This window comes from Frigoriflavimonas asaccharolytica, from assembly GCF_013294015.1.
GTDB classification, from domain to species: domain Bacteria; phylum Bacteroidota; class Bacteroidia; order Flavobacteriales; family Weeksellaceae; genus Frigoriflavimonas; species Frigoriflavimonas asaccharolytica.
In genome coordinates this window covers 57,672-98,931 of sequence record NZ_JABSNO010000012.1, presented here as the reverse complement: position 1 = coordinate 98,931, position 41,260 = coordinate 57,672, and the positions used below count along the sequence as shown (strand labels likewise).

Sequence of the window (41,260 nt, the reverse complement as noted above, 5' to 3'; positions counted from 1 at the left end):
TCAAATTTTCTTCTCGTTTTTCTCATGTTTTTTCCGACTATTTAAAGTTAATAATTTCAACTTAAATAGTGGTCCAGTTTTTCAAGGGTATTATACCTTTTTCTTTGCCAAATCTATTACAATCATAACTAAATGACGGTCCTCCTGGACTTGATGGTCCACCTCCTGATCCAGATATTCCAATTCCTCCTGTCGTTACTAAATCAGCCATAGAACTATTTGATATAACTTCTTGCACAGGTACAATTGGAGCACCATCAATATTAAAAGGACTCATAGTTATGTTTGAAATATTATTTAAATTCGTTAATATTATTGTAGTTTCAGAAATATTAGTGATTGGAAAACTAACATATCCCCAATCAAAAATTTTATATAAAGTAAAACCAATTTCACAATCACCAATAATTACTTCTGAACGATAACTTAACAAGGATCTTTCCGTTATATCATCAATAAAATAGTTATTTGGATTTGAATTTAAATTCCATGATCCATCTCCTTGTTCTGAAAGCCAATTTTCTTCTGATACTAACAAGTATTTTCTCAAAGAACAAAAGCCGAGTTCATCTTCAAATTTCGTTAAAGGTTCATCTTCATCAAATCGTATTTCATCTGCATAATCATCTGCCTCTTCATTTGTCATATTTGCTGTAAGTTGATCAAAATTGTCATTATGATCATCTATCATATCATCTAATTTAGATATAGCTTCTGAATATGATTGCAAAGTTGGAAAAATTAGAATATTATTTTGACAATCAGTTGAAATGCCATTATCTAAATTAACAGCTTGCACACCAGGTAAAATTGTACTGTGCGTGAATTCAGAAAAACTTCTACATGGATCATCTGAAGAACCTTTTGCCATTATTTGGTTTTCGATATTTAATTAGCCAGTTGATAATTCTTCTCGTAAATCCGTGTTACAAGAGCAGAATGTTGTAATTACCATCAATCCAATAATTGAGAAGTTAAGTTTAAATTTTTTTATATTAATTGTTATTGTTATTTTTATTTTTGCAAACATAAACAAATTTTATAAATTTAATCAGCGAAATTTTATTAAATCATTTTAAATTTTTCTCATAGATAATTTAAGTATTATTATCAATTCAAACATCCCAATTCTGCAATTGGATTAAAAAAAGATTTTTATCATATTTGCATTCTAATATATCGGTTTGCAAATTTATCAAGATTTAAAAAATTATTCGTCTAAAAAACCACTTGCACTTTCTTTGGGCATGTTTGATGGGGTACATTTGGGGCATCAATCTATTTTAACAAAATTAAATAAAATTGCCCATTCCAAAGGTTTAGAAAGTGGTATTCTCACTTTTTGGCCACATCCACGGTTGATATTTAATCCAGAATTTGATTTAAAATTATTAAATAATTATAATGAGAAAATTCAACAATTAGAAAACAACAAGATTCAAAATTTATTTCTTCAAAATTTTGATGAAGATTTTAGAAACTTGACAGGTGAAGAATTTGTGAAACAAATATTAATTGAAAAACTAAACGTAAAGCATTTAATCATTGGGCACGATCATACTTTTGGAAAAGATAAAAGTGGCGATTTTTCTTTATTACAAAAAATGAGCTTAGAGTACGGTTTCGAAGTTCAGCAATTGGAAGCCATACAATTAGAACATACCAACATCAGCTCTACAAAAATTAGAAACTCTTTGCTTGATGGCGATATTTTGAAAGCCAATGAAATGCTCGGCTACTACTATCCTATTTCTGGAAAAGTTGTTCATGGTAAAAAAATTGGCAGAACTATTGGCTTTCCGACGGCGAATGTAGAAATAAATCCGCATAAACTTTTGCCAAAAAAAGGCGCTTATATTGTTGATGTTATTATTGATGAAAAACACCATCACGGAATGGCAAGTATTGGCACCAATCCCACAGTAAATGGAACGGTAATTACCTTGGAAGCGTACATTTTAGATTTTAATGAAGATATTTATGATAAAAATATCACGCTTCATTTTCGAGACTTTTTGCATGAAGAAATCAAATTTTCTACACTGGAAAATTTAATTGTAAAATTGAAAGAGGATGAAGTTTTGACGAGGAAATTTTTTGAAAAACTAAATTAATATCGCTGGAACAATCATAGAAAAAAGTACATCTATTATTTGACATTTAATTAATGAAAATTAAAAAATTAAAACTTTACACAAACAAATTGGAAAGTGAATTCAATTTCTATTCAAAAGTTTTAGGTTTTGAAATAATAGAAAAAACTGTTAATTCTTTCACGGCAAAAGTTGGGTTTAGTGAATTTTGCTTTGAAAAATCTGAATGTAATTTTCAATATCATTATTGTTTTTTAATTCATTCCAATCATTTGAAGCAAGCATTGGATTTTATAGAGAAAAGGATTGAAGTATTAAGGATTGATGGAGACAACAAAATCCAAAGATTTGAAAGTTGGAACGCAAATTCTTTTTATTTTTTTGATGCTAGTGGAAATCTGGCAGAATTTATCGTGAGATTTGATTTGAATAATGAGTCTAAAAATGATTTTAGTATTTCAAATATTTTGGGAATCAACGAAATTGGAATACCGACAAGAAATATTGAACAAACAAATGGCATTCTTCAAAAGTCTTTGAAAACAAAATTTTGGAAAGGCGATAAAGAAAGATTTGGCACCAATGGAACACAAGAAGGATTGTTTCTTTTGCCGAACTACACTGTAAAGAAAACGTGGTTTCCTACTGAATTAAAAATTAGACCAAATAATTTTGATGCGATTGTAGAAAATTTAAACAAAAAATATAGACTTTCATTTAAAGATGAGATTCTAAAAATTTCCGAATTATTGTAAAATTTCTTGCTGCAACTTCTTCGTCAAACTTTTAAAAATCAAATCATAAGAATGATCTATCAATTCAAAAATTAACTCCCTTTGCAAACCTTCTAATTCTACAGAGTTCCAATGTGTTTTGTTCATGTGAAAGGCTCCTTGTATTTGATAAAATTGCTCTCGCAACGTTTCGCTCCATTCCGGATTAGTTTTTACGGCAATAGTTACAGGTTGCTTTTCTAAAGAAATTAATAGAAACATTTTGTTTCCCACTTTAAATACCAAAGTTTCATGATCAAAAGGGAAACTTTCTTCTACTCCATTTTTTTCTAAACAATAAGTTCTAATATCTTCTGCAGTCATCTTTAAAATTTTAAAGGGAAAAATTACGAAATTTTCGCTAACTTTAATCTTTAAGAATTAAAAAAAATGAAAGCATTGGTTTTAGGCGCGACTGGCGCAACGGGAAAGGAATTGGTGAGCCAACTATTGGAAGATCCACAATATGATGAAGTAAGCATTTTTGTGAGGTCTGCATCAGATATAAAAAATGAAAAGCTGAAAACACATATTGTAGATTTTGATAAACCAGAAGAGTGGCAAAACCTCGTAAATGGTGATGTTGCTTTTTCTTGCATGGGAACGACACTTAAAAATGCGGGAAGCAAAGAAGCGCAGAAAAAAGTGGATTTCACGTATCAATACGATTTTGCGAAAGCAGCGAAAAAAAACGAAGTAGAAGATTACGTTTTGGTTTCATCTTACGGCGCCAATGCAGATTCTAAAATATTCTACAGCAAAATGAAAGGCGAGCTAGAAAATTCTGTGAAAGCTTTGCATTTTCCAAAAATTACGATATTTCAGCCAAGCTTATTGGATCGGAAAGATTCTAAACGATTTGGGGAAGTTTTGGGCGGAAAAATTATCAAATTCGCTAACAAATTAGGCGTTCTGGAAAGTCAAAAACCATTGCCGACAGATATTCTTGCAAAAGCGATGATCAATTCTTCTAAAATAAAATCCAGTGGCTATTCTAAAATAAAGTTGGGCGCAATATTTAGTTTTGCAGAGAAGAATGCTTGATGGTTTTTTGTTGCTGGTTGTTGGTTTTCTAACAAGAAAGAGTTTCCAGAATTTGGAAACTTTTAATTTTACGCCAAAGCGTTGTTAGCGCTTTAAGCTCTAACAACGCTGAACCATTACTTCAAATATTTGGTAATACTTTCGCTTTCTTCGTAGTTCTAAGTTGTTGGTTTTCTACAAAAAAAGTTTCCGAAATTTGGAAACTTTTTATTTTACGTCAAAGCGTTTTTAGAGCTTAAAGCTCTAACAACGATGATTCATTACTTCAAATATTTAGTAATACTTTCGCTTTCTGGTGTTGTAGTGCTTGCAAAACTGTCTATCAAGGTTCCATTTTCATCGATAAGGAATTTAGTGAAATTCCACATTACGCTAGAATTTTTTACACCGTTTAATTCTTTTTCTGTTAAGAATTTAAAAATTGGTGCTATATCTTCTCCTTTCACAGAAACTTTTGCTGCCATTGGAAAGGTAACACCAAAATTTTTCTGACAGAAAGTAGCTATTTCTGTGTTGCTTCCAGGTTCTTGTCCACCAAAATTATTTGCGGGAAATCCTATCACCACAAGATTCTCTTTATAATCTTTTGATAATTTTTCCAAACCTTCGTATTGCGGTGTAAAACCACATTCTGAAGCTGTATTTACAATAAGAATCTTCTTGCCTTTGAAATCTGCGAAGTTGATTTTGCCGCCATCTAGGCTTTCTACGGAAAAATCGTAGATTGTTTGTCCTTTCATTTCTTTTGTTTGTGCTATAGATTTTTCTGATTTTTGTCCTTTACAATTTTGTAAAAAAGCAACTGCCGTTAAAGCTAAAATGAATATTTTTTTCATGTTGTTGATCAATTTATTTAGAATTTAAATGTATTTTTTGGAAAGACTTTATTGGTTTCAATTTTTTGAACAAGAATTACGTAATCGCTATCTTTCTTAGAACTGCTACTTTCAATTCTGTAAGGAAATAATAAGTTCCCAACTTTTTTATAATCGCCGTAAATAAGGGTTTCATCTTTTTGAATTTCTTTTAAAAGTTGATAGTTTTTTACATCAAAGAAATAAATTGTTTTGTTCACATTTTTGGTCAATTCTACTTTGTAGCAATCTTTTGTGCCCACTTTTTCTTTGCCCAAAAGTTGTGCAGAGAAACCTTTGCTTTCAAAATCTATAAAATCTGTATCAAAACTTTCCGCATTATAGTTTGGATATCTTTCTAATTTATTGGTTGCATAATTCATAGCGTAGCCATTTTCGCCATCATAACCTTCTACAATATTTTCCTTACTTGCAATTGTAATAGATGTTTTGGTAAGATTTGGGCGCGCCTGAAAAATTTTGATAGGATATTCATCATTGACGCCTAAAGTAACTTTTCCAGAAATAGCAACGGTATTCAACAATTTCCAATTTGTAATACCACCAGAAAGTTCTATACTTCTATCGATAATTTCTTTTCCCGTTTGTGCGAATAAACTTGTAGATAATACAAACGTTATTAATAATAAAAAACTCTTCATGTGTTTTGCAATCTGCATATAATTAAATTTTCGAAATTCAAAGATATAACAATTGATACGTATTGCAGAATTTTGTTAAAATATTAGTTGTTAAAATTGGGTTAAAAACTATTTTTGATTCTTTAAAATCTCTCTCGCTTTTTCTAAATCTTCTGGTACATCTATACCAACTCCTACAAAATCTGTTTCTACCATTTTAATTTTCATTCCATTTTCTAAATATCGAATGCATTCTATTTTTTCAGAAATTTCTAAAGGCGACATTGGCAATTTAGAAAATTTAAGCAAAGCTTCTTTCCGGAAAGCATAAACGCCAATATGCTTGTAGTAGATAGTTTCCTGCGATATTTCGCGAGGATATGGAATCACAGAACGGCTGAAATAAAGGGCACAATCTTGTAAATCTGTGATCACTTTTACATTATTGGGATTTGAAATTTCTTCTAAATCGTGTAATTTTATTTTGAGTGAAGCCAGAGAAATTTCTTGTTCGGTATCATTTTTAAACACAGAAATCAACTGTTGCAAAGGTTCTTTTTTCAAAAATGGTTCATCTCCTTGCACGTTGATAACGATATCAAATGCTAAATTTTGTACACATTCGGCAATTCTATCGCTACCAGTTTCGTGGGATCCTGTCATTTTTGCATTGCCACCATTATTTATAATTTCATCAAAAATTATTTTGGAATCTGTAGCTACAATTACTTCATCAAATAAATTGGTTTCAACTACATTATCATACGTTGTTCTAATTACAGTTTTATCTCCCAAAATTTCCATCATTTTACCAGGAAATCTAGAAGCTTCAAACCTTGCAGGAATTACGGCAATGATTTTGTTCATGCTCTATTTATTTAATTTGTAAACCTTTCGGTTTCATTATTTACTGTATTTTTTTAAAATCTTTTCTAATCGTTCATCTGGTTCATAATCCAAAACATCAATTAATTTTACTTTTTTAAAATCTGGATGAATAGAATTAAGAATAACATTGAAATTTTCTGGTAAAATAGAAGACGGAACTTTCAACATCAAATTTTTCTGTGCCTCATACCAATCATCTCCTATTTTTTGAAGTTCTGGATAAGCATCTTGTTCTCTCCAATTTTTTACTAAATTTTCAACGGTAATCTGCTCTAATTTTTTACTTAAAACTTCAATAATCATGATCTTATAATCATCATTAAAACCAGTTCCAGCACGATATATCATATTTTCTAAAAGTGCAAGAGAAATGTTTTCTGAAGTATACAAAACCATTTTTCCATCACTATTCCACCTGCCAGAAAGACCACTAACAGAAAGATTTTGAGCATACTTTTTATGAGCAATTCTGTATAACAGCATTCTAAAAAATTATGCTGGATATCCTTGCGCCATTCTTTCTAAACACGCAGAAAGCAAATCTACACCGCCAGAAGTATTTAAAAAATCAAAAGGAATTTCTTCAGTATTCCAAAATGGTACCTTCAACCAACGGTTGAACTCATCAATATTGCCCAAATATTCTTTGCCTTTCTCAAATAATGCAATTAATTTTAAAAGATGTTCACTGTGGTGTGCTTCCAAATTTTTGCCAGCATCTCTGTAATTACTTATCGTTCTTGGAGACAAATTAAGGAGAGAAGCCACAACTTTCTCTGGTAAATTAATAGAATCTGCAAAAGTATAAAACACTTTTGTAGCGATACCAGATTTTGCTTTTTTCACGAGAGAATAATTATTCTGAATCACAAAATTACTGTAAGAATTATTTTCATAAGCAACTGAAGATTCTTCAACTATCAGAGTTTTTTCTTCGTTTTTTATATTATAATTTTTCATCCTCTTCTATTTTACTCAAAGGTAGTAATTATTCCACATTATAAACGAATTTTTTCCGCTTTTTTTTAGGTTAATTTTTCTAATGCGTTCTGTAGTTTCGGCAGCATATTTACAATTTCTTCTTTAGAAACTCCACCTACAGACGCGCGAAACCACATCTCAGATTTTTCTGCACCAAAAGCAGAAAAAGGAACCAATGCTACTCCACCTTCTTTAATTAAATAAAAAACTAAATCTGTAGAATTTTGTATCATCTGTCCGTCACTGGTTTTTTTGCCAAGATAATTTAATTCAATTGTAAGATACATTGCGCCCATCGCTTTTATGCTTTCTACTGGCAATCCATCGTTTTTCATTTGCTGAATACCATTGTGCAAAACCTCTAAACTAGTTTGTAAATTATCTTTAAAAATTTCTACAAAATCTGAAATATTGCTAGAATTTTCATAAAATTTTGCGGTCGCAACTTGTTCTGGTTTTGGCGCCCAAGCTCCTACATGAGTAAGCAAAGCTTTCATTTTATCTACTATAATTTGTGGCCCAAATCCCCAACCAACGCGCACTCCAGTTGCAGCCAAACATTTAGAAATTCCATCTACATATATGGTAAACTCCTTCATTTTCGGATTGATGTTCACAGGATCTACATGTTCATTATCAAAAGTTAAATTGCAATAAATTTGATCATAAATAAGATAAAGTGGCTTTTCGTCCTCAGTTCGGCTTTCATTTTCTGCAATTATTAAATCACAAATTTCTGTCAACTGATTTTTTGTAAACATGGTTCCCGTAGGATTCAAAGGTGAACAGAGCGAAAGTAAAACAGCACCTTTTACATGTGGTTTCAAATCTTCTGCAGTCGGTAGAAAATTATTTTCCGCTGTTGTTTTTACAGCAATTTCTGTAGCAGAAGTTAAGTAACAGTAATGATTGTTATTCCAAGATGGAATTGGATAAATAACTTTATCTCCAGGATCTACAATAGATTTATAAATAGCGTAAATAATTGGTCTTGCTCCCGCAGTAATAAGAATTTCATCTGTAGAATAATTTAAATTCCAATCATTTTGCAGATAGTTAGAAACCGATTTTCTCAAACTCAAAAGACCGTTTGCTGGTGGATAATTGGTTTGATTTTCTTCATAAGCTTTTGCAATTTCATCTTTTAAAAGCTGTGGAATTGGATACAAATTAGAATCTAAATCTCCGATGGTCAAATTTGCAATTTCTGCACCATTTGCCTTCATATCATTTACCTCGTTTCCTATTTTTACGATTTCTGAACCTACTAAATTTGCGGCGAGTTTCGATACTTTCATAATTATTTGATTGATAAAAAATTTTTAGTAAAAAGTTTTTGATTGATTAATTTTAAGATAAATTGAAAACGGCTATTCTTTTTTTAGACCATCCCAAAAATTCAGGAAAAAATCAGAAATTTGTTTTGGTAATTTACTAAAATTTTCGCTAAATGTATTTTTAATAAATCCATCTTCACCAGATAAAGAAACGATGTAAGCTTCATTATTATATTGAATAATACCATATACAGTTTGTAATTTACTATCTGGTCCGTTTTCGTAAGCATCTACAATGGAGATACTTTCATAGTTTCCATCTTTGTCTACATCACTATAGCTTGCACGATTATCTATAAACGCTAAAGATTTATTAACAGGATGTTCTAATTTATAACTAAATGATTTTGTGAAATTTCTACCTTTTTTAGTGAATTTTTCTAAATATAATTCATCTGTTTCTGCACCAGATTTATTTTTTGAAACCACAAAATAGTTCTCCGTAGTTTTATCATTAATACCAGTCGCAAACAATTTTCTATCACCAGAAAAATTTAACTCTGCTTTTGTAAGATTTTGAGAAAACCCTGATGTAACAATACTTACTTGTGCATTGACACTAAGAAAAGTACATAAAATTAATGATAGAAATAACGACTTTTTCATAATAGAAATTTTAAAAATTTAAAGAAAATTACAGATTTAAATCTTGTTTCACTTGTTCTATTTTAGACTGCAAATTAGAAATTTTTGCCTCATATTCCTCTTTATTGTTCACTTCTCCCTTCACAGAGACGTAAAATTTTATTTTAGGTTCAGTTCCAGAAGGTCTTACGCAGATTTTTGTACCGTCTTGAGTATAATAAATTAAAACATTGGATTTTGGGATATCATCCATCACTGTTTTTTTATCTTTTGAAACTACATAGCAAGTTTGCTCTTTAAAATCCTTGATGTCTTCTACCAAAGAACCTGCGATACTTTTCGGCGGATTTTCTCGGAAATCTTTCATCATTTGCTGTATTTCTTCTGCTCCAGTTCTGCCTTTTTTCACCACGTTGATTAATCCTTCATAATACAGACCAAGTTCTTTATAAATATCGATCATATATTCGTACATCGTGCTGCCGTTGGCTTTGCAAAGTGCTGCTATTTCGCAAGCTACCAATATAGAACCGCAAGAATCTTTGTCTCTCACGAAATCTCCGGTCATAAAACCAAAACTTTCTTCGCCGCCGCAAACAAATATTTCTTTGCCTTCAAAATCGCGGATCATTTTGCCAATCCATTTAAAACCCGTTAAACCAACTTTGCAATCTACACCAAATTTTTCTGCAACATCAAAGAAAATATCCGAAGTTACGATGGTAGAACCAATAAATTCTTTCCCAGTAATTTTCCCGGCTTTTTTCCATTGGTCCAAAATATAATACGTGAGAATTGTATTGCATTGGTTTCCATTTAAAAGTTGCATTTCGCCTTCTAAATTTCTAACAGCAATTCCCAAACGATCTCCGTCTGGATCTGTACCAATCACAATATCACCATTGGTAATTCTTGCTAAATCCATCGCCATTTCTAGTGCAGCTGGTTCTTCTGGATTTGGAGAATCTACGGTTGGAAAATTTCCACTTGGGATCATTTGCTCCGTCACCAAATCTATTTTTTTGAAACCTGCTTTTTCTAAAGCTTGTGGAACTGTAGCATAAGTAGTTCCGTGAATAGAAGTAAAAACAATGTTTAAATTATCATAGCCTTTTTTATCTTTTTGATACAAAGAATTCTCTATACAAGCGTCAATATACACTTCATCTTGCTCTTCGCCAATCCAGGAAATAAGATCGTCATTGCCTTCAAATTTTATATTTTCAAATTTAGTAGCGTACACTTCTTTAATGATGGCGTCATCATTTGGTGGAACTATTTGCGCACCATCATCCCAATAAACCTTGTAACCATTGTATTCTGGAGGATTGTGAGAGGCAGTTAAAACAATTCCTGCTTGGCATTTTTTATCTCGAACGGTGAAAGATAATTCTGGTGTAGGACGATGATTTTTAAATAATAAAACATGAATTCCATTGGCTGTGAGCACATCTGCACACAATTTCCCAAATTCTTTGGAATTGTGGCGAACATCGTAAGCAATGGCAACTTTAATATCTTGATTTGGAAATTGCTGCAAAAGGTAATTTGCTAAACCTTGAGTGGCTTGTCCGAGGGTATATTTGTTCAATCTATTGGTACCAACTCCCATTATTCCACGCATTCCACCAGTTCCAAATTCTAATTCTTTGTAAAAAGAATCTTCTAAATCTGGAGAATTGCTCTCTATTAAATTTTGAACTGCTGTTTTAGTTTCTGAATCAAAATGATCGCTTAACCAAAGATTTGCTTTTTCGAGTGTGGTCATATTTTTTGTGTTTGATATGGTTTTTAATTGTTTCAATACGTTTTAAATCGTTTTAGTTGGTTAATGGTTTACTATTGTTTAAACTAAATTAAACAATTTAAAACTACCTCAAACGATGTCAAACTATTCCAACTTCTGGTTATTAACCTTTGTATTTTTGCCTATTTTGAATGCTTGAATTGGATCATTATAGTACAATAATTTGCTGGTATCCTCCAAACTTCCTGTGATGGAATCTTGAACGGTAACTTCTGCGTAAGGTTGATTTTTAGTTTCTATCTTTAAATTTTTTATGTGCCAATATGGTGAAATTAAATTCGTTGTGTCTTTCATTTTTAAAAAAACATTTGTAGAAGCTCCTGTAAAATTTGCTCTACTCAATTGCTCCATTTCCAAATCTGTTCTTCTGCTTTGTATTGACCCAATAAATTTAGCATTATTTTTTAAGAAAAGTTTAAAATGATCGGTTTTTATTTCGCTAGAAAGATTCATCTCTGCCAATTTAGAAATCTGAATATCGTTGATATCATATTTAGAATAGATGGTAATATTGTAGAAATCAACAGCTTCGGTAGGTCTTTTTTCTTTGATGGTTAAAGTTTTATCTTCAACTTCTATATCTAAATTTGAATTTATATTATCGTAGGTCTCCACAACCACAAAATTTTTGGAACTTTTTATATAAAAAACTCTAAAGTTACCATCTAAATTTAATTTTGAGAATTGTTGTAAATCTAATTGTTTGGTTGTGATATTTCCTTCTGGGGAAATTTTTCCGCAGGAAATGATAGAAAATATGATACCAATTAATAGTAAATTTTTCATTAATCTAAAATCTTGTTTCGGAGATGTTTTGCAGCCCGACTTGAGTGGAAATCCTTTTTTATTTTTGAATAAAAATGAAAAAGATTGGGAACGGAAGGCGGAAATAGCTGCCATAATTATTATATTTTTTTTAAATCGTTTCTTCTACAAAATAATTTTTGTGATCTCTGTTGCTTCTGATCATCATTTCGCCCAAAAATCCTGCGATGAAAAGCAGAGTTCCTAAAACCATCATCGTTAATGCGATGAAAAACCAGGGATTGTTTGCCAATAAATGCCCGTAGATTCCGCGAGAAACGTCTATTAACTTTGAAATTCCGAGCCAAAGCGCAGACATGAAGCCGAAAATAAACATGAGTGTTCCTACTGCGCCAAAAAAATGCATCGGTCTGCCACCAAAACGGCTTACAAACCAAAGTGTTATTAAATCTAAAAAGCCACGAACGAATCTTTCTGTGCCAAATTTTGAAGTTCCGTAAGGTCTGGCTTGGTGTTTTACTTCCTTTTCTGTAATTCTGCGAAAGCCTGCATTTGCGGCCAAAACTGGGATATATCTGTGCATATCGCCATAAACGTCTATGGATTTTACGACTTGCTTTTTGTAGGCTTTTAGTCCGCAGTTGAAATCATTTAGAGTAACTCCGGACACTTTTCTAGCAGCTGCATTGAAAAGTTTTGAGGGAATATTTTTGGTCATCACATTATCAAAACGTTTCTTTTTCCAACCGGAAACTATGTCGTAGTTTTCTTCGGTAATTTTTTGGTACAAACCAGGAATTTCTTCGGGGAAATCTTGTAAATCTGCATCCATCGTGATGATGATGTCTCCTTTCACCTTCTCGAAAGCGGCGTGAAGTGCTTGAGATTTGCCATAATTTTTGGAAAATTTAATTCCATGTATTTCTGTATTTTGCGTGGCAAGATTTTCTATAATTGCCCAAGAAAGATCTGTGCTACCATCATCTATAAACCAAACTTCGTAGCTAAGATTGTGGGAATCGCAAACAGTTTTTATGCGGGAAAATAATTCTTCTAGACTGGCTTCTTCGTTTAGAAGTGGGATTACTATGGATAAATTCATTTAATTTTCTAACTTGTTTTGGATATAATATAATGCTTCATCTGGTGCTAATACTTGAACTTCTGCGGTAGAGAAATCTTTTAAGTCTCTCGTAATAATTGCAGATAAATTTTCAATCTTGTGAGCACAAAAAATTTGAAGTGCGTCCTCAAAGTCTTTGTGACTTGAATTTAGAGATTTTCGCAGCACATCTTCTGTTAATGGTATGACTTCCACCAAATCTAAAATACTAGAAATAGCAGTGCGCACTTCTTCCTCGCTGTAAATCTTTTTTAAAACATAATGCGATGTGGCTATTGATAGTGTAGAGACATACAATTTAATATTTTTCGTTTCAGCCAATTCAAATATAGACTTTGCCGCAATTCCAAATGGAACTCTTAACGAAATAAAGTCTATTACAATATTGGTATCAATGTAAAAGGATTTCAAAGACTGTATTTTTTGGAATAATATTCATCCAATGCTTTGTCTTCATCAAAATTATCTGGTAAAGGTAAACTACCGGCAATTCTATCAACTATTGGTGTTGAAATTTCATTAGAAACTTTTGAATTAACAAGATTTTCTAAATATTTTTGAACCATTTCAGAAAGACTTCTTTGTGTACCTTTTGCGTACACTTTGGCCTTTTCTATCACATCTTTCTCGATAGTTAAAGTTAATTTAGTAGTCATTACGTGTAATTTTAGTAAAGATACGTATTAAATTTAATTTTATTCAAATTTAAGAATCTTTTGGTTCCAAATTTTCCAATTCTGAAATTCTAGTACGGAAAAAACTTCCAAAGAATAAGGCCAAAAACAAGAAAAATATACAAAAACCCGCGAATACATACGCAAAATATCGGATGGTAAACATGTCTTCATTTAAAGAAACCTTGTGCGCAATTCTCATTTTTCCTTCTTGATATTTTTTTTCTAATTCTGGCATTTCTGCAGAATCTGGGCGCAAAACCTGCTTTGCTTCTTGATATTCTTCTTCCAAAGAGTTTTTATAACTTTCTATATACTGATAGTTGAGCAAATCTTTGGTAGAAGTATCTATATAATTGATATACAAAAACATAGAAATCACACTTAAAAAACCGCCGACAAACATTGGCATGAATGCTCTTCCATACGCTTCTTTAAAACTTAAAACTTTCTTATACCTGCTGTAAGTAGTAACAGAAATAAAAGCACCCGCTGCAAATAGTATTGGCAAGAGAAATGCGCTCAACATGATAGAATTTTTGTAGTAATCTACATTTCTAAAAAAAATATTTGTGGTAAAAAAGGCAATCATTATTGCTATAAATATCACAAAACCAATAGTATAAACGCTTTTTGTAAATGTCTTCATTTCGAATTAAAATTATTTTTTGAATTTTGAATTTTGAATTTTGAATTTTTGCTGTATATTTGCAACGGCAAGTCCTAAACAACCAGCTCCTGTGAATCCTCCAGAGTGGGAACGCAGCAAAGGTAAACGGTTGTAGCGGTGTGATTTAGGTAGCTTGCCATTTTTTTTCTTTTAAATTTTCCTTTTCTTTTTTACTTCAATCAATTACAATTCGAAAACTTCGCCTAACTTAGGTAAAGTAAAATCAATATTTCTAACTGCAAAGTGTTGATGTGCTTCTTTGTGGTCTATTTCAATCGGCGGAAAAGTATCGAAATGACAGCCAATTACCTTTTTAGTTTTTAATAATTCTGCTGCGGCAAAACTCGCTTTTCTTGCGCACATTGTGTAATGAGAACCAACCGGCAATATCGCTAAATCTATATTTCCAAATAATTTTGGGAACAATTCCATATCTGACATCACACTCGTATCTCCTGCAAAATAGATGTTTTTTCCTGGAAATCTGAAAATATATCCTGCAGGTTCGCCACCATAACTTCCATCCGGAAAAGAACTGGTATGACTTGCGGATACCATAGATATTTTTAAATCATCAATTTTTGCAGAGCCTCCAAAATTAATATCGATAGAATTTGGATGATTGAAATAGCCACAAATTTCTGGCTGACCGATGATAATAGCTTCTGGATGCAAATCTAGAACTTCTTTTACGTCTGCAATATGATCTCCATGAGCATGAGTGATTAAAATATAATCAATTTTCTGGGCAGAAATATCAAATTTAGATTTCTCCTTTCCAAAATTGTAGAAAGGATCTGTAAGAATGTTTTTTTCTTTGTATGTGAACAAAAAGCAATTTTGTCCGAGGTAGGTTGTTTTCATTTTTTATTAATTTAATAAGATTGCAAAAATATACAGAAATATGAGACTTGCTACAATAATATTTAAATATAAAAGTGATTTATTATTTTTAAATTTAGTAAATAAATCTAAGGTTGAAGGTATAAAAAATAGGTCTGCAAGAATTAAATATGGCAGCAACAAATATCCGATTCCCATTGCACCACCTTCGTTAATTATTATAGAAAATGTTATTTTTAAAAAATAACTTAATAATATCATATTGAAAATAGCAAAAATTCTATTCGCAAATGCAATGGTCATTATTTAAAATAATTCAACCCAAATGCCAACAAAATAGCCATTACCAAAGTTAAAAGTCCTACTTGTTTTAAAAAAGGATCTAAATTTCTTGGCTCTTTCACCTCCATTATTTTGCGGCGAACTGCCATAATGGGGAAAATTAAAATCATCACGATAAATGCATAATATTTTCCTTGAGTTTGAAAATTATTAATCATTAAAAATGTTAAAATTAATAATAAAGGAATTTGCAGCAATACAATTTCGTAAATCATTGCATATTTGAAGCCTAATCTTAAAGCCAAAGTTTTCTTTCCGCTTTTTGCGTCGCTTTCTATATCTCGCATATTGTTGAGGTTTAGCACTGCCATACTCATCATTCCAACTGCTGTAGCTGGTAAAAGAATATCCCAACTCCAGGTTTTTGTGAACAGAAAATAACTTCCACAAACCGAAACCAAGCCAAAAAATATAAATACCATCATATCTCCCAAACCTAAATATCCGTAAGGTTTTTTGCCGATGGTATAGCCAATTGCTGCTAGAATACTTGCAATTCCTAATCCTATGAATATATAAAACTGCTCCATAAATTCTGGAAAAAACGCTTTGTACAAAAGTAAAAACGTAGCTGCTAAAGATAGAATTGATAATAAAATAACTGCTGATTTCATTTGTTTTTCTGAAATTTTGCCAGAAGCTACTGCTCTTTTTTCAGCCAAAGGATCTCGGAATTGATCGGTACCTTTTACTCCATCTCCATAATCGTTTGCAAAATTGCTCAATACTTGATAAAGCAACGTAACGAGCAGCGCAAGAGCAAAAATTTGCCAATCCCACAATTGATAGGTCTCTTCCATTCTCCATTTCGCGATGAAAGATCCGATGATAATTCCACTTATAGAAAGTGGTAATGTGCGCAAACGTGCGGCTTTTATCCAATGAATCATAATATTACATCCAATTTTCTTGTGAAGATTCTACCTTATAAAGACAATAATTTGCTAAATTTTTTAATTCCGTAGCATTAGCAGTTGGCATTGTAATACTTCCGCCTGCAGTAGAAATTGTGAGGGTAGCTATTTCAGTTTGTTTTTGCCAAAAGTATTGAGAAATTTTTATAGATTGTATTTTCTCAATTTTCAATGTTTTTGCTTCAACGTCCCAAGCTCCACTTTGCTTTTGCAAATATCCTGAATTTGCATACAACCTGCAATTTTTAAAACTGAAATAAAGCACAATACTTGAAATTAGAAAATAAAGCATAGAACCCAAGAAAAAGTAACTTGTTTCATATAAAAATTGATACGACACAAGTAACGGTAAGAAGATATACATAAAAATTTTTGGAATCAAATATCTAAAATTCGGTTTTATAAGATCATTAAATACAGGCAAATCTTGAAAAATAAAATTCACCAAACTATCCTTTTCCGTTTTGCTACAACCCAAAATATTGCTGTTGTCATTACCCGCATTTTCTTCTCCTATTTGACTAAATTTTAAATGCAAAACGTTCCATTTTTTTTGAAAATAATTTTGCGTAATGGTAATTATTTGTACCTTTTTGATAGAAATAATGTGATTTTTCGTATTAAATAAACCAAATTCCATAGAGAAGTAATCTGTAAATTTTACAATTTTCAAATTAAAATAAACGAAAAATGTGCGCAGAACATTTACAAGAATTGCCGCAAACGTAAAAACTACAATTGCTGAAATAATAAGAAATATTGGAATTGCAAAAACATCTTCGATAGCAAAATATTTCTCTAAAATATCTTCCAATTTTAAATTAAAACCATCAAATATTTGCTGAGAAAGATAAACCAATAAACCCATTAAGGCGAAAAAACTTTTTACGTAGTTTGCTGTAACTGCATATTTTAATAATGAAATAACAGATATTTTTATTTCCTCTGCTTCTCCTGTTATTTCTTTTTGATCAATTAAAATTTCATTGTTGCTAGAAATAAGATAATTTCTTAAATAATCTGCATCTTTTTTAGATATTGCATCAATGCTGATCTCTTTTTTATCCGTGCCGGGAGAATCTATTTCTAGCTGATATATACCAAGCAAACGATGCAAAAATGGTTGATTTACGTTGGCTTCTTGTATTTTATTTCTTTCTAGATGTATGGTTGTTTTATTAAATACGCCTTTTTCTATAATAAATTCATCGCTCTTAAAATCAATTTTGTAAGTATAATATTGATATTTAATATAAGCTTCTATGGCTACAGCAATCAATGCAACCAATGCAACAATTAGGATTATTGTTACTGTATATTCTTTCTTTTTAAATAAAAAAAGTACAATTAAAAACCAAAAATTCTTAAGTAATTTCCCGTAGGAAATCAAGGCAAAAATTATAATTCCTTTTTTGGATTGAAATTGTGGAAGAGAAAAATCAGATTTCATCCTTTCTATTTTCAAAGATGATTTCTGATTGTTCATCTGTCTCTAGTCCATCTATTTCACTGGATTTCTCTTCAGATTTCTCTTCAGAAACTTCGTCTTCAATTTTATTTAAAATTAATTGGTTGATTTTCAGAGAAACTTCATTATCTAATCCAGGAATTTTTATATCACCACCACTTTGTCCCGCCGTGAAAATTGAAATCGCCTTAAGATCTAAAACACGAGATAGCCAACCTTCTTCTAAACTAACGTGCTGTATTCTGTTGAAAGGTATTATAATCGTTGTAGTTTTGATAAGACCAGATTGAAAAATAACATCTTGATTTCTGATGGCATATTTTTTTTTAAAAAACCCGAAATAACTTAATATAAAATTCAGAATTAAAAAAAATACTAAAAAGCCAAGTATATACTTAAAATATGATCCAAATAATTGCCGCTGGAAAAAATTTACAATTAAAGACCCTGTGAAAACTACAATAGCAATGATAGTCCAATTAAAGAAAATAACGTACAAATATTTTTTAGAAATAGATTTGAATTCTACTTTTTCAAAATCAGGTAAATCTTCAACTTTAATTTCTAGATTTTCAAAATTCATATTTTATTTTTAAGAAATCCACCCATCTTCACCGAAATTTGGTTTTCTTTTTTCCAGAAATGCGTTTCTACCTTCTTTTGCTTCTTCCGTCATGTATGCCAATCGTGTAGCTTCTCCAGCAAAAACTTGTTGACCAACCATTCCATCATCAGTTAAATTCATAGCAAATTTTAGCATTCTGATAGACATTGGTGATTTTCCTAGTATTTCTTGTGCCCATTCGTAAGATTTTTCTTCTAAATCTGCATGTGGAATTACGGCGTTGACCATTCCCATTTCTGCGGCTTCTTTTGCAGAATAATTTCTACCTAGAAAGAAAATTTCTCTGGCTTTTTTTTGCCCTACCATTTTTGCCAAATATGCAGAACCATAACCACCATCAAAACTAGTAACATCTGCATCTGTTTGTTTAAAAATTGCATGCTCCTCGCTTGCTAATGTAAGATCGCAAACTACGTGCAAAGAATGTCCACCACCAACTGCCCATCCATTTACTACGGCAATCACAACTTTTGGCATAAAGCGTATCAAACGTTGAACTTCTAAAATATTTAAACGATGACGACCATCTTCGCCAACATAACCTTGTTCTCCGCGTGCTTTCTGATCTCCACCACTGCAAAATGCATGTCCACCATCTTTTTTGCTTGGACCTTCGCCAGTTAATAAAACTACACCAACAGAAGAATCTTCGGAAACATGGTAAAATGCGTCATATAATTCCGATGTTGTTTTAGGGCGAAATGCATTGCGCACTTCTGGTCTATTAAAAGCAATTCTTGCAACTCCTCCACATTTTTTATAAGTAATATCTTCGTATTCTTTTACGGTTTTCCACTCGATCATAGTTTAATAATTTGCTGTAAAGGTAGGTCTTAAAAGTAAAATTTAAAAATAAAAAGTTGGAAATAGTGTAATAAATAAACCTAGCTTTTATAATTAAAAATCTTAAAAACAGAATTTATAATATTCAACTTTAAAATGGATTTTTAACAATTTCTAAAGTATTTTCTATCATATTATACTCGAAAGTTTTTTTCAATCCAGGCGAAAATACAGAGAATTTCGTGAGTTTTGTAAATGGTGCATACAATCTAAATGTACAAATATCTGTAGCGGAAAGGAAAGGATTTTCTTTTAGATGGCTATGTGTAGAAGATGCAGAGAAATTTCCTTCATCATCACTTCCAAAAACGGGAATCATCGCGGAATGAAATTTTTTCTTATTCAAGATTTTACCGTTATTATCCGTTATAAATAGATAATCATTTCCAAAAGGTATTACGTTTGATTGGGAAGTTCCTGGTATTAAATAGGTCTTGAAATTAGCTCCAAAAGGTATTGTAATAATGTTTAAACTAAATCCTTTCGGTGCTCCAACTTCATTGGCAGGATTTGAAAAGTAGGAAATCAAATTTTGTCGAACATTCTTTAAATCTATTTCAATTTTAGATAAACTTCTTACCTCTAAATTTATTTTAGTTGGTATCTCTGCCTTGTTTTTGAAATTATACTCTGCAATTATTTCGCTTCCAGATTTATTTAAAAAAACGGTACGCACAAATTCTTCATTTTGATAAGTAAGATATGCACCTATCAAATCTTTAATTTCCACATTTTTTCTCGCAATATCATTCGAATTCCAAGATGCTTTTTCAAAAGAATACAGTAAATTTCCCTCTGTTTTAATAGAATCTAATTTATTTTTAATCTCTTTTTCAGAAAATTTAATATCTTGGCAAAAAGTGAGGATGGAAGTCATCGTTAAAAATAAAACTATAATTTTCTTCATACTAAATTTATCTTAGGATTATATTAAAATATTTGTAAAATTCAAATATTATGATATTACAAATGTATTAAATTCTAAATACCATAAAATTATTTTTTTTCCTTAAATTTGTTTTTTAAAATTAATTAAACATAAATAAAACACCATGCAAAAATCTAAAATCTACTACACGCTTACAGATGAAGCACCAATGCTTGCTACACATTCTTTTTTACCAATGGTAAAAGCATTTGCAACTGCAGCAGATATAGAAATAGAAGTAGCCGACATCTCTTTGGCAGGTAGAATTTTAGCTACATTTCCAGATTTTCTTTCGGAAGATCAAAAAATAGAAGATGCACTTGCACAATTGGGAGAATTGGCTACAAAACCAGAAGCAAACATTATTAAATTACCCAATATTTCTGCATCTGCACCACAATTGGAAGAAGCAATAGCAGAATTACAAAGCAAAGGATTTGCAGTACCAAATTATCCTGCAGAACCAAAAAATGAAGAAGAAAAAACCATAAAGGCAAGATATTCTAAAGTTTTGGGAAGTGCAGTAAATCCCGTTTTAAGAGAAGGAAACTCCGATAGAAGAGCACCAAAATCTGTGAAAGATTACGCAAAAGCAAATCCACACAGAATGGGAAAATGGGCAAAAGATAGCAAAACAGAAGTTGCTTACATGACAGAAGGAGATTTCTATGGTACAGAAACTTCTGTAACGATGGACCATGAAGGAACATTTAAAATAGTTTTCAAAAATGAAAATGGCGAAGAGAAAGTTTTAAAAGATTCTGCAGCTTATAAAAATGGAGAAATTTTAGATTCTGCCGTAATGAGCCTCAACAAACTAAAAAAATTCTCGAAAGAAGCTATTCAAGAAGCTAAAGATAAAGATGTCTTACTTTCTGCGCATTTGAAAGCTACAATGATGAAAATTTCTGATCCTATTATATTTGGAGCTATTGTAGAAACCTATTTTCAAGATGTTTTTAATAAATATAAAGATACTTTTTCATCTTTAGATATAAATCCGAACAACGGACTAGAAAGTCTTTTAGAAAAAATAAAAGGCAACGAAAAAGAAGCAGAAATAAAAGCAGCGATTGATGCTGCCATGCAAAACGGACCAAAAGTAGCCATGGTAAATTCTGACAAAGGAATTACCAATTTCCATGTGCCGAGTGATATAATTGTAGATGCATCTATGGCAGCTTTGGTGAGAGGTGGCGGAAAAATGTGGAATACTGCTGGAACAGAAGAAGATACGCTTGCTATTATTCCAGATCGTTCTTATGCTACGTTTTTCTCTTCAATTATAGAAGATATGAAAGAACATGGCGCATTAGATCCTACCACAATGGGAACCGTTCCAAATGTAGGTTTAATGGCACAAAAAGCTGAAGAATATGGATCGCACGACAAAACTTTTCAGATTGCAAACAATGGAACTGTGGAAGTTCAGGATGAAAATGGCAAAGTGCTTTTATCACAAAATGTAGAAAAAGACGATATTTTCCGTGTTTGCCAAGTGAAAGATGCACCGATACAAGATTGGGTGAAGTTGGCGGTAAATAGAGCAAGACTTTCTAATACACCTGCAGTTTTTTGGTTGGATAATGGAAGAGCACATGATAGAGAAATCATCAAAAAAGTAGAGAAATATCTGAAAGATTATGATACTGCTGGTTTAGACATTCAGATTCTAAACGTCGTAGATGCAATGAAATTTACCCTAAAAAGAGCAAGAGAAGGAAAAGATACCATTTCGGTTTCTGGTAATGTATTAAGAGATTATTTGACGGATATGTTCCCGATTTTAGAACTCGGAACTTCTGCAAAAATGCTTTCTATAGTTCCCTTGATGAACGGAGGTGGTCTTTTTGAAACTGGAGCAGGTGGTTCTGCACCAAAACACATAGAGCAATTCATCCAAGAAGGATATTTGCGTTGGGATTCTTTGGGTGAATTTTTGGCTTTGCAAGCAAGTTTGGAACATGTAGCGCAAACTTTAGACAATCAGAAGGCACAGATTTTAGCCGATGCTTTGGATGTTGCGAATGCTAAATTTTTGGCAGAAGATAAATCTCCAACAAGAAAATTAGGCGGATTAGACAATCGTGGTTCTCATTTTTATCTAGGAATGTATTGGGCAGAAGCTTTGGGAAATCAAACCAAAGATGCAGAAATAGCTACAAAATTTTCTGCTATTTTTGAGCAATTAAAAAATGATGAGGCAAAAATAAATGAAGAACTAATAGCTTCTCAAGGAAGACCACAAGATATTGGTGGATATTACAAACCAAATTGGCAAAAAACCGATGATGCAATGAGACCAAGTGCAACATTAAATTCCATCGTGAATGCTATTTAAATTTCTAATTTAAAAATAAAAATTAAACTCTTCAAAAAAATTTTTGAAGAGTTTTTTCTTTCAATATTATAATCTATTTAGTTTTAGAAAAAATTAATAATTTAGTAAACAAACATTTACACAGATTATCAAATTTCACCTTACGCATAACTATGAAAAAAATCTACTATTTTCTGTTAGTCTTACTATTGAGTTCATGCATTTCTGTAAAGAAATACAACGAACAACTTTTGACCAAAATTCCCGTAGAAAAACTAAAAAAAGATGTGAATTTCACCTACAAGAAATTGCAGAAAAATCATCCAGATTTATATGGTTTTACATCTAAAGAAAATCTAGATTTTAAATTTGACAGTCTGAAATTCACTATAAAATCGCCATTAAATCCATCAGAATTTTATCAAAAATTGGCTCCTTTGATTACAGAAGTTCAGCAAGGACATTTAAATTTAATGATTCCTGCAAAAAGACTGACCAAGAAAGAAATTAAAAATCTAGAAAAACAAAAAGGGCTTTTCAGCAGGTATAATTTTATTTTAGACGGGGATAAAATTTTTGTGAAAGACAATGCCGATAAAATTGAAAATATGGATGTAGGCACAGAAATTTTGGAAATAAATGAGGAGAAAAGTTCAATTTTAATAGAAAAATACAAACCATATATTGCCAGTGATGGATACAATACGAGCTATGAAAAATACGCTTTGTCTAGAAGATGGCCAACTTTTTTTACAGTAGAAAATGGTATTTTGGACAGTGTGAAATTGAAAGTTAAATTTAATAATGAAATAAAAATATTTTATTTAAAAAGAGAACCAGTAAGTAAAAAGGAAAAGAAAGCGGAGAAAATTTACACAAAAAAAAAGGAAGAGCAAAAAACCCAAGATTACAACCCAAACACGCGATCGTACAATAGAAGCATAGATTTTAAAACTAAAGATAGTAGTGTTGTATTAATGACGATAAAAACTTTTTCTGGCGTTAAATCTAAAAGTTTTTATAAAGAAAGTTTTCAGACACTTTCTGACAAAAAAGTAAAGTATTTAATTTTGGATTTGCGAAATAATCTTGGCGGTTCTCTTGCAGAAATCCATGATTTGTATCGATATTTAGGCGCAGATAAATATCCATTTATTACAGATATTGAAGTTACGGATAGCGCTTCTTTGCTTCGGGCAGATTATTTTTCAAGTATTCCATGGCTTGCAAAACCTTTGGCAGCAATCACTTACCCTTTTTATGCATTTGGTAGTTTACTTTCTGTGAAGAAAAAAGACGGTCAAATTTTGTTAAGAAATAATCTTTTCTCCTCCAAAAAACCACGAAAAAATGCATTTGAAGGTGAAATTTATGTACTCATAAACGGTAGTAGTTTTTCGGCATCTTCCATTATTTCATCAAAATTAAAAGGAGACGGACGCGCAATTTTGGTAGGAGAAGAAACTGGCGGCGCAAATGATGGCACTGTTGCAGGAAGGTATAATACTGTGAAATTACCTAATTCTAAGATTCTATTTCCCATCGGTTTGATGAAAATTTCGCCAAATATAGTTTTTACAAAAACCAAAAAAGGTGTAGAACCAAATATTGAAATGATTGAAAGTACAACTGAAATTTTACAGAAAAAAGATAAAGTTTTACACTACGTTTTAGAAGAGATTTCTAAAAAAAATAGCATAGAAATTAAATAATAAATTTTTTAATATTTATTTTCACAATTTATCTATCTTTAAATAAATATTTTGCAAATGGAATGTTTAGAATGTGGAGATAAAATACACGGAAGATCTGATAAAAAATTCTGTAGTGATGGCTGTAGAAACACCTACAACAACAACCAAAATAAAGACACTAGCAATCTTATGCGCCAAATCCACAATATATTGCGAAAAAATTCTAGAATTTTGGATGGAATAAACACCGAAGGAAAAGCAAAAACGACGAAGACAAAATTGGTGTCACTAGGTTTTGATTTCAATTACATTACTCAAATCATCACCTACAAAAATGGTGCAACCTACCAATTTATTTACGATCATGGCTACAAATTTCTGGATGAAGAGTGGATTTTGCTGGTGAAGAAAATAGATTAAATTTTCAAATTAAAAATTATATGATAAAATTTTACACGTTATTTTCAATTTTATTTTTAGCGTATTTTTCTGCACAAACGACTGAAAATAATTTTGAACCAAGTTTTCAAGAAAATAAAGGGCAAATTGTTGATCAAAATGGAAACCAAAATCCTGCTGTTCTCTATCTGTTTAACTCCAATGGATTAAACGTGCAACTAAAAAAGAACGGATTTTCTTATGATTTTTACGAGGTTGAGAAAACAGAAAAAAAAGTAAATAATCAAAAAAAAACATCTAGCGTACAAAATTTATCAGAAATTGAAAAATTTGATTATAAATCTATTTATCATAGAATAGACATTGAATTATTAAATTCTAATCCCAACGCAAGTATTGTTGGTGTAGGTAAATCTTCTTATTTTGAAAACTATTATCAGACGAAGCAAAATGGAGAAATCATCAATGTAAAAGATGTACATCTTTATAAAAAAGTAACGTATAAAAATATATATCCAGAAATAGATTTAGAATTTGAAGGAAGTCTGGATTCTACAACACCTATTAAATATAATTTCATTGTAAAACCTGGGGGAAATGTCTCTGATATTAAATTGAAAATTTCTGGCGGAGCAAATATTTTAAAAAACAATGAAATTTCCATCTCTACAAAATTTGGAGAAGTAATTGAGAAAATCCCTGCTTCTTGGATAAAAGGAAAAGAAAATAGCAAAATTCCTGTAAATTTTATCGCTTTGGTAGAATCTGTGTATGGTTTATCTATTTCAAAACCGTTTGACACAAGCAAAACATTAATTATAGATCCAGTTCCTGTGAGAATTTGGGGTAGTTTTTTTGGTGGAAATGGTGAAGATCAAGTAAAAGTAAAAACGGATTTTCAAAATTTTGTTTACGTAATTGGCGCATCTACAAGCACGAATAACATTGCAACTTCTGGTGCTTACCAAACGAATATGGCAGGAAGCGTGGATGGAGTTATAAGTAAAATAACAGAAAATGGTCAGAAATTGTGGGCAACCTATTATGGTGGAATTTACTCAGATGTAACAAGAGATATAGGATTTGATGCAGCCTCTAATATTTATGTTACGGGATACACATCAGTATTAACACCAACAATTCCTAATAACCCGTATAATGATGATGCGTTTGTTTTAAAACTAAATTCTAATGGTGCATTTATTTTTAATAAATATTTTGGTGGTAGCAATGATGATGATGCTTACTCTATTTTTGTAAATAACAGTAGTATTTATATAGCAGGAGAAACAAGAAGTATAAATCTGCCAGCTGTAAATACCTATCAGGTTACAAAAGTTTCTACTGGAGGTTTTAGCGATGCTTTTCTAGCAAAATATGACCTGGATGGTAACTTTTTATGGACAACCTACTTTGGAGGATCAAATGGTGCTTCTACATTCACAAAAATAATGGCTGTCGAAAACAACACTTTGGAAATAATTGGGAATACCACGTCTACTCAAATACCTATGGTTAATCCTATTCAAGGAAATAATGCGGCAAATAACGTAAGTACAAATATATTTTACGCAAAAATATCTGATAATGGAACGTAACTTTTAAGATCGAGCTATTTTGGTACACCAGGACAAGATTACACCTATGAAGCTAGAATTTTAAATGGCGTTTTAATAATACCAGGAACTTTTCAACAAAATGGTGGAAATATAAATTCAGTTGGGATTTATAGAGTAAATCTTTCAACAAATATTATTACAAAAACTTATTTCCCTACGTTGAATAGTAATATTCAAAATCAATTTTATGTAGATGAACAAGGTAGTGTTTTTCATACAGGATTAGCTTCAAGTTCTGGTTTTTTAAATATTGCAACACCAAATGCATATATGTCAACACCAGGTCAATTTATTAAGTCATACTTAATAAAATTTGATGGAAATGATCAAAAAATTTGGGGAACTTACTATGGAGGGAATGGAGCTACACAACTTTCTAACGTTACAAAAGATAGTAGCGGATACATTTATATGTCTGGAATGTCCAGTCAAAACTCTTCTGGTATTGCAACGCCAGGAACTTTTCAGCAAACACAAGGTTCTGCAAATGATGGTTATATTGTAAAACTGCAAGATTGTGATTCTTTAGGTAATATCACTTCAAACGCACCACTCTGCACTGGAAATACATTAAATTTAACAGCTTCTGGCGGAGATTCTTATTCTTGGACAGGACCAAATGGATTTACATCTAACCTTGCAAATCCTACAATCCCCAATGCAACTGTTACAAATAATGGCACTTATTTCTGTTTAATATCTTCGAATTCCGGATGTAGCGGAACTCATTCCATCACTGTTTTGATTGGAGACAATTTACCGCCAATTCCAAATAGTACAACACTTCCAGATATTACGGGAAATTGCCAAACAATAATTTCTACAATCCCAACTGCTACAGATAATTGCGCAGGAACAATAACTGCTACGACAAGTAATCCTTTATCTTATTCTCAAGCGGGAAATTATGTGATTACGTGGAATTTTAATGATGGTAATGGAAATATAGCTACACAAACGCAAAATGTAATCATCACGGCGCAAAATTCTCCGGTTGCAAATTCGCCACAAAATTTTTGTTTGATTAATCAACCAAAATTATCCGATATCACAATTGCTGGCACAAATATAAAATGGTACAATGCTGCAGGAATTTTACTACCTGCAAACACTCCACTCGTGAATGGAACTACCTATTCAGCCACTCAAACTGTGAATGGATGCGAAAGTTTGCCGACTGCAATTTTGGCGAATATAGAAAATCCCAATCCACCCACAGGAAATGCTACGCAAACATTTTGCCCCACAGAAAATGCTACATTAGCAAATCTTGCAGTCACCGGTATAAATATAAAATGGTACAATGCAGCGGGAATATTATTGCCAGCAAATACAAGTTTAGCAAACGGACAAACTTATTTTGCTACACAAACAATAAACGGTTGCGAAAGTAATGTAAAACTCGCAATCTTTGTTGTTATTTCTAACGATGTGGTTCCCGCAAATAATTATGCTGTATCTTTTTGTAATCCCTCTGTCGGAAATTCTTCGGTTATTAATTTATCCAACTACAATGGAAATATAATAGCGAACCCGACAGTCTTTACTTATGAATATTATGATGCCACAAATATACTCATACCCAATTTTAGCAATGTAAATCTAGTCATTGGCATCAATCAATTTAAAGTAAAAGTAATCAATACGAACGGTTGTTTTAAAATAGTAAACCTTACTATCACGCTTTTACAAAAACCACAGCTGAATGTAAACAATGTAGAATTTTGTAAAGGAAATCGAGCAGTTTTGGATGCTGGAAGCGGATTTGCAACTTACCTTTGGTCTACTGGAGAAACTACACAAACGATCAATGTAACGCAATCTGGAACTTATACCGTAACAGTTTCTAACGCTAGTGGATGTAGCAATACTGCACAGATAATTGCAACTGAAACAATAGCAGGTACAATAACCGGAATTGAAATCGTCAATAATTCTGCAACAATATTTGTTGCGCCATCAGGCAATTATCTTTATTCTATAGATGGAATTAATTATCAAAACAGCAATGTTTTTTCTAATTTGGCAAATGGTTCTTTCACTGCTTTTATAAAAACAAATTCAGGCTGCGAAATTAAAAGTTTAGACTTTACAATTTTTAAAATTCAAAATGTAATAACCCCAAACAATGATGGAAATAATGACGTCTGGAATATTGATGGTTTAAAAAATTACAAGAATTCACAAGTCACCGTTTTTGATAGATTTGGCAAAATTGTATTAGATAAAAAAGATTCTGCAGAAATAAAATGGGACGGAACCTATCTCGGACAACCATTACCAACGAACACATATTGGTATGTATTGCAATTATCAGATGGAAGAATTTACAAAGGATTTTTATTAATAAAAAATCGAGAATAAAATTGATGAACGTGTAAAAAAAAGGGAGATTTAAAATTTAAATCTCCCTTTTTATTTTATACTAGTTTTATTTTATCCTGTTGTATTTCTATCACTTTATCTCTATACAATCCGCCAATTGCTTTTTTGAAATTTTTCTTACTCATTTCTAGCTCTTTTTTTATTTCCTCGGGCGAAGATTTATCTGATAAATACATCAATCCAAAATTTTCGTCTAGGTAATCTAAAATTTTCTGACGAAATTCATCGATGTTTTCAAAGCCATCTAATTGCAGCGTAACATCTATTTTCCCATCTTCTCTTATCGCTTTTATGAAACCTTTTTCTTCAGAAAGTGGATACAATTTTTTGTAAACATCAGAAAAATAAAGCAAACCAATATACTCTTTGTTGATGACTACATTCCAACCAAGTTCGCTTTCGTTCATCATTATCAAATCTACCTTATTTCCATATTCAAATGGCGTAATATCGTATTGCGGATTACGTTTAAATTTGGTAGTTCCTGTGATCAATCCTGTAGCTTCATCAATATAAATATATACCAAATACCGCTTCTGCTCTACTATTTTGCCTTTCTGTTGTTTGTATGGGATAAAAAGATCTTTAATGATTCCCCAATCCATAAATGCGCCAGTTGGCAAAGTCTGTATACATTCCATCACCGCAAATTCGCCAATTTCGGCCAGTGGAGTTTCTGTAGTTGCTTTTAAAGTATGATCATCTTGATAGACAAATACATCGATTTCATCTCCAATTTCTGTATCATCGTTAGCGAAAATTTTAGAAAGAAATGCTCTATCGCCAGTTTGATCTTCTAGAAAGTATCCAGAATTATTTTTTTCAGCGATGGTTAAAGTTTGCGTTCTACCGGGTTTGATCATTTGGGAAATTATAATTAATGATTGAAAATTGGTGATTGATATCTATCAAAGTGCAAATTTAGCTTATTAAATCTTTTAATGCAAAGATGATTTAAATAGAAAAATTACTTCAAGGTATATTTTAATATTTAAAAAATGTGTGCAAATCCGTGAAGCGTACGTTCGACGAAGTTAAATATGTGAGCAAAATAGTTCTACAAATTCCGCAGATTTACACCAATAAAATATATTAAGCAAAAAAAATCCGACTAATTTGTCGGATTTTTTTAATATCAAATTTTAAATTCAAAACAATGAATTTAGGAAAGATTCGCATAAGAATCTTCAATAAATGCCGTCAAATCTTTTCCTTTCAGAAGATTTTGAGACAATTTCGCCAAATTCACCGCTTGATTAATCAATGATTTTTTGGAATCCGCATCTTCAGTTTTTAGAATTTTATCTGCTAAATTACTGTTGGAATTGATGACCAAATTATACATTTCTGGCATATTACCCATTCCAAACATTCCGCCACCACCGCCAGTTGCTTGCATATCTTTCATACGACGCATAAATTCTGGTTGCGTAATTAAAAATGGAGCATCTGTACTTTCTAAATCTTCTACCTGCACAGTGTAAGTATTGTTGTTAATACTTTCTTCAATGGTTTTCTTTAAAGCTTCTTTTTCCTCATCTTTCAATTTAGAAATTGTAGGCTCATCTTTCTCAATTAATTTATTTAAATGATCTGCATCTACCCTTGCAAAAGAAATATTCTCTTTTGTAGTTTCTAATTTCTGAATTAAATGCGGTGCAATTGGAGAATCTAAAAGCAAAACTTCGTAGCCTTTGTCTCTGGCTTTTTGAATGTAAGAATCTTGAGCGTCTGCATCTGTAGCATACAAATAAATGGTTTTTCCATTTTTATCTGTTTGCGTATCTTTTACTTTATCTGCCAATTCATTCCACAAATAATATTTACCATCAACGGTTGGAAACAATGCGAATTTTTCAGATTTATCAAAGAATTTATCTTCGGAAATCATTCCGTATTCTATTACAATCTTGATGTCATTCCATTTTTGCTCATATCCTGCACGGTCTTCATTAATTAAAGAAGCCATTTTATCGCCCACTTTCTTGGTGATATAGCTGGAAATCTTTTTTACAGCGCCATCAGCTTGAAGGTAAGAGCGGGAAACATTTAAAGGAATGTCTGGTGAATCTATCACACCTCTTAGAAGCATCAAGAAATCTGGCACAATACCTTTTACTTCATCAGTTACAAAAACCTGATTTTGGTATAATTGAATTTTATCCTTTTCAATATTTAAATTGTTTGCCAATTTTGGAAAATATAGAATTCCCGTTAAATTAAAAGGATAATCTACATTTAAGTGAATATTAAATAATGGTTCCTCAAATTGCATTGGATACAATTCGTGGTAAAACTCTTTATAATCTGCATCGTTTAATTCAGATGGATTTTTCGTCCAAGCTGGATTTGGGTTGTTGATGATATTATCAACTTCTACTGTTTCTGGTTTAGCATCTTCTGCAGCGTCTTCTGGCAAAGGAAGTGTCTCTGTTTTGGTACCAAATTTAATTGGCACAGGCATAAATTTATTATACTTCGTCAGTAATTCTCTAATTTTAGATTCTTCTAAAAACTCTAAAGAATCTTCTGCTATATGTAAAACGATTTCTGTTCCACGTGTTGTTTTCTCTGGATAATCTTCTAAGGTAAATTCTGGAGAACCATCACAAACCCAACGAACTGCCGTAGAATCATCTTTAAAGGATTTAGTTAAAATTTCTACTTCACTCGCTACCATAAAGGCAGAATAAAAACCTAAACCAAAATGACCGATAATTCCAGAATCTTTTGCAGAATCTTTGTATTTATCCAAAAATTCTTCAGCACCAGAAAATGCCACTTGATTGATGTATTTTTCAACTTCCTCTGAAGTCATCCCAACACCTTGATCTATAATGTGAAGTTTTTTGCCTTCTTTATCTATCTTAACTTCTATATCTATGCTTCCAATTTCTGTATTGGCTTCACCAATATTGCTTAAATGCTTTAATTTTGAAGTAGCATCTGTTGCATTGGAAATTAATTCTCTTAAAAAGATTTCGTGGTCTGAATAAAGAAATTTCTTTATTAATGGAAAAATATTCTCTACCGAAACATTGATATTGCCTTTAGTCATAATTTTATTTTTTAATTGTATAAAATTAAGTTCTCAAAATAAATACCAATGAAGGTAAAGTGACAAAATGGCAATTTTAGATGACTAATTTAAAAGATCAATTCTTTTTAAATTTTTTCAGATCATTTAAAAAAGATTTAACAGTTTTGATATAATCTTGATCGACTTTTTCCTGTCCAATTGTTTTTATAATTACATCATTTTTGAAATAATATCTATTTTCTGATATCAGTTTTGGCATGTTCAAAGATGCATTTTCACCTTGAGTTAGGTATTTTTTTTCTAGAACAAATATGAGCCTATTTTTATCAATATAATATTCTGTGGTAATATTCTGATAGGAAATTCCTGCAAAATGCACAATTTTTTTCAGTTTGTTATTTTTGTAATAAGCTTCTAAACTTTGTCCATTGTCTAAAACTTCATTTTTTTCATCTACAAAATAATCATTTGGAATTTCTATAACGCTGTACACTTTTTCTTTATTAATTTCGGAAACTGCTTTTTTGATAAGACTTAATTCTTGCGCAGATATTATTGTGGAAATTAAAATAATGGTAAGTAAAATAATTTTTTTCATCGTTTATAAATTAAAATTTAGCTTGAATATTTGAATCAAATTTATACAAAAAAGAGAAGCCTAAACTCCTCTCAACATTTTTTATTTAGATAAAAATCTATTTTTTAATTAATTTAAATGGTTTTGTTTCAGAATTATCTCCAGAAATTGTAATGAAATAATTGCCAGAGCTTAGCTTAGATACATTTAATTGATTGTTTTCTATTTTATCTTGCAAAACTAATCTACCATCTGCAGTGTAAATTTTCACCAATTTTTGATTTTTTGATAGTCCTTCAAAATTTACAATATCTTCGGCAGGATTTGGATACATAAAAATAGAATTTTTCGCATTCACTTCTTGATTTCCTAGAAAAACAATGTCTTGTGCAATAGCAAAATTATCTGTCTGGTTGATACCTGCAAGAGCAATAACCGCGGTTCCTGTAGTATCTGTAAGCAGCGGAAATTTGCGCAAATTGTCATAATAAAGATAGGAAGTTGTGGTAAGAGTGCCTATTGGAAATATAAAAAATGTATCCGTTGGACCGTGCAGATTGTAAGTTTGAACAATTTTCACCCGCAACACATTCGTAAAAGTTCTACCACCAACAATTAATGTTCCTGAAGCTCCAGAAGTTCCCACAATCGTACCTTTGAACAAGCCAGAAGCAGCTGTAGAAGTGAAAGTTCCTTGTGCATTATCTGTAACATTATAGTTGAATGCTGTTGGAAATTGTAAATATGTACCATTATTGGCTGCAAAATTTAGCGTTGCGGTAGAATTTGTAAGTCCCGTAATTTCTAGTTTGTTGGCGGTTGATTTAAAAAGTAAAACGGTACCAGAACCATCATCCTGTTTCAAATTGCTTCCTGGAAATGTGGTAATTTCCGCTGCTGTTGGCGAAACAAAAGTAGTTGTAGTAGCTGCTCCAGATGTAACTGTAGGATTTGAAAATGTTGCACTTGCGCCAGTTGCAGAATTGTCTACTGTTCCTGTAACAGCATTTGCTGCGTAAGAATTGCCAACTACAGGTTTGTTTGCAGCATCTGTAAGGGTCGTTTGAGCAAAAGACGATTGTGCAATTGCCAAAATAAGTAAGATATAAAGTTTTTTCATAATATAATTTTTTATAAAATTACGAATAAAAAATTGTTAATACACTTACTATCAAATTTTTAAATAAAAAATAGAGAAGTAAAAACTTCTCTATTTTATTTATTCTAATCTATGCTATCAACATATTGCATCACTTCTCTGCGAGAACTTTCATAATCTAAAGCTTCATAAACTTTATAGAAATTTTGTTTATCAACGCATTTGATATACATTTGTTTTGCAATTTTTATTTTATTGCTATCAAATTTCATCATTGCTACCAAAAATTTAATTTGATTTGCTGTAAAAGCAACTTTTTTCATTTGAATTTTGATGATTTCTATTTTGTTATCATCAAAAGCGGAAGCTTTATTTAAAGATGATGTGAAATAATCAAACTCAATATTATTCATCACCTTTCCATTATAATTTCCGTTATATCCAGAATTTCCATTGTAGTTGCCATTCTGATTGCCGTAAGGATTATTCCAAACATCATCCCACTCATTAATTCCATAAGATTGATTTTGAACTGGAAAATTTCCCAATAGATACAAACCATAATCTGAAAAGAAGTCTAACACCAATCTCGAGTTATTTTTCACATATATTCTTGTTCTATACACCAAATAATTATTTTCATAAATTGATATTATAGTTGTTCCAGCTCTCATATCAAAAAATCTAAACTTCCCAGAAGAATTGCTCATATATTGATCGTCAATTTCTACAGAATAGTTTCCGTTTTCTGGAATTCTTACAAAAACTTCAGAGTTTCCAACATTATAATTCCAACGATAGCTGCTATTAGAAACAGGTCTTTGGTTATTGCTTTGCGTAGGTTTTCTGTAGTTAGAATTATCTAAAATTTTCTCGTTGCTTCGCCCAACATTTGTACTACTTTGGGTTTGAACCTCGCCGGTTTTTGCAGAGTTACTGTTTCTCTGTGTTTGCATTTCGGTAGATCTTGCATCATTTTTAAGAAGTTCTCCAGATTTTCCTGGTTCTTGCGCAAAGATGCTCATGCTAAATAATAACAAACAAGTAGTAAAGAAATTTTTCATTTTTTTAATTTTTAAGGGTTATAATTGCTGATATTCTACAAGTGTGCCAAAATTTAGTTTTGATTCATATATTTTAATAAAATTTACTAGTTGTTAAATTATTTGTAATATAATGAAGCATCCATTTAACTTTCGATAAAATTGATAATCAAAGCGTATGCTTTATTGAAAATTTAAAAACGAAATCCAAACTGTCCAAAAAAGCAAAAAAATAGAGAAGCCGAAACTTCTCTAATTTATTAAGAACACCTTGCGCATTCTACTTCATATTTTTTCTTTTTACTTCTAAAAGTGAATTGCAATTTTTGCAGTTGCATCCAACGCTGCTTCTTTCATGCCTTCCGCATAAGTTGGATGTGCGTGAGACATTCTAGAAATATCTTCTGCACTCGCACGAAATTCCATCGCTACAACGGCTTCTGCAATAAGATCTGCAGCTCTAGCTCCAATCATGTGAACGCCTAAAACTTCATCTGTTTTTGCATCAGCAATTATTTTGATAAAACCATCTACATCACCAGAAGCACGACTTCTTCCTAAAGCACGCATCGGGAAATTACCAATTTTTACTTCTACACCTTCAGCTTTCAGTTGTTCTTCTGTTTTTCCAACTGCAGCAACTTCTGGCCAAGTGTACACAACACCTGGAATAAGATTGTAATTGATATGAGGTTTTTGTCCGGCAATTAATTCTGCAACCATCGTTCCTTCTTCAGATGCTTTGTGCGCCAACATTGCACCAGCTACAACATCTCCAATCGCATAGATATTAGAAACATTGGTTTGCAAATGTTCGTTCACCTTCACTCTTCCTCTTTCGTCTAGATCTACTCCGGCTTTTTCAACTTCCAACCCTTTTGTAAAAGGACTTCTACCAACAGCAACCAATACATAATCTCCTTCAATAACTACTTCTTCGCCTTTTTTATTTTTTGCAGTTACTTTCACGGTATCTCCATTTCTTTCAACGGATTGTACGCCTGTAGAAAGATTAAATTTCATTCCTTGTTTACGCAAAACTTTGTTCAATTCTTTGGATAAAGAAGCGTCCATTGTAGGAATAATTTTATCCATAAATTCTACAACTGTAACTTCTGATCCCAATCTTTTGTACACAGAACCTAATTCTAATCCAATAACTCCACCACCAATTACGATCAAGTGTTTAGGAATTTCTTTTAATTCCAAAGCTTCCGTAGAAGTGATGATTCTTTCTTTATCTAATGTAATGAAAGGCAAAACAGTTGGTTTAGAACCAGTTGCAATAATTGTATATTTAGATTCTATCATTTCTGTAGAACCATCGTTTTTAGTTACTTTTATTTGCGTTGCAGATTCAAAACTACCAACTCCTTCGAAGGTGGTAATTTTATTTTTATCCATCAAGAAGGAAATACCTTTTGTGGTTTGATCTACTACTTCATTTTTCCTTGCGATCATTCTTGCCAAATCTGCTTTTGGCTCATTGATGATGATTCCATGATCTGCAAAATTGTGTGCAGCGTTGTGAAAATGCTCTGAACTATCCAATAGTGCTTTACTTGGAATACAACCAACATTAAGGCAAGTTCCGCCCATTGTAGGATATTTTTCTATAATTGCAGTTTTGAAACCCAATTGCGCACATCTAATTGCCGCTACATAACCACCAGGACCAGAACCTATAACGGTAACATCAAATTGACTCATATCTTATTTTTTATTTTTTATTTTTAAAATTTTTAGTATTGCAAATTTACGAAATATTTTGGCTTTTAAAATTGTACTATTTCATTTATTGTCAATCACAAAAAATACACGTCCTCATAGCGATAATTCTGCAATACGTCATTGTGAGAATTGTGCAATACGTCATTGTGAGGCACGAAGCAATCCTCTGAATAAATTGTTGCATATTTTGGAGCCGAGAACCTGCTTTACGCTATATCTTTTTTGCTTGAAAATTCATTTTTAACAGAAAAAGTAGGGTAAGCAAAAAAGGATGCCGCTGCAATCAGGGCTATGAGATTTTGTTTGGAAATTTAAGCTATTTCAACAATTAATCTGGGAAACAATCATTGGCAAATTTTTCAATTCTAGGTTTCATTTTGTCATCGCAGTTTTTGCAATTGGATTTCATTTTACTGGATAAATATTTTCGCATTTTTTTTGAATTTTTATAATCATCCAAATCATACATTCCACTGTATGATATAGAATTAGTCCAATCTAAATATTTATCTCCAGATTTATCGTAATCCATATATTCGAAAAACTCTGTTGGATATTTCTCAGCATATTTTCTTGCCGGAACACCTGTATATTCACCCAAAGCACCATCTTGGATAAGTATTGTTTTATTTAAAATCCAACGGTAAAAAGGCCGTAAATTATCATCATCTGTTGTAATTAAAGCCAGCAGTTCCGCAGTTTTTGGCTCGTCATATGGTCTATATTTTCCGAAATAAAAATCTTTTGCTGTTGGATTACAATTTTTATTTTCTAAATAAAATCTGACAGGTTTATTCCAAATTGTATCTATATCAATATTATGAGTTAATTCAAAACCTTTTTGCCAATTATCAAAATTATTTTGTACATCAACATTTTCTACCGAGTGTTCAATATTTCTATCTGTCTCAATATTTTTTTGACAAGACAAAATTAATATTAGAAATAAAATATTTTTCATTATCGAAATTATTTATGTTGATAATATTCCCAAAACCTTTTGATACCTCCCCAAAATCATTTCTTTAGAAAACCGAGATTGTATAGAAATTTTTACAAAAAAGTCAATCCAATTTTACGATTTAAACCAACTTCAAAAAGGCGGAAAAGTGTAGAAAGTTGAATGTTACCTTTTCCATTTTCAATTTTTGAAATGTAACTTTTTTTTGTACCAGTTTTTTCTGCAAGTTGCTCTTGCGTCATATTTGCTTCTTTTCTTGCTTCTTTCAACATTTCGCTAATGATGAATTTTTGAGAATTTTCTTCATACTGCACTCTACTTTCTGTGCCCATTTTGCCATGTTCTACTTCCAGTAGTTGTTCAAAATTAGATATGTTTTTATATTTTTCCATGTAATTTATTGTTTGTTTAAAAAATATTCTTCCATTAATTTTATTGCTTTATCAATTTCTTTCTTTGGCGTTTTTTGGGATTTTTTTTGAAAAGCATTAAATAAAATCACCAAATTCCCTTTGTCAAAACAACAAAAAATTCTGTATATATTAGATTGGTATTCAATCCGAATTTCGTACAAACCATCTACACCGCTGAAATTTTTTAAAAATTTTTCAGGAACTTTTTCAATTTGCCTTATTAAATCCAAAACATATTGAAACTTTGCTTTCACTTTGCCATCTAAGGAATTATAAAATTCCAAAAAGTAATGCTCGTAAAATTCAATCTGCCTTTTCATTTCACAAAGTTAATTCAAAAGATAACTTCTTGCAAGTTTTTAATATTTAAAAGGGTAAATTTTGTATTCAAGTTGAATTCAAAAATTTAAAAACTCCCCAAAACCTCTTCATACTTCCCCAAAATCATTTCTTTAGAAAACCGAGATTGAATAGAATTTTTAATTTTCTCTTTATTAAAATCACCTTGCAAAATCTCAATAATTTTTGAAGCAAATGCTTCATGATTTTCTATATCTGCTATTTCGCCATTGATTTTTGGCTGGATAATTTCGGAAATTCCACCTGGACAATTGTTGGCTAGAGCGTAAGTTCCGCAAGCTCCAGCTTCTAGCAAAACATTCGGGAAACCTTCATAACGGGAAGAAAGGATGAACAAATCTGCGAATTTTAAATAAGGATAAGGATTTTTTTGCTGCCCGTGAAAATGTACGTGTTCTAAGTTCAAATCCAATTTCATTTGATGCAAAAGTTCTTTGTCTTTACCATCGCCCAAAATGTGAAGTTGTATTTTTTCGTCTTTTAAATGAGAAAAAACTTTCAACAAATTGTCAAAACCTTTTCTAGCAGATAGATTTCCGATGGCAACCACATTTTTGAAATCATTTAAATAAACACTTGGTTTTACTGCATTTACTAATTTAGAATTGATAAATTCAAAATCTACCGGATTGTTAATTTTGATCAATTTCTCTGGTTGTAAATTGAAATTTGCGAGCAAATCATTTTTCATATCATCACTTTGGCAAATAATTTTGTGATAATTATTGTAAAATTTATAGAAAAAACGAATTTCTTTTCTTGTAACGTGCTGAGAAACTACGTTGGTTTCTCTGGCAATAAATTTAGTTTTAGAGAAAAATTTGATGAAAAAAGCCAGATAAGCATTCACTTCGCCAAAACCACTAAACACCAAGTCGGGTTTTCTTTTGCTAATCTGTTTTAAAATAGGAAAAAGTGAATTGCGAATGCGTGGTGTTTTTAAATCTATGACTTCTACGTCATCTTTCAAAAAATCTAAATAACCACCTTCTTTACGAAGCAGCATCAATTTTACGTTAAATTTTTCTCGCGGAAGATGATTGGCAATTGTGGTTACAATTCTTTCTGCACCACCTGTTTCTAGATCTGGAAGTATAAATATGATGGATATTTTCTTTTGCAAAGTATGTATTTTGAATATTAAACTTTGTCAAAGATTACAACTTTGACAAAGTAAGCGTGAAATTTAGAGTAATTCTGAAAAAGTGTGCGAGTGATTATTAATAATGTAATTTACCAAAAATTTTCCATCTTTATCATCGAAGAAAATATACCACGTTGTTCTTTGGTTGGCTTTATATTTTAGATATTTTTTGCCGTGTTTTTTAAATTTCGCTTGGTTGTTTTTCCTAACAGTTGGTTTTTCAATGTTTTCTTCAATATAATCGTAGATTTTATCAATATAAACATCCACATTTTCGATAGAAGAAAAATATTTCTCTTGATATAACGCTTGTTGAAGATAATCTAGTTGCTGTATAAATCTAGAAGTGAAGGTTATTTTCCCCACCATTCTCGCACTTTTTCTTTGGATTGTTTTCTTGAATCTTTTAGACTATAACTTTTGGCAAATCTTTCATCAAAATCATCTGCAATGGCATATTCTGCTTGAGATTCTTCAACTAGCAATGGCTGGTTGCTTTTATTTTTTAATTCTACAAGTTCTGAAATAATGTCTAAATCATCGAGATTTTCTATCCACTCGATCAACTTATTTTTAACTTCTATCATTGAGTTTTTCATTGTTTTAAAATTTAAAATTTTCAAATTAAAGTAATTCTGAAAAAGTGTGCGAGTGATTATTAATAATGTAATTTACCAAAATTTTTCCATCTTTATCATCAAAGAAAATATACCAAGTTGTTCTTTGGTTGGCTTTATATTTTAGATATTTTCTGCCGTATCTTCTGAATTTTAGTTCTTTATTTACTCTAACAATTGGTTTTTCAATATTTTCTTCAAATTAATTGTAAATTTTGTTTCCATAGTTTTGACTGTCTTTTTCAAAACCAAAATATTCATTTTTAAATAACACTTCTACCAATTCTTCCATAGATTGATGAAATTGTTCTGTAAAAATGATTATTTCTTCCAAGGCAAGTTTGATATAAATTCTCTTGTTCTTTTCCTAGATTCTTCCATTGTATATCCCTTCGCAAATCTTTCATCAAAATCATCTGCAATGGCATATTCTGCTTGAGATTCTTCAACTAGCAATGGCTGGTTGCTTTTATTTTTTAATTCTATAAGTTCTGCAACAATTTCTAAATCGTCCAGATTTTCTATCCACTCGATCAACTTTTTTTTAACTTCTATCATTGAGTTTTTCATTGTTTTAAAATTTAAAATTTTCAAATTAAAGTAATTCTGAAAAAGTGTGCGAGTGATTATTAATAATGTAATTTACCAAAAATTTTCCATCTTTATCATCAAAGAAAATATACCAAGTTGTTCTTTGGTTGGCTTTATATTTTAGATATTTTCTGCCGTATTTTTTATATTTATTTTTTGATAATTTAATATTTGGATTATCAATTCTTGCTTCAATAAAATCAACAATTTTCATGGTGTAATCCACTGCAGATTCTTTGAAACCAAAATACTCTTTGTCATAAAGTTCATCAACCAATTCATTTAAGGTTAGCAATGCTAAATCTGAATAAATAATTACCTTTCCCAAGGTAAAGAATCAATATGTTCAATAATTTTTTCACGAAATTCTTCACCTGTCATTCCCTTCGCAAATCTTTCATCAAAATCATCTGCAACAGCATATTCTTCTTGTGGTTCTGAAACTAATGGAATCGATTTGTCTTTACCTTTCAATGCTAATAATTCAGATAAAATTTCCAAATCATCGAGATTATTCACCCAATTGATCAGTTCTTTTCTATATTCTAAAATCGGATTTTTCATATCACTCAAATTTAATTGGCAACATCTGAAATAAATTTCACGCGTAGCATTCTTACTTCTACATCGCTTAAATCTTGCCCAAATTCATCTAAAAGCAATTTCATAGAATCGGTTTCAGAATCTTTCATAAAATCCATAAACTCTTCTACCAAATCTTCATCAAAATTTTCATCTATATAATAGTTGATATTTAACTTAGTACCTTGATATACAATACTTTCCATCTCTTTCAAAAGTTCATCCATCGTAAGATTTTTGGCTTTTGCAATATCTTGTAAATCAATTTTCTTATCTGTATTTTGTATAATGAAAACCTTGTGATTGCTTTTGTTTGCAACGGTTCTCATCACGCTATTTTGAGAACGTTCGATATTATTTTCTTCTACATATTTCTTTATAAAATCAACAAAATCTTTACCGAATTTTTTCGCTTTGTTTTCACCAACACCGTATACATTTGTTAATTCCTCAATAGTTATAGGATATTGTATAGTCATATCTTCCA

The 41,260-nt window shown here is 31.2% G+C and carries 46 protein-coding genes and 1 other RNA gene (1 of these 47 running past the window's edge); 9 read left to right on the top strand and 38 right to left on the bottom strand.

Annotation, left to right across the window (positions count from 1 at the left end):
* Positions 1–61 precede the first annotated feature (61 nt).
* Positions 62–871, bottom strand: a complete 810-nt coding sequence (locus HNQ03_RS09405) for a hypothetical protein (RefSeq protein WP_173779420.1) — start codon at positions 869–871, stop codon at positions 62–64.
* A gap of 313 nt (positions 872–1,184) precedes the next feature.
* Here HNQ03_RS09405 and HNQ03_RS09400 point away from each other — a divergent pair, with 313 nt between their 5' ends.
* Together HNQ03_RS09400 and HNQ03_RS09395 are read left to right on the top strand one after the other, a co-directional pair.
* Positions 1,185–2,114, top strand: coding sequence for a bifunctional riboflavin kinase/FAD synthetase (locus tag HNQ03_RS09400; RefSeq protein WP_173779419.1), 930 nt, complete (start codon positions 1,185–1,187; stop codon positions 2,112–2,114).
* Between the two features lie 53 nt (positions 2,115–2,167).
* Complete coding sequence (locus tag HNQ03_RS09395) at positions 2,168–2,848, top strand: VOC family protein (protein WP_173779418.1); 681 nt, start codon at positions 2,168–2,170, stop codon at positions 2,846–2,848.
* Here HNQ03_RS09395 and HNQ03_RS09390 read toward each other — a convergent pair.
* The gene (locus tag HNQ03_RS09390; RefSeq protein ID WP_173779417.1) at positions 2,840–3,190 is read right to left on the bottom strand and encodes an MmcQ/YjbR family DNA-binding protein; all 351 of its coding nucleotides are present in this window, start codon (positions 3,188–3,190) and stop codon (positions 2,840–2,842) included. The two genes, HNQ03_RS09395 and HNQ03_RS09390, sit on opposite strands and share 9 nt — an antisense overlap.
* A gap of 66 nt (positions 3,191–3,256) precedes the next feature.
* Between HNQ03_RS09390 and HNQ03_RS09385 the strand changes: the two genes are divergently transcribed.
* Positions 3,257–3,910: an NAD(P)H-binding protein gene (locus tag HNQ03_RS09385; protein WP_173779416.1), complete on the top strand. Its 654-nt coding sequence runs from the start codon at positions 3,257–3,259 to the stop codon at positions 3,908–3,910.
* Positions 3,911–4,170: 260 nt separating this feature from the next.
* Here the strand turns inward: HNQ03_RS09385 and HNQ03_RS09380 are convergent, their stop codons facing one another.
* The 13 genes from HNQ03_RS09380 to HNQ03_RS09320 form a co-directional block, all read right to left on the bottom strand.
* Positions 4,171–4,746 carry a glutathione peroxidase gene (locus HNQ03_RS09380; RefSeq protein WP_173779415.1) on the bottom strand — a complete coding sequence of 192 codons (576 nt, stop codon included), beginning with the start codon at positions 4,744–4,746 and terminating at the stop codon, positions 4,171–4,173.
* A 17-nt stretch (positions 4,747–4,763) separates the two neighbouring features.
* Positions 4,764–5,426: a histidine kinase gene (locus tag HNQ03_RS09375; protein WP_173779427.1), complete on the bottom strand. Its 663-nt coding sequence runs from the start codon at positions 5,424–5,426 to the stop codon at positions 4,764–4,766.
* Between the two features lie 108 nt (positions 5,427–5,534).
* Positions 5,535–6,272 carry a 3-deoxy-manno-octulosonate cytidylyltransferase gene (gene kdsB / locus HNQ03_RS09370; protein ID WP_173779414.1) on the bottom strand — a complete coding sequence of 246 codons (738 nt, stop codon included), beginning with the start codon at positions 6,270–6,272 and terminating at the stop codon, positions 5,535–5,537.
* Between the two features lie 36 nt (positions 6,273–6,308).
* Positions 6,309–6,776, bottom strand: a complete 468-nt coding sequence (locus tag HNQ03_RS09365; protein ID WP_173779413.1) for an RES family NAD+ phosphorylase — start codon at positions 6,774–6,776, stop codon at positions 6,309–6,311.
* Positions 6,777–6,785: 9 nt separating this feature from the next.
* Positions 6,786–7,253 carry an antitoxin Xre-like helix-turn-helix domain-containing protein gene (locus tag HNQ03_RS09360; RefSeq protein ID WP_173779412.1) on the bottom strand — a complete coding sequence of 156 codons (468 nt, stop codon included), beginning with the start codon at positions 7,251–7,253 and terminating at the stop codon, positions 6,786–6,788.
* Positions 7,254–7,318: 65 nt separating this feature from the next.
* Complete coding sequence (locus tag HNQ03_RS09355) at positions 7,319–8,572, bottom strand: pyridoxal phosphate-dependent aminotransferase (protein WP_173779411.1); 1,254 nt, start codon at positions 8,570–8,572, stop codon at positions 7,319–7,321.
* Between the two features lie 72 nt (positions 8,573–8,644).
* Complete coding sequence (locus tag HNQ03_RS09350; RefSeq protein WP_173779410.1) at positions 8,645–9,217, bottom strand: hypothetical protein; 573 nt, start codon at positions 9,215–9,217, stop codon at positions 8,645–8,647.
* A 28-nt stretch (positions 9,218–9,245) separates the two neighbouring features.
* Positions 9,246–10,964 carry a phospho-sugar mutase gene (locus HNQ03_RS09345; protein WP_173779409.1) on the bottom strand — a complete coding sequence of 573 codons (1,719 nt, stop codon included), beginning with the start codon at positions 10,962–10,964 and terminating at the stop codon, positions 9,246–9,248.
* A 123-nt stretch (positions 10,965–11,087) separates the two neighbouring features.
* Positions 11,088–11,903 carry a GIN domain-containing protein gene (locus HNQ03_RS09340; protein WP_226927478.1) on the bottom strand — a complete coding sequence of 272 codons (816 nt, stop codon included), beginning with the start codon at positions 11,901–11,903 and terminating at the stop codon, positions 11,088–11,090.
* Between the two features lie 16 nt (positions 11,904–11,919).
* Positions 11,920–12,870: a glycosyltransferase family 2 protein gene (locus HNQ03_RS09335; RefSeq protein WP_173779408.1), complete on the bottom strand. Its 951-nt coding sequence runs from the start codon at positions 12,868–12,870 to the stop codon at positions 11,920–11,922.
* Positions 12,871–13,302 (bottom strand): type II toxin-antitoxin system VapC family toxin, encoded by a 432-nt coding sequence (locus HNQ03_RS09330; RefSeq protein ID WP_173779407.1) that lies wholly within the window; start codon positions 13,300–13,302, stop codon positions 12,871–12,873.
* Positions 13,299–13,547 (bottom strand): DUF6364 family protein, encoded by a 249-nt coding sequence (locus tag HNQ03_RS09325; RefSeq protein ID WP_173779406.1) that lies wholly within the window; start codon positions 13,545–13,547, stop codon positions 13,299–13,301. The genes HNQ03_RS09330 and HNQ03_RS09325 overlap by 4 nt, the downstream gene beginning before the upstream one ends.
* Before the next feature lie 49 nt (positions 13,548–13,596).
* Positions 13,597–14,214: a DUF4199 domain-containing protein gene (locus HNQ03_RS09320; RefSeq protein WP_173779405.1), complete on the bottom strand. Its 618-nt coding sequence runs from the start codon at positions 14,212–14,214 to the stop codon at positions 13,597–13,599.
* 65 nt (positions 14,215–14,279) lie between these two features.
* Here HNQ03_RS09320 and ffs point away from each other — a divergent pair.
* Positions 14,280–14,377, top strand: an RNA gene (gene ffs, locus HNQ03_RS09315) — signal recognition particle sRNA small type.
* 41 nt (positions 14,378–14,418) lie between these two features.
* On the opposite strand, the gene HNQ03_RS09310 is transcribed toward ffs, so the two are convergent.
* The 6 genes from HNQ03_RS09310 to HNQ03_RS09285 all read right to left on the bottom strand — a co-directional run bounded on the left by HNQ03_RS09310 (position 14,419) and on the right by HNQ03_RS09285 (position 20,177).
* Positions 14,419–15,099 (bottom strand): metal-dependent hydrolase, encoded by a 681-nt coding sequence (locus tag HNQ03_RS09310; RefSeq protein WP_173779404.1) that lies wholly within the window; start codon positions 15,097–15,099, stop codon positions 14,419–14,421.
* Between the two features lie 281 nt (positions 15,100–15,380).
* The gene (gene menA, locus HNQ03_RS09305) at positions 15,381–16,310 is read right to left on the bottom strand and encodes a 1,4-dihydroxy-2-naphthoate octaprenyltransferase (RefSeq protein WP_173779403.1); all 930 of its coding nucleotides are present in this window, start codon (positions 16,308–16,310) and stop codon (positions 15,381–15,383) included.
* 4 nt (positions 16,311–16,314) lie between these two features.
* Positions 16,315–17,784, bottom strand: a complete 1,470-nt coding sequence (locus HNQ03_RS09300) for a PH domain-containing protein (RefSeq protein WP_173779402.1) — start codon at positions 17,782–17,784, stop codon at positions 16,315–16,317.
* Positions 17,774–18,385 carry a PH domain-containing protein gene (locus HNQ03_RS09295; RefSeq protein WP_173779401.1) on the bottom strand — a complete coding sequence of 204 codons (612 nt, stop codon included), beginning with the start codon at positions 18,383–18,385 and terminating at the stop codon, positions 17,774–17,776. The genes HNQ03_RS09300 and HNQ03_RS09295 overlap by 11 nt, the downstream gene beginning before the upstream one ends.
* Before the next feature lie 9 nt (positions 18,386–18,394).
* Positions 18,395–19,231, bottom strand: a complete 837-nt coding sequence (locus HNQ03_RS09290; RefSeq protein ID WP_173779400.1) for a 1,4-dihydroxy-2-naphthoyl-CoA synthase — start codon at positions 19,229–19,231, stop codon at positions 18,395–18,397.
* Positions 19,232–19,361: 130 nt separating this feature from the next.
* On the bottom strand, positions 19,362–20,177 hold the full coding sequence (locus HNQ03_RS09285) for a hypothetical protein (RefSeq protein ID WP_173779399.1): 816 nt from the start codon (positions 20,175–20,177) through the stop codon (positions 19,362–19,364).
* Between the two features lie 145 nt (positions 20,178–20,322).
* On the opposite strand from HNQ03_RS09285, the gene HNQ03_RS09280 reads away from it, so the two are divergent.
* The 5 genes from HNQ03_RS09280 to HNQ03_RS09260 all read left to right on the top strand — a co-directional run bounded on the left by HNQ03_RS09280 (position 20,323) and on the right by HNQ03_RS09260 (position 28,594).
* Entirely contained in the window at positions 20,323–22,539 is a 2,217-nt protein-coding gene (locus HNQ03_RS09280) for an NADP-dependent isocitrate dehydrogenase (RefSeq protein ID WP_173779398.1), read from the top strand.
* Between the two features lie 152 nt (positions 22,540–22,691).
* Positions 22,692–24,230, top strand: coding sequence for a S41 family peptidase (locus tag HNQ03_RS09275; RefSeq protein WP_173779397.1), 1,539 nt, complete (start codon positions 22,692–22,694; stop codon positions 24,228–24,230).
* Positions 24,231–24,287: 57 nt separating this feature from the next.
* Positions 24,288–24,632 carry a DUF2116 family Zn-ribbon domain-containing protein gene (locus HNQ03_RS09270; RefSeq protein WP_173779396.1) on the top strand — a complete coding sequence of 115 codons (345 nt, stop codon included), beginning with the start codon at positions 24,288–24,290 and terminating at the stop codon, positions 24,630–24,632.
* A 20-nt stretch (positions 24,633–24,652) separates the two neighbouring features.
* A complete protein-coding gene (locus tag HNQ03_RS09265; RefSeq protein ID WP_173779395.1) occupies positions 24,653–26,209 on the top strand; it encodes a DUF7948 domain-containing protein in 1,557 nt (518 codons plus the stop codon).
* Positions 26,210–26,389: 180 nt separating this feature from the next.
* A complete protein-coding gene (locus HNQ03_RS09260; RefSeq protein ID WP_173779394.1) occupies positions 26,390–28,594 on the top strand; it encodes a T9SS type B sorting domain-containing protein in 2,205 nt (734 codons plus the stop codon).
* A 56-nt stretch (positions 28,595–28,650) separates the two neighbouring features.
* Here the strand turns inward: HNQ03_RS09260 and HNQ03_RS09255 are convergent, their stop codons facing one another.
* The 17 genes from HNQ03_RS09255 to recQ all read right to left on the bottom strand — a co-directional run.
* Positions 28,651–29,475, bottom strand: coding sequence for a CvfB family protein (locus HNQ03_RS09255; RefSeq protein WP_173779425.1), 825 nt, complete (start codon positions 29,473–29,475; stop codon positions 28,651–28,653).
* A gap of 302 nt (positions 29,476–29,777) precedes the next feature.
* On the bottom strand, positions 29,778–31,673 hold the full coding sequence (gene htpG / locus HNQ03_RS09250; protein WP_173779393.1) for a molecular chaperone HtpG: 1,896 nt from the start codon (positions 31,671–31,673) through the stop codon (positions 29,778–29,780).
* 97 nt (positions 31,674–31,770) lie between these two features.
* Positions 31,771–32,253, bottom strand: coding sequence for a hypothetical protein (locus HNQ03_RS09245; protein WP_173779392.1), 483 nt, complete (start codon positions 32,251–32,253; stop codon positions 31,771–31,773).
* A gap of 97 nt (positions 32,254–32,350) precedes the next feature.
* Positions 32,351–33,352: a T9SS type A sorting domain-containing protein gene (locus tag HNQ03_RS09240; protein WP_173779391.1), complete on the bottom strand. Its 1,002-nt coding sequence runs from the start codon at positions 33,350–33,352 to the stop codon at positions 32,351–32,353.
* 104 nt (positions 33,353–33,456) lie between these two features.
* Positions 33,457–34,395 (bottom strand): DUF4476 domain-containing protein, encoded by a 939-nt coding sequence (locus tag HNQ03_RS09235; RefSeq protein WP_173779390.1) that lies wholly within the window; start codon positions 34,393–34,395, stop codon positions 33,457–33,459.
* 285 nt (positions 34,396–34,680) lie between these two features.
* On the bottom strand, positions 34,681–36,084 hold the full coding sequence (gene lpdA / locus HNQ03_RS09230; RefSeq protein WP_173779389.1) for a dihydrolipoyl dehydrogenase: 1,404 nt from the start codon (positions 36,082–36,084) through the stop codon (positions 34,681–34,683).
* Between the two features lie 349 nt (positions 36,085–36,433).
* Positions 36,434–37,066: a hypothetical protein gene (locus HNQ03_RS09225; protein WP_173779388.1), complete on the bottom strand. Its 633-nt coding sequence runs from the start codon at positions 37,064–37,066 to the stop codon at positions 36,434–36,436.
* A 92-nt stretch (positions 37,067–37,158) separates the two neighbouring features.
* The gene (locus HNQ03_RS09220; RefSeq protein WP_173779387.1) at positions 37,159–37,458 is read right to left on the bottom strand and encodes a helix-turn-helix domain-containing protein; all 300 of its coding nucleotides are present in this window, start codon (positions 37,456–37,458) and stop codon (positions 37,159–37,161) included.
* A gap of 5 nt (positions 37,459–37,463) precedes the next feature.
* Positions 37,464–37,799 (bottom strand): type II toxin-antitoxin system RelE/ParE family toxin, encoded by a 336-nt coding sequence (locus HNQ03_RS09215; RefSeq protein ID WP_173779386.1) that lies wholly within the window; start codon positions 37,797–37,799, stop codon positions 37,464–37,466.
* 86 nt (positions 37,800–37,885) lie between these two features.
* Positions 37,886–38,962, bottom strand: a complete 1,077-nt coding sequence (locus tag HNQ03_RS09210) for a glycosyltransferase (RefSeq protein WP_173779385.1) — start codon at positions 38,960–38,962, stop codon at positions 37,886–37,888.
* Between the two features lie 63 nt (positions 38,963–39,025).
* On the bottom strand, positions 39,026–39,352 hold the full coding sequence (locus tag HNQ03_RS09205; protein WP_173779384.1) for a hypothetical protein: 327 nt from the start codon (positions 39,350–39,352) through the stop codon (positions 39,026–39,028).
* Entirely contained in the window at positions 39,337–39,582 is a 246-nt protein-coding gene (locus HNQ03_RS09200) for a hypothetical protein (RefSeq protein WP_173779383.1), read from the bottom strand. The genes HNQ03_RS09205 and HNQ03_RS09200 overlap by 16 nt, the downstream gene beginning before the upstream one ends.
* A gap of 220 nt (positions 39,583–39,802) precedes the next feature.
* Entirely contained in the window at positions 39,803–39,934 is a 132-nt protein-coding gene (locus HNQ03_RS16180; RefSeq protein ID WP_262888555.1) for a hypothetical protein, read from the bottom strand.
* Complete coding sequence (locus tag HNQ03_RS09195; protein ID WP_173779382.1) at positions 39,922–40,170, bottom strand: hypothetical protein; 249 nt, start codon at positions 40,168–40,170, stop codon at positions 39,922–39,924. Before HNQ03_RS09195 ends, HNQ03_RS16180 begins: the two co-directional genes overlap by 13 nt.
* A 25-nt stretch (positions 40,171–40,195) precedes the next feature.
* Positions 40,196–40,519, bottom strand: coding sequence for a hypothetical protein (locus HNQ03_RS09190; RefSeq protein WP_173779381.1), 324 nt, complete (start codon positions 40,517–40,519; stop codon positions 40,196–40,198).
* Positions 40,507–40,755: a hypothetical protein gene (locus HNQ03_RS09185; protein WP_173779380.1), complete on the bottom strand. Its 249-nt coding sequence runs from the start codon at positions 40,753–40,755 to the stop codon at positions 40,507–40,509. The genes HNQ03_RS09190 and HNQ03_RS09185 overlap by 13 nt, the downstream gene beginning before the upstream one ends.
* Positions 40,756–40,766: 11 nt before the next feature.
* On the bottom strand, positions 40,767–41,260 hold the 3' portion of the coding sequence (recQ, locus tag HNQ03_RS09180; RefSeq protein ID WP_173779379.1) for a DNA helicase RecQ. It continues 1,711 nt past the right edge of the window; the window shows 494 of its 2,205 coding nt (coding positions 1,712–2,205); its start codon lies beyond the right edge, outside the window; its stop codon occupies positions 40,767–40,769.

Bases quoted from the DNA above. Each gene is read 5' to 3' on its own strand.
- HNQ03_RS09385 (WP_173779416.1), top strand. From the start codon at position 3,257: ATGAAAGCATTGGTTTTAGGCGCGACTGGCGCAACGGGAAAGGAATTG.
- HNQ03_RS09380 (WP_173779415.1), bottom strand. From the start codon at position 4,746: ATGAAAAAAATATTCATTTTAGCTTTAACGGCAGTTGCTTTTTTACAA.
- HNQ03_RS09360 (WP_173779412.1), bottom strand. From the start codon at position 7,253: ATGAAAAATTATAATATAAAAAACGAAGAAAAAACTCTGATAGTTGAA.
- HNQ03_RS09310 (WP_173779404.1), bottom strand. From the start codon at position 15,099: ATGAAAACAACCTACCTCGGACAAAATTGCTTTTTGTTCACATACAAA.
- HNQ03_RS09335 (WP_173779408.1), bottom strand. From the start codon at position 12,870: ATGAATTTATCCATAGTAATCCCACTTCTAAACGAAGAAGCCAGTCTA.
- HNQ03_RS09220 (WP_173779387.1), bottom strand. From the start codon at position 37,458: ATGGAAAAATATAAAAACATATCTAATTTTGAACAACTACTGGAAGTA.
- HNQ03_RS09325 (WP_173779406.1), bottom strand. From the start codon at position 13,547: ATGACTACTAAATTAACTTTAACTATCGAGAAAGATGTGATAGAAAAG.
- HNQ03_RS09390 (WP_173779417.1), bottom strand. From the start codon at position 3,190: ATGACTGCAGAAGATATTAGAACTTATTGTTTAGAAAAAAATGGAGTA.
- HNQ03_RS09350 (WP_173779410.1), bottom strand. From the start codon at position 9,217: ATGAAAAAGTCGTTATTTCTATCATTAATTTTATGTACTTTTCTTAGT.
- HNQ03_RS09320 (WP_173779405.1), bottom strand. From the start codon at position 14,214: ATGAAGACATTTACAAAAAGCGTTTATACTATTGGTTTTGTGATATTT.
- HNQ03_RS09295 (WP_173779401.1), bottom strand. From the start codon at position 18,385: ATGAATTTTGAAAATCTAGAAATTAAAGTTGAAGATTTACCTGATTTT.
- HNQ03_RS09240 (WP_173779391.1), bottom strand. From the start codon at position 33,352: ATGAAAAAACTTTATATCTTACTTATTTTGGCAATTGCACAATCGTCT.
- HNQ03_RS09275 (WP_173779397.1), top strand. From the start codon at position 22,692: ATGAAAAAAATCTACTATTTTCTGTTAGTCTTACTATTGAGTTCATGC.
- HNQ03_RS09225 (WP_173779388.1), bottom strand. From the start codon at position 37,066: ATGAAAAATATTTTATTTCTAATATTAATTTTGTCTTGTCAAAAAAAT.
- HNQ03_RS09195 (WP_173779382.1), bottom strand. From the start codon at position 40,170: ATGAAAAACTCAATGATAGAAGTTAAAAAAAAGTTGATCGAGTGGATA.
- HNQ03_RS09185 (WP_173779380.1), bottom strand. From the start codon at position 40,755: ATGAAAAATCCGATTTTAGAATATAGAAAAGAACTGATCAATTGGGTG.
- HNQ03_RS09265 (WP_173779395.1), top strand. From the start codon at position 24,653: ATGATAAAATTTTACACGTTATTTTCAATTTTATTTTTAGCGTATTTT.
- HNQ03_RS09285 (WP_173779399.1), bottom strand. From the start codon at position 20,177: ATGAAGAAAATTATAGTTTTATTTTTAACGATGACTTCCATCCTCACT.
- kdsB (WP_173779414.1), bottom strand. From the start codon at position 6,272: ATGAACAAAATCATTGCCGTAATTCCTGCAAGGTTTGAAGCTTCTAGA.
- HNQ03_RS09280 (WP_173779398.1), top strand. From the start codon at position 20,323: ATGCAAAAATCTAAAATCTACTACACGCTTACAGATGAAGCACCAATG.
- HNQ03_RS09215 (WP_173779386.1), bottom strand. From the start codon at position 37,799: ATGAAAAGGCAGATTGAATTTTACGAGCATTACTTTTTGGAATTTTAT.
- HNQ03_RS09235 (WP_173779390.1), bottom strand. From the start codon at position 34,395: ATGAAAAATTTCTTTACTACTTGTTTGTTATTATTTAGCATGAGCATC.
- HNQ03_RS09245 (WP_173779392.1), bottom strand. From the start codon at position 32,253: ATGAAAAAAATTATTTTACTTACCATTATTTTAATTTCCACAATAATA.
- htpG (WP_173779393.1), bottom strand. From the start codon at position 31,673: ATGACTAAAGGCAATATCAATGTTTCGGTAGAGAATATTTTTCCATTA.
- HNQ03_RS09205 (WP_173779384.1), bottom strand. From the start codon at position 39,352: ATGGTGGGGAAAATAACCTTCACTTCTAGATTTATACAGCAACTAGAT.
- HNQ03_RS09365 (WP_173779413.1), bottom strand. From the start codon at position 6,776: ATGCTGTTATACAGAATTGCTCATAAAAAGTATGCTCAAAATCTTTCT.
- HNQ03_RS09375 (WP_173779427.1), bottom strand. From the start codon at position 5,426: ATGAAGAGTTTTTTATTATTAATAACGTTTGTATTATCTACAAGTTTA.
- HNQ03_RS09270 (WP_173779396.1), top strand. From the start codon at position 24,288: ATGGAATGTTTAGAATGTGGAGATAAAATACACGGAAGATCTGATAAA.
- HNQ03_RS09355 (WP_173779411.1), bottom strand. From the start codon at position 8,572: ATGAAAGTATCGAAACTCGCCGCAAATTTAGTAGGTTCAGAAATCGTA.
- lpdA (WP_173779389.1), bottom strand. From the start codon at position 36,084: ATGAGTCAATTTGATGTTACCGTTATAGGTTCTGGTCCTGGTGGTTAT.
- HNQ03_RS09290 (WP_173779400.1), bottom strand. From the start codon at position 19,231: ATGATCGAGTGGAAAACCGTAAAAGAATACGAAGATATTACTTATAAA.
- HNQ03_RS09405 (WP_173779420.1), bottom strand. From the start codon at position 871: ATGGCAAAAGGTTCTTCAGATGATCCATGTAGAAGTTTTTCTGAATTC.
- HNQ03_RS09395 (WP_173779418.1), top strand. From the start codon at position 2,168: ATGAAAATTAAAAAATTAAAACTTTACACAAACAAATTGGAAAGTGAA.
- menA (WP_173779403.1), bottom strand. From the start codon at position 16,310: ATGATTCATTGGATAAAAGCCGCACGTTTGCGCACATTACCACTTTCT.
- HNQ03_RS09340 (WP_226927478.1), bottom strand. From the start codon at position 11,903: ATGGCAGCTATTTCCGCCTTCCGTTCCCAATCTTTTTCATTTTTATTC.
- HNQ03_RS09200 (WP_173779383.1), bottom strand. From the start codon at position 39,582: ATGAAAAACTCAATGATAGAAGTTAAAAATAAGTTGATCGAGTGGATA.
- HNQ03_RS09300 (WP_173779402.1), bottom strand. From the start codon at position 17,784: ATGAAATCTGATTTTTCTCTTCCACAATTTCAATCCAAAAAAGGAATT.
- HNQ03_RS09345 (WP_173779409.1), bottom strand. From the start codon at position 10,964: ATGACCACACTCGAAAAAGCAAATCTTTGGTTAAGCGATCATTTTGAT.